The following is a 57671-nucleotide window of genomic DNA, read 5'->3' as shown; positions in this document are numbered from 1 at the left end:
CGCCAGGGACACGGTGGCGGCGCCGAACTCGTCGACGTGGACCCGGTGTTCACCGTCCTCGGTCGCGGGGGCGACGACGGACACCAGGAGTCGGGCGCCGGCCGGCGGCTGACGTTCCATCAAGTAGCGGACGACGGCGAGGCGGACGGCCTCCAGTTCGTTGCGGATCTGGCGGCCGCCGTAGGCGCGGCGTTCGGGTGCGACCATCCGTTCGGTGATCCAGGCGTGGAGGCTGGGCCGGTCGAACTCCAGGTGGATCTGGCGGCGTTCGAGGGTGGTGTCGGCGAGGCGGGACAGCAGCCGGTCGGCGATCCGCACGATGTGCGCGCGGCGCAACATGTCGAAGACGACGATGCCCGGCTTGAGGCGGCCGAAGATCTCCGGCCGGCCGATCGCGCGGAACCTCTCCTCGACGGCGCTGGCGAAGTGCGCCTCCAGCGCGGCGTACTCGGTGTCCTCGCCGGTCTCGGCGAGGAGTTCGGGCAGCGCGTCGGCGCCGACGTTGGAGGTGAAGACGATCAGCGTCTGCGCGAAGTGCGCGGTGCGGCCGTGGCCGTCGGTGAGCCGGCCGTCCTCCAGGATCTGGAGGAACTTGTCGAGCACCGCCGGGTGCGCCTTCTCGATCTCGTCGAACAGCAGGACGCTGAACGGGCGTTCCTGCACCCGCCCGGTCAACTCGCCGCCGCGTTCGTAGCCCACGAAGCCGGGTGGCGCGCCGGCGAGGCGTTCGGCGGCGTGTTCCTGCTGGTACTCGCTCATGTCGAAGCGGGCGTAGGCGCCGGGGTCGCCGAAGATCAACCGGGCCAGGGACTTGGCCAGTTCGGTCTTGCCGACGCCGGTCGGGCCGACGAAGAAGAACGTGCCGCGTGGCCGGGCGGCGCCCGAGTCGCCGAAGTCCACGCCGACATAGGCGGCCTGGAGCGCGCCGACCACGGCATCCACGGCCCGGTCCTGCCCGATGACGTCGGCGGCCAACTCCTCGGCCGCCGCCGCGATCCGGCCCCGGTCCAGCTGGGCCCACGGGTCGACGGTGACGTTCAGCCGGTGCTTGCGCATCAGCTCGGCGTGCCGGTCGACGGGGACCCGCCGCAGCCGGGAGGTCTTGGCCAGGGCGTCCAACTCCCAGGCGGACAGGCCGTCCGTCGCGCCCACCAGCCGTTCGAAGTCCTCGCGGGTCGCCTCGTCGGCGCCCCGGAACTGGTCGCGCAGCAGCGAGAACCACAGCCGCCGCTCGCGCTGGTCGGGCGGCCCGAGGTGGAGGGTGACCACGCGCGGGTCGTCCCGCCACAGCCACTCGGGCAGCCGGGACGGGTCGCCCACCACGGTGAGGACGGCGTTGCGGGCGGTGCCGGTGGCGGCGTCCGGCACCACGGCGTCGGTCATGGCGGCGCGCAGCAGCAGATAGCCGGCCGTGGACTCGGGTTGGGTGACGGGCAGCGCGTGGTCCACGTCCTGGAAGACGAACGCGACGGGCGCCCGGGGGCTGGCGGCCACCCGCCGGGCGGCGGCCACGGCGTCGTCGAACGCCGTCAGCCGCCGGGCCGCGCGGGGCGTGAACAGGCCGGCGCGCGCCTCCTCCCGGGCCGCGCCCCGGCGCGTTCTGGCGCCCTCGCGGGCGCCGTCGCCGCGCTCCGGGGCGGCTGCGTCCGACTCGGCCTGGCCGGCGGCGGGTTGGGGGCCGGGCGGCTGAACGGGCTGGTCGCGGGGCGGCGGCAGCTCGCGCATCAGCTGCTCGAAGCGCTCGCGGTGTCCGGGAACGGGGAACCGCAGGCCGTCCACCGGGTCCCACCAGCCGACCACCTCGGCGCCGCGCCGCACCAGCACGGTGACCAGCAGCTCCTGGAACGAGGCCGGCGCGCCGTTCCACCACCAGCGGTCGCGGACCTGGCCGCCGAGGATCACCTGGCGGCCGCGCTCCATCTCCCAGCCGAGGGAGAACGACCACAGCGGCACCAGCGGGTTGGCCAGCGCCGCGCCCTCCCGGTCCTGCGTCTCGGCGGGCTCGGCGGGCTCGGCGGCCGGCTGCTCACGGGGCGGCGGGTGGCCGTCGGGCGGGCCGCTCATCGCGTCCTGCCCTGGCCGGGCAGCGAACGGCCGCCGCCGCGCGGGGGCCTGCCGTCCCAGTCCAACTCGCCCGGCAGGAAGTCGTCGGCCGCCAGCTCCGCGTGCACCCCGTCGAGCAGTTCCTGGGTGGAGCAGGTCGCGACCGGGTTGGGCCCCTCGGGGATGCCTGGCTCGCCGTCGATCGTGTAGCTGAGCGCCGCCTGCCCGTCCTCGTCCACGCGGATGGCGGTGTCGTAGACCGCGCCGTTCATCCGCTCGAAGCGCAGCAGGAGTTGGCCGGGAACCTCGCCGCCCTCGGTGAGGGTGAAGCCCTGGCCGGCCATCGCCTCCTGGAGGGCGCGGGCGAGCGCGGAGCGGCGCTCGTAGGCGAGTAGCAGGTCGTCCAGCCTTGCCTCGGCGCGCGGCAGCAGCTCCTCGACGGCGGCGACGGCCGCCGAAGCGGGCCCGGCCTCGCCCGCCGCCAGCGCCGCGTCGGCCCGGGCCAGCGCGGCCCGCAACTCGTCGGCCAGCGCGGCCTCGTCGAAGTTCTCGGCGGCGTCGGTGATCGCTTCGAGCAGTCCGGGGCGCACCACGTCGAGCCGGTCGGCGGCCTCCGCCAGCTCCTCGGCCCGCTCCTCGGCGAGCGCGGCCTCCCGCTCGGCGCGCTCCTCCGCGTCGCGGTCCGCCCGTTCGGCCTCGGCCCGCGCTCGTTCCTCCGCCTCGGCGCGGGCGCGTTCCCGCTCGGCGTGCGCGCGGGCGGCGGACTCGCGCGCGGCGCGCTCCTCCGCCTCGGCGGCGTCCTCGACCGCGAGGCGGTGGCGGTCCAGCAGGTGCGCGGCGGTGCCGGCCAGGGCCTCGACGCGCACGGTCTCGCCGGCGTCCAGCGCGGCCGCCAGCCGGTCCAGCGCCTCGGCGGCGGCGCGGTGCCCCGCGAGGTCGGCCCGTTCGCCCTCGGCCGTCAACCTGGCCCGGAGCGCGGCGAGTTCGGCCCTGGGGTCCCGGGCGCGTTCCCCGCGTTCCGAGGCGCCGGCCAGCCGCAGCACGCGTTCGCGGAGCCGCTGGATCTCCGCCTCCACCCCCGGCCCCGGGACCTGGGCGCGGAGGCGCTCGGCGAGCCGGGCCGCCTCGGCGGCGGCCTCCCGCCGGTCCGGCGCCGCGTCCTCGGGCAGCCGGTCGAGCAGCTGCTCGACCTCGGCGAGCCGCCGGCTCACCGTCCGGTGCCGCGCCCGACGGTCCTCGTCCGCCCGGCGCGCGTCCTCCTCCGCGCGCCGGCGTGCGCGCTCGGCGTCCTGCCGTTCGCGCGCCTTGGCGCGTTCCTCGTCGTGGTGCCGCTGCCGGGCGGCCCGTTCGGCGGCGCGGCGGCGGCGCTCCTCGGCGCGGCGCTGCCGTTCCGCCGCCCGCTCGGCCTCGCGGCGGCGGCGCTCGGCGGCCTGCGCGGCCCGCCGGGCCCGCCGGCGGGCGGCGGCGGCCGCGCTCACGTCGACGCTGGTGTACATGACCGATCCGCTCATGGCGTCCCCTCCGTCTCGGCTCGTTCCTCGTCGTCCATGTCTCCCTCACCGGTTCCGCCCGCCTCGCCGGCTGTCCCGGTCGGCGGCGCCCCGGCCAACGGCCGGACGGCGTAGCCGAGTTGGCCCAGCCGGTGCTCCAGGTCCGCGCGGAAGCCGGGCGCGGTGGGCACCCCCGCCCAGGAGAACGCGCCGCCGGCGCCGACGGACACCTCGATGCCGGCGCCGGTGTCGGCGCGCCCGGCAGGGTCGACGAGGTCGGCATACCGGTCGGTGAGCGGCAGCAGCCGCTGGTTGTCCGAGCCCCGCCACAGCAGGTCGCCGTGGCGGGCCTCCACATACGGGCCGTCCACCAGCAGGTCCAGCCGGTCCAGGAGCGCGCGTTGGCCGGGCGTGCCCCGGCGCAGCGCCTCCAGCCGGAACCCGGAGTACGCCATCGCCGTCAGCCCGGGCCGGCGGGCGCGCACCGCGTCCAGCAGCTCGGCGAGCGCGCCGGCCTGGCCGAACGGCTCCCCGCCGGAGAGCGTGACGCCCTCGATGTCCGGCAACGCGGCCAGCCAGTCGGCGAGTTCGGCGACCTGGCGCAGCTGGCCGCCGGAGAACGGGAGGGTCTCCTCGGCCAGGCAGCCTCGGCAGCGCAGCGGGCAGCCCTGCACCCAGATCACGGCGCGCCAGCCGGGCCCCAGCACGCCGCACCGGTCGAGGAGCCGGCTGATCCGCAGGGTTCCGGCGGCCTCGTTCGGCACGTTTGGCTCGGCCGGCACGTTCGGCTCGTTCGGCTCGGCCGGCACGTTCGGCTCGGCCGGCACGTTCGGCTCGCTCCGTTCAGCCATCGCCGCACCCGCCCCTCCTGCCGTCGAGGCCCGGGACCGGGCCGCGCCGGCGGGCGGTGGGCGGGGCGGCGTGCGGGGCGGCGGGGCGGGGCTCGTTCGCCGCCGGCCCGCCGTTCGTGCGCGCGAGCGGCGCGGGCAACTCCTCTTCCCGCCGCGCCTGTTGGTCGCACCAGGGGCACCAGGGGCGTTCCACGCTGTGCCGGTGCCCCGGGTCGCGCCCGCACGCCACCAGCCGCGCCGGCGCCAACTCCCGCCGCAGCGCCAGCGCCCACTCCGTCGGCGAGGGCCGGACGGAGGGGTCGCGGCGGCCGGCCGCGTCGAACGCCCGCCGGAACAGCCGGTAGAGGCCAGCCGGCAGCAGGTCGAGCGGCGGGGCGAAGCGCGGCAGCACCACCGAGGCCCGGTCGACGAGGCGGCAGCGGCCGCGCAGCAGATTGTCGTCGAACGAGACATACGGGCTGCCGTCGGCCGGGTGGCCGTGGAACGGGTGCAGCCCGTCCATCAGCAGCTGGTGCGCCAGGACCGCCAGCACGAAGCTGTCCGAGGCCCGGTCGGGCAGCGCCTCGCTGTCCACGCACTCGGGCGCGGTGTAGCCGGCGCTGCGCATCCGGCAGGGGAACGTCTCGGCGCCGTCCACGAACTGGAGCGAGTCGACGTCCGCCAGCGCGACCGCGCCGGCCGCGTTCACCCACAGGTTCTCCGGCTTCAGGTCCCCGACGACATACCCCTCGGCGTGCAGGTCGGCGAGGAGTTCCGCCAGGCTGGCGGCGGCGCGCAGCGCGGTCGCCCAGGTCGCGGCCGGCAGGTGGGCGCGGCGGGCGGCGGGCGACAGCAGGCACTCCAACGGCTGGTGGGTGACGCGCAGGTCCGGCATCAGGCAGCCGACGGCCGTGCCGCGCTCCGTGGTGACGATCTCCAACGGCCAGGCCAGGCGCGGCGGTTGGCCGGCCGGCAGCAGCCTGCTGGTCCTGGGTTCGCGGGCCTGCCGCAGCAGGCGGTCCAGCCGGCGCCGGTAGGCGGCCGGGTCGCGCGGGCGGGGCACCACCTTGGCGACCAGGCCGGGCGCGCGGTGGACGGCGTAGACCACTCCCTCGGAGCCGCTGCCCACCTCCTCGGTCAGCAGCCACTCGCGGCCGGTCCGGGACCGCACCCTGATCGCCATGGTCAGCAGCCCCCGAGCGCCGCGACCGTTGCCACCCATGCCGTGGTCACAGCAGGTCCACCTCCAGGTCGCGGAGCGCGCGCCGCTCCTCCGCCTCCCGCGTCACCTCGTCGTGGACCTCGCCCGAGGTGGTGACCCGGCCGACCCGGACCGAGCTGCGGACCAGGAACTTCAGGATCTCCGTGAAGTTCACCCCCTCCAGCATCAGCGTGCCGCGCGGCGCCAACACCTCCAGCAGCTCGCGGTCCGCGCCGCGCACGCCGATCGCCAGGAAGACGCAGTCCTCCGGCGGCCCGGCGGCCTCGACCGCGCGCAGCCGGCCGGCCATCGGCGCCAACTCCTCGGCGTCCAGCGGCCGTCCGTCCTCGTCGCTCGGCGCGCCGTCGGTCAGCAGCCACACCAACGGGCGCAAGCCAGGCACCCGTTGCTCCGCCAGCTGCCGGCGGCGGCCGGCGGCCAGCCGCAGCGCGACATCGAGGGCGGGCAGCAGCGCGGTGTAGCCGTCGGCGCGCAGCTCGGGCGGCTCCAGCCGGCCGACGGGAACGAAGTCCCGTGCGGGGTCGGCGTGTTCGGCGTCCACCAGCGTGCCGGCGACCGGGTCGAAGACCCGCACCTCGGAGCCGAAGGCGATCAGGCAGACCTCGACCTGCTCCCGCATCCGCGCCTGCGCGGCCACCCGCGTGGAGAAGTCGGCCAGGGCGGCGTTGACCTCGGCGATGCGCGGCGCTTCGGCGGGGCGCGCCATCGAGGCCGAGACATCCAACACGATGATGATCGGCTGCCGTTCGTAGAGCCCCGAGGGGCCCGCGGCCCCCGAGCCGAGTTCCGGCCCTTCCGCCGTGGTCATCCTTAGGTCACCTCCTCCGTCTCGCCCTCCCGCGCACCGCGCCCGCCGGCTTCCCTGACCGCGCGGCTTCCCCGGACGCGAGGCTTCCCCGGCCGGCGCGGTGCCAAAGGTCCATTGAAGCCGCCCGGGCCGGTCGGCGGGCGGCATTTCCTGGGTGAGTACCGGGCAAGTCCCGGTCGGTTGCCGGTCGTTGCGCGCCCGTTCCGCGCCCATCCGCGCCCGTCCGCGCCCATCCGCGCCCGTTGCCACGTGCTCAGGCCGGCCCCGGGTTGCCCTGGTGGATGAACGGCGCCCAGCAGACGAGGCGGCTCAGCTCCGGCCGCTCCGCCTCCCGCCGCAGCCGGCCGACGACGCCGGGCGGGGGCGTGCGCGCCGGGTCGAGCATCCACAGCTGGGCGGCGCGCAGCGCGTCCGGCGGCGCCAGGCCGCCCGCCGTCAACCGGTCGTGGAAGACGGCCATCAGCAGCGCGGCGGCGCCGTCCGTCGCGGTCCAGCGGGTGCCCACCGCGTCGGCCGCGCCCCGGGCGACAAACGCGGTGGTGAGGGTGAGCGCCTCGTCGTGGTCGCGGGTGCTCAGGTCCGTCTCGCAGGCGCTGAGCACGACCAGCGGGCCGGGCTCCGCCGCGCCGGGCCTGGCCCCCGGCCGTCCTTCCGGCCGGTCCAGCACCCGCGCCACGGTCAGCCGGCCGGCCAGTTCCAGGGCCGAGACGGTGGGCCTGGCCCCGGCCGAGCCGTGCGAGGCGATGTGCAGCAGCGAGGCGGCCGGGCCGGCGCCGCCGGGCAGCACGGACAGCAGCTCCTCCGGCGTTCCCCCGCCCGCCACCGGCACCGACTCGTCCACCAACTCGCCGTAGAGAACGGCCCGTTCGTAGCAGTTGGCGCGCAGCGTCGTCACCTCGTCCACCGCCCACAGCAGCCGCAGCGTGGGGTCGGCGACGAGCACGGGGCGCTCGCCGGGCGGCACGCGCCGCCGCCCGGCCGCCGCGCGGAACTGCGCGCCGGAGGCGGCATAGCTGAACACCGCGCGTTCCAGGGCGTGTTGGCCGCCCGGGAGGCGGGCGGCGTGCCAGGGCACCACGCCCAGGTCGCCGCAGGAGACCAGCACCAGGCGGGGCGGCGGCGCGTCGGCCGCGTGGCCCGGGGTGGCCCGCACCCGGTCCAGCAGCGGCCCCATCACCTCGCGCCCCGCCCAGCCGCAGACGCGCTCCAACGCGGTCTCCCAGGCGGCCTGTTCGGCCGGCTCGCCCGGCCGCTCGGAGCGGCGCGCGGCGGCCGCGAGGTAGTCCTCGACCGGTCCCAGCGCGTCCCGTTCCAACCCGGGGAGCCGCAGCGCCCGTTCGGTTCCGGCCTCGGGCCCGACCACGAGGGCGGCGCCCGGCAGCAGATACACCAGGGCGTCGGCGCCGCCGGCCGCCACCGCCCCGCACAGCTCGGGCAGCTCGGGCACGGCGAGCAGTTCGGTCAGTTCGTCGCCGAGCGCGGCGAGCGCCCGGCGGCGCAGCGCGCCGGGAACGACCTCGTCGGGGCTGCCCAGTTGGGCCAGCAGCGCCTCGGGCCCCTGCGGCGGCGCCCCTCGTGGCGCGCGCTCCGCCCGGCGCCACTCCTCGGCCAGTTCCCGGTGGCCCAGCGCGGCGAGCCGTTCGGGCACGCTCGCCGAGGCGGTCGCGGCCCGCAGCACCAGCGCCCGGCCCGCCTCCAACGCGGCGACGGCCTGCGGCAGTTGGCCCGCGTCGATCGCCCAGGAGGCGATGCGCAGCCCCCGGTTGGCGCCGTCCCGTGCCGCCCGCAGCGCGTGTTCGGCGCCCACCTGGATCAGCACGTCCTCGGCGACCCGACGCAGCGAACGCAGCCCCGCGTCGATCGCGGCCCGGGTGTCGACGCGCACCCGTTCCTCGTACAACTCGGCCTGCCGCCAGGCCAGTCCGGTGGCCCCCGTCCCGCCGGGCTCCTCCTCCAGCTCCTCCTCGGCGCGTACCAACTCGACGATCGCCTCGTCGAGTTGGGAACGGAGTCCGGTCATCGCATGGGTGGCCCTGAGGACTTCGGCGAGCCCCCAGCGCAGCTGCGTCCGTTCACCGGGGAGCGGCTCCTCGCCGATCTCGCCGAGGGCGGCGCGGGCCCGTTCGGCCAGCCCGGTGAGCCGCGCGGGGTCCGACTCCCCGACCGCGCCGACGGCCAGCAGGCCGGGCAGCGAGCGGTTGAGCGCCGCGTGCAGGGGGCCGGGCAGGGATCGTTCGCGCACCACCCGGTCGTAGAGGTCGAGCGCCTCCCGCACCAGGCGCGGGTCGCGCAGGCGCACGGCGCGCTGGCTGTGGGCGAGGGCGATATGGGAGAGCACGATGCCGTGGGCCGGGTGCGCCTCGCCGATGCGTTCGGCGGTCGCGCGGAGTTCGGCGACCGTCGCGTCGAAGGTCCGGATGAACTCCTCCTCGTCGCCCTCCTCGGCGACCTGGCTCAGCCGGGTGGCCAGCCAGGTCGCCCGCAGCAGCACCCGCAGTTCATCGGTCGGGTTCTCCTCCGCCGTGGCCGGCTGGCCGGCCGGTTCGGGCACGACGGCGGCCAACGCCCCCAGCAGCGCCTCCTGGTCCCGGCGGCTGCCGCCCTGCCAGTGGGAGATCATCGGGAGCAGCGGCACGAGCAGCGAGGCCAGCTCCGGATCGTTCTCGCCGAGGCGCTCCAACAGCGGGCCGACTTCGGCGAGTTGTTCCGAACCGCCGGTGCGCATGGCCAGCATGACCGAGCCGAGGGCGGCGAGCACCGGCTCCAGCCCCGCCACCACCGCGCCGGCCCCCGGGCCCCGGGCGGTCAGCGTCTCCACGGCCTCCCGCAGCTGCTCCGCGCCGGCGAAGCCGGGCTCCGCCGACTCTTCCAGCAGCGCCATGAGCGCCGCGAACCCCGCGGTCCCCGCGACCCCTGCGGTCCCGGACGCCGAGGCGGGCGGCGGGTCGTGGTCCGGCGGCCGGTCGTCGTCCGACGGCTCGTCGTTCCCCGTCGGCCGGTTGAGCGGCTGTTCCGGGAGGCCGCTCAGGAGCGTGCGCATCGACGCGAAGATCTCCCTCCCCCGCTCGCCGTCCGGCAGCGTCTCGGGCATGGTCTCCTCGGCGCGCTCGGCGACGTGCAGCGCGTCCGTGGTGGTGCGGGCCGAGTGCAGCGACCTGGCCGTCGACACAAGCCAGGTCAGGGACGCCAGCGTGCCGGCGAGATGGTCGGGCACCTCGGCGGAGCGCAGGTCGGGCAGCAGGCTCTCCAACTCCGCGAAGACCGCCCGGAGGCGTGGGCTGTCCGGGTCGAGGCCGAGTTCGGGGGCGCTCCCCAGCAGCCCGTCCATCCGGGGCACGGGCCCGCCGCCGGTCGGCATGGCCTGGGCCGCCGGCATCAGCAGCAGAGCCAGCATCCACGCCGTGCACAGCCGGTCCTCGGCGCCCAGCCGGGAGGGCCCGTCCGTTCGGCGGGCGGCCCGCAGCATCCGGATGGCCCGCTCCCGGTCGCGCGCCGCGTCCTCCTCCTTCTCGAAACGCGAGCGCACGATGTGCCGCAGCCCGTAGAGGCAGCCGAGGCGGGACCGGATCGTCGCCGCCAACGGGTCGCCCGGCTCCAGGTTCCGGGCCGCCTCGGCCAGTTCGAGGATGGTCGGGTCCAACTGCGCCCGCCGGCGCGCCCCATCGCCGGGGCTGCCGCGCTCGCCCGTGAAGAACGGCCGCACCATGCCCTCCGAGCGCACCAACGCCTCAGCGATCCCCACCCTGTTGCCCCTCCCCGTTTCCCCGTTCCGCCGGCCCCTGCTCGAACACCCTTCCCACCCGTGCTCCGTTTCTCGCCCCCTTCGCCGGGCGTTTGCCGGTCAACTTCCGGTCGCCGACGCGGGTTTGCCGGGTGCGGCGCGCGCGGCTGGTCTTGGATGGGGAGATCCGGAGGGCCGGAAGGGGGCGCCGCGATGGGGCACGACGACGACGGCGAGCGGGGCGCGGCGCCCGGGGTGCGCGCCTGGGCGGAGGTCGCGGTCAGCCAGGCCGATGTGCTGCTGCGCGGCGGGGGCGAGGGGCTGCACCAAACCGCCAAGCAACTAACCACCATCGAGGGCTTGTTGCCTGAGGACGACCCGCTCAGGGCGGCCGTCGTGCCACGCCTGGGCCTGCTGCTGGTCCTGCGCGACGGCGAGGGCGACCGCGAGGCCGCCCTGCCGCGTCTGCGCTGGACGCACCAACACCGTTCGAACGGCGACCCGTTGGCGGTGCGGGCCCGCCTCGCGCTGCTACGTCACCTGGCCCCATCCCCCGACTCGGTCACCGAACCGCTGCGGGAGAGCGCCCTGTTCGGGGCCGACGCGGCGCCGCTGGCAGAAGCCCTCGGCCGTCATCGGGAGGAGATCGGGGCGATCCTGGACCGCCTCGACGCCGCCCCACTCGAACCCGTCCTGCGCACGCGCCTCGGCTTCTTCCGGCGGCTGATCGCCCAGGCGGACGCGGGCCGGCCCGACGCGGCCCCCGCCGATCTCGTCGGCGCCGCGCCCGGGGGCGTTCCGCCGGCGTTCCGGACGCTGCTGGGAATGCTGGGCGGCGCGGCCGGGGCCGGGGAGGAGGAGTTGGCCCGGCAGGGCGCCACCGGGCCCGAGCGGCTGCGCGCCCTCCTCGCCGGGCTGGACCGGCTGCTCGCCACGCTGCCCCACACCGCCCCCGATCGGTCCGAGTTGGCGAAGCTGCGCTCCTATCTTCGGCTGCTGCTGAGCACCCTGGACCCGACCGCGCCGGCCTGGGACGAGGCGGACGCGGCCGACGCCGAGCCGGTGACCGGGGACAGCCCCGGCCCGAGCTGGCCCGGCCGCGCCGAGCAGGAACGCGCCCTCGCCGCAGCCGGCGACTCTCTGTGCGCCCTCCGCGAGGGCGATCCCGCCCTGCTGGAACGCGCGGCGGCCGCGATGCTGGAGGCCGTCGAGGCGCTGCCCGAGGACAGCCGGGAGGGCCAGTTGGCGCGGACCCAACTCGCCGGCGTGCTCGGGCAGGCGCGGCGGCTCTCCGGCAGCCTCCAGGACTCCGACGCCTCGGCCGCCCTCACCCGCGCCACCCGCGCGGTGCTGGACCGCGACCGGCGCGGCCCGCTGCCCGACGCCTCGCCGCTCAACGTCCAACTGGCCGTCGACGCCGCCTTCCTGGAGCTGGATCTCGCGAGCAGGGAGGACGACCCGGCCGTGGCGCCCCGGCTGATCGGGGAGTTGGGCCGCCTCCACGAGGCGCTGCCGCCCGAGGACCCGACGCGTTCGGCAGTGGGGCTGGCCCTGGGCCTCGCCCACCGGCAGCACGCCCTGCGGGCGGAGGGCGGGGAACGCGCCCAACGGCTGGGCCGGGCCCGGGCGTTCCTGCGGGCGGGCGCCCACGCGACCGGGGGCCCGTTCGCGCACCTCCCTGTGCTGCGGCGCGCCGTGGTGCTGGCCCAGGTGTCCGAGTTGGAGCCCGACCAGGAGGCCGCCGACGAGGCGATCGCCGCGCTGCGCACGGCACTTGAGGGGCCGGGCCTCGTCCACGGGCAGGAGGCGGTGCTGCGGTTCCTGCTCGGCCAGACGCTGCTCCGCGCGGCCCTGCTCGGCAACGACGCCGAGGCGCTCGACGCCTCCGTCGCCGAGCTGGAGCGCGCCGACCGCCTCGCCGCCACCGGCTCAGGGGCGCTCCGCAGGTCCGACGCGCTGGCCGAGCTGTCGAGCACCCTGCTCGCCCGCCACCACATCGGCGCGCACCTCGGCGCCGACCCGGAGCGCGTCCGCGCCGACCTGACCGCCGCGCTGGCGAAGGGACATGCCGCGCTGGTCGAGAGCGCCGAGGACGTGCTGCTCCAACTGGGCGCCGAACACGGCCTGTTGGTGGCCCGCGCGGGCGCGGCCCACGGGCGGCGGCTGGCGCACGAGGCGGCGCACGCGGGCCGCGCCGCCGAGGCCGTGGCGGCGCTGGAGCTGGGCCGTTCGATGGTGCTGCGGGCGGCGGCCGCCTCCCGCACCGTGCCGGGGCTGCTGGAGGACGCGGGCCAGCCGGAGCTGGCGGCGGAGTGGCGCGCGCAGGTGCCGACCGACCTGCTGCGCCCCGGCGCGGCGGAGGCGTTTCTCGCCCGGTCGGCCCGGCGGGACGGGCCGCCGGTGCCGAGCGCGCTGCGGCGCCGGGCGCTGGCCGCGCTGCGCGCGTCGAACGGCCGCGCGCCGGCGCGCACGCCGGGCGTGCCGGAGTTGGCGGCGGGCCTGGCGGCCACCGGCGTGGACGCGTTGGCCTATCTGCTGCCCGCCGCCGGGGAGAACGGCAACGGCTACGCCGTGCTGCTCCGCCCCACCGGCGAGGCGCCCACCGTGCTGCGGCTGCCCGGCCTGACCCTGGCCGACCCGACGCTGAGCGCCTATCTGGACGCGGCCGCGCACCGCTCCCGGGAACCGGAGGACGCCAACGGCGAGGCGCGCTGGCGGAGTTCGCTGGACGCGCTCTGCGACTGGGCCGGCCCGGTGGTGATGGACCCGCTGTTGCGCGCCGTTCCGGGCCGGGCCGACGGCGCCGACCCCCGGATCGTGCTGGTGCCCTGCGGGCCGCTGGGCGTCGTCGCCTGGCACGCGGCCCGGGTGCGCGGCGGCGAGGCCAACGGCGGTGGCCGGGAGCGGCGTTACGCCTGCGAGCGGGCCGTGATCAGCTATGCCGCCTCCGGCGCCGAACTCCTCCGCGCCGCCGGCCGCCGCAGGCAACCGGCCGTCGCCGGCGGCCAGGTGCTGGTCAGCGACCCCGAACTCACGCTGCTGTGGGCGGAGTTCGAGGCGGAGGCGCTGCGCGCCGCGTTCTACCCCGGGGCGTCGCGCTACGGGGAGTTCCCCTCGGACGCCGACACCCCGCCCGACGCGGCCGGCACCCCGGACGACCTGCTCGCCGTCCTCCCCGGCACCGAAGCCGGCACCGACGCCGGCAGAGACGGCGGCCCAGGCCCCGGTCCCGCCGTGGTGCACCTGGCCTGTCACGCGACCGCCGGCCCGCTGCCCACCCGTTCCGCGCTGCGCCTGGCCGACGGCCGGGCGCTGACCGTGGCCCGGCTGCTGGAGGACGCCGACGCGCCGGGCGCCGCCGGGCCGCTGGTGGTGCTCAGCGCCTGCGAGACGGACCTCAGCACCCGCGACCACGACGAGGCGTTGACCCTCGCCACGGCCCTGGTGGCCCGGGGTGCCGTCGATGTCGTGGGCTCCCGCTGGGCCGTCAACGACGGGGCGAGCGCGGTGCTGATGACCGCGTTCCACCACTTCCTCGCCGACCGTGGCCTGGCCCCGGCGGACGCCCTGCGGGCCGCGCAACGCTGGATGCTGCGCCCCGAGGACCGGGTCCCGCTCCCGCTGACCGACGCCATCCGCCACGAGGCCGGCCGCCCCGACCTGCCCGACGTCCACCTCTGGGCGGCCTTCACCCACCAGGGCAACCCGGCCCCGGGCGGCGGAGGTTCCACCCTGCGGTGAGTTCCGGCCCTGTCAAGAAGGCACGTTTCGGCCGACCTTGCGCGGTTACCCGAACGTTATGACCACACGGAGCGAAGCACGGAAGAAGAGCGAAGCGCACGAGAAGGCCCAGGAGGCCCACGCGAAGGACGAGTCGAAGGACGACCGGCCGGCCCCGCTCAGGGTCGCCGAGGCCGGCGCGCGTTCGGCCGGCGAGGCCGGCAAACGGGCGGGCCGCGCGGCGGCCTCGCGCTGGGAGACCGGCCAACGGGCCGTCGTCTCCACCGCGCACCGGGCGGCCTCCGGCGTCGGCACGGCGTGGACCGCCGTCAGACATCACAAGGTGGCCGCCGCCGGGACCGCCGTCGGCGTCGTCGGCCTGGCCGGCGGGGCCTTCGCCCTGGGCCGCGCCAGGGCCCGCGCCCACGCCGGCCCCCTGACCCGGCTCACCGGCGGCCGCATCTGAGCCGCGCGGGGCCGGGCCGGACCCACACCACGCCGCCCCGCGCCCTCCGCCTCAGGCGACGACGTCCGCCCGGTCCTGGTCCGGCGGGCCCGCCGGCTCCTCCCCGGCGGGCCGGTCGGACCCGGCGCGGTCGTCCCGGTCAGCCCGGTCGGCCAGGTCGGCCCGGTCGGCCCGGTCGGCCCGGTCGGCCCGGCCGGCCCGGCCGGCCTTCGGCAGCCAGCGGAGGGCCAGCACGCCGAGCGCCGCGTGCAGCAGCCCGGCCGTGAGGGCGACGACCCGCAGGCCGTCGACGAACGCCGACCTCGCGTCCTCGACCACGGCGGACGCCAGCCCCGGCAGGTGTAGCGTCTCGTCGAGCGTCGGCGCCAACTCCGGCCCCTGGAGCCGGAAGACCAGCGCGGCGAGCGAACCCAGCAGCGCGATGCCCAGCGCGTTGCCGATCTCGTTGCTGGTCTCGGCGATCGCCCCCGCCGAGCCGGCGCGCTCCGGCGGAACGGCGCCCACGGCCGTGTCGGCGACGACCGCGAACGAGATGCCGTAGCCGACGCCCGCCACCATCGTGGACGCGACATACCAGCCGACGCCGCCGCCGGTCGTGGCCGGCAGCAGGAGCAACAGCCCGACCGCGACGAGGAAGTGGCAGGCCAGCAGCGCGGCCCGTTTGCCGAAGCGATCGACGGCGAACGGGGTGACCACGCACACCACGGTGAGCACCAGCGCCCCCGGCACCGCGAGCAGCGCCGCGTGCAGCACCGACAGGTCGAGGACCGACTGGAGGTAGACGCCGGCGAGATAGGCGGCGGCCGACCAGGCGGCCAGCGGAACCAGGCCGCTGATGATCGCGAACGTGAACGTCCGGTCCCGGAAGAGCGAGAGGTCCAACAGCGGGTGCGCCAAACGCCGTTGACGGGCGGCGAACCAGCCGAGCAGCGCCAGTCCGACCGCCGCCGACAGGATCGGCGCGGGCGCCATGCCCTCCGCCGCGAGATGCTTGAGGCCGTAGATCACCAGCAGCAGGCCGCCGGCCGAGGCGAGCACGCTCGGCGCGTCGACCCGCCCGGGCCGGGTCGCCCGCACCTCGCCGAGAAGGATCGGTGCCAGGATCAGAAACAGCGCGATCACGGGCAGGTTCACCAGGAAGACCGATCCCCACCAGAACCGTTCCAGCAGTAGACCGCCCACGATCGGTCCGATCGCGAAGCCGGCGGCGAACGCGGCCGCGAAGATCCCGATGGCCCTGGCCCGTTGCCGCGCGTCGGCGAAGAGTTCGCTCAGCACCGCCAGCGCGGACGGCAGCAGCGTCGCGCCCGCGACGCCCATCAACGCGCGGGCCGCGATGAGGAGTTCCGGCGACGGGGCGAACGCCGCCAGCGCCGAGCCGATGCCGAAGAACGTCGCGCCCACCCGCAGCAGCCGCAGCCGACCGAACCGGTCGCCGATGCTGCCAAAGGCGATCAGTAGCGAGCCAACGGCAAACCCGTAGATGTCCAGAATCCACAGAGCCTGATCGGCCGTTGGCGTCAGCGCCTGGCTGACCCGGGGCATCGCGAGGAACAGGATCGCGCCGTCCATGGAGACCAGCAGCACAGGGCCGAGGACCACCAGGAGCCCGAGCCAGGCCCGCCGCCCGGCGGCGCGGGGAGGCGGCACCTGATGCACCTGCGGCACCTGCGGTGCGTACGGTGCATCCGGCACGTGCGGTGAGCGGGGTGAAGGAGATGCGGACATGCCGACCACGCTGCGGCAGGCGCGGCGGCACAACCACTCCCCGCCGTGGGTACACCCGCCAGGTACAGGCGGGGGCCGCGCGGCGGCGCATAGGCTCGACGCCGTGGAGAGCCTCGCGATGTTCCTCAAGAGCCGCCGCGACCGGGTCACCCCGGGAGCGATCGGGCTGCGCACCTATGGCACGGTGCGCCGGGTGCCGGGGCTGCGCCGCGAGGAGCTGGCGCAGCTCGCGGGAGTGAGCCCCGGCTACTACGCGCGGCTGGAACAGGGGCTGGCGGAGGCCGCCTCCGAGCAGGTCCTCGACGCGCTGGCCCGGGTGCTGCGGCTCGACGAGATCGAGCGGACGCATCTGCACAACCTGGCCCGGCAGCCGGCCCGTTCCGGCCTCGCCGAACCGGCCGAGGAGACGCCCCACCCCCGCGTTCTCGCGCTGCTCGCCTCCCTCGACGAGGCGACGCCGGCCGTCGTGCTGGGCCGGCGCGGCGACGTGCTCGCCTGGAACCGCACGGGTCACGCGCTGGTCGCCGAGCACGTCCCGTTCGACGCGCCACAACGGCCGGGCGACCGCCCCTCGATGCCCCGGATGTTCTTCCTCGACCCGCTCACCCGCGAGCTGTACGGGAACTGGGACGAACTCGCCCGCGCCCACGTCGCCTATCTGCGGCTGACCGCCGGCCGCTTCCCCACCGACGCCCGGCTGGCCGGGCTCATCGGCGAACTCACCATGCGCTGCGACGCGTTCGCCACCCTCTGGGCGGCCGGCGAGGTCGCCGACTGCACCGTCGGCGCGATGCGCCTGCGCCACCCCACGGTCGGCGCGGCGCACGTCTCCTACCAGGTGTGGCTCCAGCCGGACAGCCCCGACCACCGGCTGGAGATCTACACCCCCGACGACGCGCCCTCGGCCGATACCCTCCGCCTCCTCACCCACCAGGCCCGCGCCACCACCACCCGATAGCAACGGCAAACAACCACCGGCCGGGCCCGGGGGCGTCGGTCAGCCGTCCGTTGCGGAGGCCAGGAGTTCGCCGACGCGCAGGACGAGTTCCCGCTCGCGGCCCACGACGACGATGACCTCACGTCCCCGCGCCATGATCACCGACTCGAAACCGCCGGCCGGCCCGCTCGCCACACCGTAGAGCAGGCTGTCGCTCCCCAGGGCCCGCAGCTCGCCCTCCCAGACGCCCCAGGGCAGCCCGCCCCCGGCGATGCGACGGGCCGTCTCCGCGTCCCGGGCCACCCAGCGCACCCCGACCTCGAACAGCTCCTCCGCGCTTCCCGAAGCGGAGGCGAACCGGCAGGCGGGCACGTGCGGGAGCGTCGTCCCGTTCACCTCCCGGCTGTCGTCCACCGGCAGCCGCTCGTAGTCGGTGCCGCGTTCCGCGCCGAGTATGCCGAGCGCGTCGTCGGACAGCAGGGCGCAGGCGTCGGGCCACTCCGCTGCGGGCACCCCGCCGAGACCCACGGGTTCGGGGTGGAGGTCCGGCCTCAGCCGGAGCGCGCTGAGGCGGGTGCCGTCCGACCCCCTCGTGGCGGTGACGAGCACATCGCCGCCATGACCGACGGGATCGCCCCGGTTCGGCAACGGCACGTCGTACTGTCGGCCGTCCGGATCGGTGACGACGCTCTCCGCAGGACGGCCCAATGCAGCGGTGTCATACCAGTTGCCGTTCCCACCGACCGAGACAACATCCCCGCCCTCGGTTCGCCAAAGCCCCTCCCACCAGCCGCGCCATCGGGTGGAGCGTTGCCAACTGATCTCACCGGCCTTGGCGTTGAGCGCATAGAGGGTCGCCCCGTTGACCAGGTAGACGTTCTGCTCGTCCCGCCCCAGCAGGGTGATCCCCATCTCCGCCAGGAACTCCGGGTCCTGGATCGTCGCCTGGGTCACCGTTTCGCCGGCCTCGTCGAGGACGACGACGGTCGGCCGGCCCCCCGTGACATGGTTGACCGCGACCAGATCGGGCGTGACGGAAAGGCGCGGCTCCTCCAGCGGGCCGAGCTCCTGCCGCCAGGCGGGACTTCCGCTCGCCGGGTCGACGGCCTCCACGACGGTGTCACCGTCCGGGCACTCCCGCAGGAGCAGGGCGTGCCCCCGGGTGGCCGCCACGCCGTCCGCGACGCAGTCCTGCTGGTCGTCCTCGCGCCCCCAGGTCCACTCCCCGGTGACCGGGTCCTGACCGGAGAGGTATGACGGCCCCACCCACGCGGCCCCGCGCTCGGTGAGGACAACGGTCGTGTCCCGGAGGGCGCCGTCCTCACCCGGCTGGAGTGTTCCCTCCGGCCCGCCGCGCTGTTGCCAGAGCAGCGCGCCCGAGGAGGCGTCATAAGCGGTGACGATGTCCGAGTACCGCCGTACGGCGCCACGGGGGTCATCCGCCGAATGGACCAGGACGACGTTCCCCAACTGCGCCATGCTGTGGACCTGTAGCGGCGGATCGACGCTGAAGCGGAGTGCGCCGGTCGCGAGGTCGAAGACGTCGACGACGCCCGAGTGCGACACCAACAGCGCGCCGTCGGCGCCGACATGCACCCCCGCGCCATCGAGCAGGTCGAACGGGCGCCCGGCCTCGTGCGGCACGGACATCTCCCACAGGGTCTCCCAGCCGGGCCCCCGTTCCGCCGGCTGCTCGCTCCCCGGCTCATCGCTCGCCGTCCCCCGGTCGTCGGGCGGTGCCGCCGTGTTCCCGCCGCCGTCGGCGCGCACTCCCGCCGAGCAGGTCAGGGCCAGCACGGCACCGACCAGCAGATAGGGCAGAACGCGGGTTCTCATCGGCACTCCCCCTGCCAGCCGGCCCAGTCGCACATCTCCGCCGGCTCCAACTCGCGTGGGCCGACGATGGTGTTGAGATACCCCGCGCCATAGCTGCCGGCCGGGCCCGTCACCGCGAACCCCTCCCCGTTCGGCGGCGGGACGCGCAGCTCGGCGCGTTCGCCCTCCAGAACGTAGGCGACGACCAGCTCGAACTCCCGGAGCCCCTCCTCGGCCCGTAAGGACATCGCGAGGCTCATCTGCTCCGCCGGCGCGAGGGTGATCACATGGCCGTCGAAGTAGGGCCGCTCCGGCTCGTCCTCCGTGTGCACGAAGGGGGCGGGCACGTCGAGATCGGCGGCCAACTCAAGCCTCTCCGTGTCGCCCTGCGGCTCGCCGCAGAGAAGTGCCCCGTCGAGGGCGGCCGTTGGCCCTGGGGTCAGGGGCTCGATGTCGATCGACTCGATCGTCAGCGCCCGGTCGCCGCCCTGGAGCGTGATGCCGAGGTCCAACCGGCCGACCGTCGCGCTCTCCTCGCGTGCGATCAGCCCGCGCCAGTCGGTGCTGCCCAGCAGTTCGGCGCGGTCCCCGGCCGAGGTCGGCGTCGTGGCGAGGGCGGTGCAGTTCGCGTCGCCGAGCACCGATGTCGCGATGTGGAGGTCCGGCCGCTCGTCGGCCCCCGGCCCGTCGGCTCCCTGCTCGGGCGGCTCGGACTCCTGCGGCCCCTCGGACCGTTGCTCGGAGGGCTGCGCCGAACTCTCCGGCGGTGGGTTCAGGTCGGCTGACATCCACCCCCATGTGATGTTCACCAGCAGGGGTGCCCCCACCAGCGCCGCCACGCTCAGTCCCGCGCGCCTCATGAGGCGCAGCCGCGCCTGCCGGGGGTCGGACGGCGGGTGGTGTCGGCGACGTGGGTGCCGACTCCCGGGCCGCACAGGTGAGTTCATGCTCCCTCCCACCCGTGACCGTACGGCCCGAACCCCACCCGGAGCGTCAACCCTCGGGTTGACGCGACGTCATCCCCGCGCGGTAGGCCGCCCGCCCCGCCGCCGGACGGCGCGCCGTCGGGACGGTTGACAGCGCCAACTAACGCAACTACTAACTCGTTACAACGCCTTGCCGGCGCGCGCCCCACTCCCCCCACCCGGCAACGGAGAGGACCGCCATGCGGGACAGCAACCCCCCACCCACCGCACCCCGCCGTCGAAAGCGCCGCCCCGGCGGGCGAAGGGCCCGGTGGGCGACCGCCGCCGCGCTCGCCACCGCCGCCGTGACCGCCACCCTGCTGCCCGGCACGGGCAACGGCGCGCCGGCCGCCGATCCGTCGAACGCAGCCGTCGGCGCCGGCGCCGCCGCCCAGCCGGCCACGCCCCTCGACACCACGGCCCTGGACACCCTGGGCGCGATCCACACCCCCGACGCCACGACCTTCCGCATCTGGTCGCCGGAGACGGCCGACGTCTCGGTGACGGTCGGCGGCGAGACCCACGCGATGAGCCCGGTCGAACTCGCCGACTACACCGACGTCTACGAGGTGGTCGTCGAGGGCGACCTGAACGGCGCCACCTACCAGTTCCACGTCGGCGGGAACGCCGTCCGCGACCCGTACGCGCAGATGGTCAACCCCGGCACCACCGAGGGCGTGGTGATCAACGCGGCCAGCGTGACGCCCAGCGATGGGAGTTGGGCCCCGACGCCCGAGCTGGTCAACCGCGAGGACGCCGTCGTCTACGAGCTGTCCGTGCGGAACTTCACCATCGACCCCAGCTCGGGCGTGGACGAGGAGCTGCGCGGCACGTTCGCCGGGCTGACCCAGACCGGCACCACCAACGGCGACGGGCTGGCCACCGGCATCGACCACCTCAAGGAGCTGGGCGTCACCCACGTCCAGCTGATGCCGTCGTTCGACTTCAACAGCACGGTCCCCAACTGGGGTTACGACCCGTCGAACTTCAACGTCCCCGAGGAGCAGTTCTCCCGGTTCACCGAACCCGAGGAGCGCATCCGCGAGTTCAAGGACATGGTCAACGAGTTCCACGAGAACGACATCCGGGTGCTCATGGACGTCGTCTACAACCACACCTACAGCAAGGAGGCGTTCGAGGACATCACCGGCCAGTACTACACCCCGGAGGACCTGGCGGGTGTCGGCAACTCCCTCGACGACGGCAACCCCATGGTGAGCCGGATGATCCGGGACTCGCTCGAACACTGGGTGCGGAACTACAACATCGACGGCTTCCGCTTCGACCTGGCGGGCGTGCACCACTACGCGAACGTCGCCGAGTGGACCGAGTACCTGCACGCCGCCTACCCAGGGCGCGCCCTCCAGGTCCACGGCGAGCCCTGGTGCGGCGGCTGCACCGACCCGCTGGAGTCGTCGAAGGTGCGCTACGGCACGGTGCCCGCGCTGGCCGGCGGGCACCTGGGCGTGTTCAACGGCGCCTACCGGGACGCGTTAAAGGGCGGCACCCGCGACACCGTGCTGGGCTACATGGGCGGCGGGGGCGACCCGGCGGCCATCGCCTCGGGAACGCGCGGCTCCCCGCTGGCCGAGCACAGCACCGAGCCGCTGCCCAACCCCTGGGACCCCAACTTCGCCCACGACCCCGAGCAGACCATCAACTACGTCTCGGCACACGACGACCTCAACCTCTGGGACAAGATCACCTACTCCGGGGTGACCGGCGGAGCCGAGGGCCGGGCCGGGCGGATGAACCGGTTCGCGGCCGGGATGGTGCTGACCTCGCAGGGCATCCCGTTCTTCTACGAGGGCGACGAGTTCCTGCACTCCAAGGTCGTCAACGGCGACTACGAGACGGCGAAGAACTCCTACAACGCCGGCGACGAGGTCAACGCGCTCGACTGGGACGAGAAGACCCAGAACGCGGCGACCTTCGCCTACTACCGCGACGCCATCGCGCTGCGCCAGTCAACTCCGGCCCTCCGGCTGACCAGTTGGGACGCCGTTCAGAACCAGATGGTCACCGGGGTGGACGGTTCGGTCGTGGTCTCCGCCATCAGCTCCGACCCGAACAGCCCCGCCGAGCCCGACACCGTCGTGGTCTACAACCCGACGGACGCCGACTACCAGCCGAGCCTGCCCCCGGGCTCCTGGTCGAGGGCGCTGGACGCCGGCGGCGCGGCCGACGGGAGCGACACCACGTGCGAGGGTCTGGCGGTGACGGTGTTCACCCGGGACGCGGCGGCCGGGGCCTGAGCCGAACGCCCGCGCGAATCGGCCCGGGCCGGCGCCAACGGCCGGCACCCCGTCGCGCTCAGCGCCGCGTCCGGGTCCCCGTCCCGCCCGGGGCGGGGGCCCGGCCGCTGGAGTCGCGCACCATCAGCGCGGTGCCGAGCACCTGGTGCGGGTGCTGGTCCTCGCCGCGCACGGCGGAGACCAGCAGCTCGGCGGCCAACCGCCCCTTGGCGGCGATGGGTTGGTGCACGGTGGTCAGCCGGGGCCGCAGCCAGGACGCCTCGGGCAGGTCGTCGAAACCGGTCACGGAAACGTCCCCGGGAACGCGCAGACCCAGTTCGTGCAGGGCGTCGACGGCCCCGATGGCCAGCACGTCGGACAGCGCCAGGATCGCGGTCGGCGCCCTCCCGGCCATGACCGCCCCCGTCGCCCGATACCCCTCGGCGCGGGTGCAGGGCACCTCCAGGAGTTCCACGTCGTTCATGGTCATCCCGGCCCCGGAGAGTCCCTCGGCGATGCCCGCCATGCGCCGGGAGAGGCTGCCGCGATAGCCGACCGTGGCCACCGTGGGGCCCGGGTCGATGGACAGCACCGCGATCCGCCGGTGCCCCAGCTGGAGCAGGTGCTCGACGGCCTCCCGCGCGCCGTTGCGGTCGTCCACGTCGACGCTCGGGGCGCCCTCCGCCGCGTCGCTGTCCACCAGGACGAACGGAATGCCGCGCCGCCTCAACTCCTCGACCTCGCCCCGGTCCGTCTCCAGACCGCAGACGACAAAGCCGTCCACGGCGGCATAGGGAATCGCCTTCAACATCGAGTCCCGCAACGGCGGCGTCAACAGCAGCGTGAAGCCCTCGCGGTCACAGACCTGCCCCACGCCCAGCAGAAAGCGCGCGTAGTACGGGTTCTCCATCACCTTGGCGACGTTCTGCGGCAGCAGCACCCCGAGGGACTTCGTCTGCCCGGCCTGGAGCATCCGCGCGACCGCGTTGGGCACATACCCCAACTCCCGGGCCGCCGCGAGAATGCGCTCGCGGGTCGCCTCGGAGATGCGGGCCGGGTCGTTGAAGGCGAAGGAGACGGCGGACCGGGAGACGCCGGCGGCGGCGGCGACATCCTTCGACGTCGGACGCCGCTTCCCCGGCTCACCGCCGGGCCGCCCGCCTGTCGCCATCCTGCCCCTCCTCGTCTCCCCCGCCCGGCCGGCGAGCGCCAGACCGACCGCCCGTGCCCCCGAACCCTATCCCCACCGCTTCCGGCGGCGGAGAGCCCTCGCCCCCGCCGGCGACCGAGCAGACCGTTCGGGCCGCCAACGATTCATGCTACCGTTCGAGACACAAACGTTAGTCGCACAAATGTTAGGCACGCCAATGATCAAAGCGTTCCGCGTCGCCGTCCCCCAGGCCGACCTCGACGACCTCAACGACCGCCTCGCCCGCACCCGTTGGCCCAACGAGGTCGCCAACGCCGGCTGGGACTACGGCTTCCCGCTGACCCGACTCAGGGAGCTGGCCGAGTACTGGCGCACCGGCTACGACTGGCGCCAACACGAGGCCAGGCTCAACGAGTTGCCGCACTTCACCACCGAGATCGACGGCCAGAACGTCCACTTCGTCCATGTCAGGTCCCCCCGGCCCGACGCGCTCGCGCTGGTCCTCACCCACGGCTGGCCCGGCTCGTTCCTGGAGTTCCTCGACGTGATCGAGCCGCTGTCCCGGGACTTCCACCTGGTCATCCCGTCCATCCCCGGGTACGGCTTCTCCGGGCCGACCCACGAGCGCGACTGGGGCGTCGTCCGGATCGCCCGGGCCTGGGCCGAGCTGATGCGCCGCCTCGGGTACCAGCGCTACGGCGCCCAGGGCGGCGACTTCGGCTCCGGCATCTCCACGGCGCTCGGGGCGGTGGCGCCCGACCGGGTCGTCGGCGTGCACGTCAACTACCTGCCGACCCCGCCGGACCCGGACGCCGACCTCGCGCTCTCCGAGGACGACGAGGCGCGGCTGGCCCGGATCAGACAGCTGATGGCCAACCGCCCGCCCTACCAGGCGCTCCAGGCCCTCACCCCGCAGACCATCGGCTATGCGCTGACCGACTCGCCCGTCGGCCAACTCGCCTGGATCGCCGAGCGCTTCGCGCAGTGGACCGACCCGAAGACGCCGGTCGACGACGAGCGGATGCTCACCGACGTCTCGCTCTACTGGCTGACCGCCACGGCCGCCTCCTCCGCCCGCCTCCACCACGACGCGCCGCGCGGCGCCCAGGAGCCGTGCCGGGTGCCGCTCGGCGTGGCGGTGTTCGCCCACGACATCACCCGGTCGGTGCGGCCGCTGGCGGAGCGGCGCTACGACATCAGGCACTGGTCGGAGTTCGACCGGGGCGGCCACTTCGCGGCGATGGAGGTGCCGGAGCTGTTCGCCGAGGACGTCAGGGAGTTCTTCCTGCACCGGATCGCCGCGTAGCGGCCGGAGCCGGGCCGCCGGCCGCCCGGGCGGCTCCCGACCGGCGGCCCCCTGCGGCAGACTCGTTCCGGGGGCCGGCGCGGCCCCGCGCCGGGACAGGAACGTGTGAACGTGCGAACGTGCGGAGGTCATCGTCATGCAGCCCCCAGGAGCCGCGCCCGGAGCACCCCACCTCGGCCCCCCGGCGGCCGGCCCCGAGGAGCCGGCGCCGCCGGGCCGCCTCGCCGCGGTGGTCTTCGACTTCGACGGCCTGCTGATGGACACCGAGTCGACCCTGGTCGAGGACTGGCGGAACGAATGGGCCTTCCACGGCCTGCGGTTGGACGTCGACACCGACTTCTGGCCAGGACACGGCGGCAACGTGACCGAGCACCGTCTCGACCGACTCGCCGCGCTGGTCGGGCCCGGCTTCGACCGCGCGGCCAGCCACGCCCGGTTCCTCGCCCACCGCCGCGAGCTGCACCGTTCGCTGGGGCTGCGCCCCGGCATCGGCGACTGGCTGAACGAGGCCCGCGCCCTGGGCCTGCGGTGCGCGATCGCCAGCAGCTCCCCGCTGCCCTGGGTGCGCCAACACCTCACGCGGGTCGGGGCGTTCGGGCTGTTCGACGTCGTCGCCACCGGCGACGAGGTGACCGAGCCCAAGCCCGACCCGGCCGTCTACCGGCTCGCGCTCCACCGCCTCGGCCTCCCGGCCGCCCGCACCGTGGCCGTGGAGGACACGCCCCACGGCGTCGCCGCCGCCCACCGGGCGGGGATGGCAACGATCGCGATCCCCAACCCGTTCGTCGACGCGGCCAAGGTCGCCGCCGCCGACCTCACCCTCCCCAGCGCCGCCCACCTCTCCCTCCCTCAGGCCGTCGCCCACCTGGAGAACCGCGCCGGCCCCCAACTCCCCGGCCCCGCCCGGGCGTAGGGCCGCGCGGGGCGGCCGGCGCCGCCGGTTCAGCCCGAGGCGCGGCCGGCTCACCCCGGGGTGCGGCCGTCGCCAAGGCCCTCGGGCGGCGTCTCCCGGTCACCGGACCTGGACTCCAGATAGGTGGTGTGGGTCCGCTGCCGACGTTCCAGCGACTCCCGGACCAGCTCGGCGACCGTTCCCAACTCCTCCCGCAACAACTCCAGTTGCCGCCTGAGGTGGCGCTCGGCCGGGTCGGCGCCCGGCTGGAGCCTGGCCCACCAGCGGGTGCGCTGGTACGCGTCGAACGCCTCCGGGAGGTCGGTGCGCACGGCGCGGCCCAGGACGTGCACCGCCTCGGGGTCGGCGGCGATCTCCTCGGCCACCCAGCCGGGTTCGAGGAGGGCGGCCAGCAGATCGTCGACCTCGGCGGCCGGCACCGTCGCCTCGGCGGGCACGTCCAGGCCCGCGACATAGTCGCGCAGGGCGGCGAAGTCGGCCCGAACGGCGTCCAGTTCGCCGCCGGGGCCACCCGTTCCCGCGAACAGCGGGCGCGCGGCCCGCTCGGGCGGGGCGATCAGCGCGCCCGCCCCGTACAGGCCGGCGACCACGACCGGCCAGTAGGCGCCGGCCAGCCCGGTGAACACCGTCACCAGGCCGACCAGCCCGCAGACGCAGCCCGTCAGGTTCTTCCGCGACTCCAGGTAGGCCAGGGCCCGGGCCGCAGGACCGCTACTGGTAGCCACGGATCTCCTGGAACGCGTCGTCGAGCGGGCCGCTGACCGCGTCGAACAGCGCGCCCCCGGTCTGGTCGGCGATCCGCTGAAGCTCGGCCGGATCGAAGTCGCCGAACAGGATGGTGAACACCGGCACTTGGCGCCACTCCTCGTCGAGCGCCGCGTAGTAGTCCTGGAAGGTCGTAGCGGTCACGTCGTCGATGTTCTGCCCGTCGGTCATCAGCACGATGGAGGTGAACGCGTCCCGCGCGCCCTCGTCGGCCAGCAGCTCGTACGCCTCGATCAGGCTGGCGTAGAGGGCGGTGCCGCCCAGCGCGGTGAGGGAGTCGATGCCCGAACGGATGCCGGCCAGGGCGTCCTCGCGGCGCTCGGCCTCGACCGTCCAGGTCTCGGCGGAGACCACGTTGTCGTTGAACGGCATCAACGTCACCTGCTCCCGGTCCCTGAACCGCTGCCCCGCCGGGGCGTCCGCGCCGGTGAGGCGACGCAGCGCGTCCTGGAGCGCGGCCAGCCGCTCCCCGTCCATCGAACCCGACGTGTCCAGCACATAGAGCGTGCGGGAGGGGCGGCGCAGCTCGCTGTCGTAGGCGTCGAGGAGCGCGTCGGCGACGTCGAGCGAGCCCGGGTAGGGCAGTTCGCGGCGCTGCCCGCCGGGAATCGCCTCGGCTGCCGCGACCCCGGTGGCGACCGGGCGGCGCAACGTCTCCTCCGTGAGGGCGCGCTGCGCCTCCGGGCTCCGCAGATACCCGCCGAGGAGGCGCAGCGCCTCGGCCGCCTCGGGCGAGGCGGAGGTCAGGGTGGTGAGCGGGTAGCGGGCGGTGACCACGCCGTCCAGCGGGCGGACCACCGCCAGGTCGGCGGCGCCGTCGCGGTCCAGGCCGAGCAGCACGGACTCGTAGTTGATCAACGCGTCGACGTCGTCGCGCTGTTGGAACGCCTCGGCGAGCCAGCCCGAGGAGCCGGAGGTGAGCCGCTGCCCGGCGAACAGCTCCACCAGCCGGTCGGCGCTGCCCGTCACATCCTCCGAGGTGAGCGCGGACTGGGCGCCGGAGAGCGCGGAGGTCACCGAGATCAGCGCGCTGTAGCCGGAGTTGGAACGCGTCGGGTCCGTCATGCCGAAGGTCAGCTCGCCGGCCGTCGCGGCCTCGTGGACCTGGGCCCAGGTGATCTCGTCGAGCTGCCAGCCGAGCCGGGCGAGGGCCTCCGGGCGCAGGCCCAGGGCGACGGGCGAGGTCATGATCGAGGTCTCGGTGAGGACGCGCTCCTCGGCCTCGGGGTGCAGCCTGAGGTAGTCGTTGGTGGCCAGCCACACCGCGTCGTAGGCGCCGTCGGCCTCGCCGGACAGCACCTGGCGGGTGGCGTCGAGGGTGCCGACGCTGGTGATGTCGGCGCGGACGCCGGTCTCCTCGGCGGCGCGTTCCAACAGCGGTTCCATGTCGGCCAGTTCGCTGCCCGCGAGAATCCGGACCGTCTCGGCGGCCTCGACGCCGCCGCCGTTCCCGCCGTTCCCGTCGTTCCCGCCGTCGTCGCCCGAGTCGCCGGTGCAGGCCGCGACGGCGAGCGCGAGCGCGGCGAGCGAGGCGGCCAGCCGTGCGCGTGCCCTCATCCCAGGCCCTCCTCGCGCCGGTCCCCGGCGCGCGAGCGCTCCAGGTGGTCCCCCGCGACGCTCAACTCGTCGGACAGGGCGCGGGCGGTGGCCGCCATGGTCTCGGTGGCCTGCGCCTTGTAGGTGTCGATGGCGTCCAGGGTGCGGTAGACCTGCTGGAACGCGGCGCGCAGGGTCTCGGCGCCGACGGCCGGGTCGGCGGCCATCTTCTGGATCTCGCCGCTCTGGGTGGCCAGCATCTCGGCGTTGGCGCGGACCAGGTCCTCGGTGGTGCCGCGCAGGGCGGAGATCTGCTCGCCGACCTTGCGCTGGTTCTCCAGGGCGGTGGAGAGCATGATGCCGATGCGCAACGCGGCGACGGTGGTGGTGGCGGCCCGGTCGACGCCCTTGATCAGCTCCTCGTTGTTGCGGCGCACCACGTCCATGGCGAGATAGCCCTGGGCGCACACCGCGAGCTGGGTCAGCAGATCCTGGTGCTTCTGCCGGACCGGGAAGAGGAGGTCGGCGCGCAGCGCCGTGGCCTGCTCGGGGTCCGTCGCCTCCAACCGGTCGACGCGCCGTTGCAGTTCGCCGTCCAGCGCCTCGGTGAGGACGGCGTACTCTTGGAGCTTTCCCATGGTGTCCCAGAGGCGGGCGCGCTCGGTGTGCAGGGCGGCGCTGTCGCGGCGCAGCTCGTCCTGGCCGGACCGCAGGCTGGCCACGATCTTCTGGAGCGTGCCCTGCGCGGTGGCGTAACGGGCGAGGTGGTCGCGGAACCGGTTGCCTCCGGGCAGCCGGGAGAGCAGCCGCCGCACCCCTCCGGCGGAGGACTCGCGCGGGTCGAGGTCCTCCACGGTGCGGCGCAGGTCCACCAGCGACGAGGAGACCCGGCCCTGCGCGTCGGCCGCGTCGCCACCCGCGCCCCGGGCGAGCGAGCGGACGCTGCGGTCGAGCATCCGGTTGGACTGCTGGGCCGCGGCGCGCATCTCGGCCGAGCCGAGCGAGGTGACCTCGCCGACCCGGGTGGAGAACTCCGGTGACCGCGCGTCCAGTTCGGACAGCGAGTCGACATAGGTGGCGGCGCGGCGGCCCAGTTCCTCGCGGGTCTCCGCGTCCAGCGGGACCAGCCCCGAGGCCTGCTCCGCCCGGACCGGGGCGACGGGCTCGGGCGGCGTGAGGATCAGTGGGCTCTCGGTCTCTGTCACTACTTCCCCCTCTGTCATGGTTCCCCCTCGATGAGATCCGGCACGGCGGGGTGGCTGTCGGTCACGTGGCCGTCGGCCGGGCGGCCGTCGGCCGGGTGGCTCCGCCGGGCCCGCGTCAGCCCCGGGCGCGGTCGGCCATGGCGCGCAGCACGTCGGCGGTGGGAACGGGCGCCTGCCGCACCCCGTCGAGCCCGTCCCTGAGGTAGGCGGAGTGTTCGGCGGTCGCCTCGGTGAACTCGGTGGTGGCGCCCTGCGGCCGGAAGCCGTGCCGAACGGCGAGGCGGCGCAGTTCGGGGCTCTCGGTCAGGACCTCGCCGAGGCGTTGGCCGCCCTCGGTGAGCGGCACCAGCGTGTGGTCGCTGGTGGCCGTGGTGTCCGGGTAGAGCACCACCATGTCCCCGGCCACGCCCGCGTCGGCGTCCCCGGGGCCGGCGTCCCCCGCCTCGGCGCCGCCGATCAGCAGCGCGGCGACCTGCGACTCGTAGGCGAGGACCAGGGGGTTGCCGACGCCGCTGACGAAATCGCGGAACGGCCCGTCGGAGCTGGACTGTTGGGTGCCCTGGACCCGCACGAGGGTGTCGAGCAGCGGCGCGGTGCGCTCGATGGCGGCCTCGTCGGCGACGACCTGCCCGTCGTTGGCGACAAAGGAGGCGGCCGCCAGATAGAGCGCGCCGGAGTTGGAGGTGAGCGGGTCGGTGCTGGAGACATAGAGCACGCCGCTGAGCCCGTCCCGCGCCTCGGCGCCCTCCAACTCCTGCCAGGTGCGGCCCTCTTCGACCGCGGCGAGATAGTCGGCCATGGAGAGCTGGCCGCGGTGGTCCGCCTCCAGCGTGGCCAGGCCGTTGGCGGCCAGCACCTCGACGGCCTGGCGGTGGGCGAGCACCACCAGCGGCGAGTAGAACGGCCGCAGCGGGGCGCCCACATCGCCGTTGTCGCGGCGCAACGCGTCGGCGGGGCCCTGGCTGGAGGGGAACGCGAAGTCGTAGTCCCCGAGGTCGACGTCCTCCATCGCCCACGAGCCGACGGACTGGGCCCGCACGGTCAGCCCCTCGTCGGCGAGGGCCGCCACCACGTCGGGGTCGGCGAAGAACTCCGCCTTCTCCGAGCCGATCACGCCGCTGACCGTGGTCGTTCCACCCCCGCCCTCCCCGGTGTCCCGCCCGACGACGACCGCGACGACAACGCCGGCCAGCAACAGCACTCCCAGTGCGATCCCCCATATCCGTCTCACGATGTGAAGCTTCCTCAACCAGGACCACCGCCGGGCATCAACAAGGTGGCCGCCGGGTGAACCAGCCGTCGCAGAACCCCAACGGGCGTGCGGGCGCGGCGTGTTGAGGGCCGCCGCCCGGGGCTCGCGTGACGGACGGCCGGCCGGCGGGGGCGGGCGCAGCCCGCAAGCGAGCTGACGACCGAAGGTTAAGTGTTCGAGACACCTTCCCCCTTTGAACTGCCGTTCCCTTTCCCGAGAAACAGCACAGGACAACGCGGAAACCCGTATCCGGTGCCCTTGCTCACGTGGCAGAAAATCGATCGCTCATGGAAGCCATACGGCATTCCGCTGGCCGAGCGAGGACGCATCGCCCGAAGTCCCCGGCTCCCCGTGGAGAACCTGCCTTATGGTGCTGCGGCCAAGCCCGTGCGGGAATCCGTCAGTTGCATTGAGGAGTGTTGTGCGCGCTGTTGTGATGAAGGAGTTCGGTGGGCCCGAGGTGCTGCGGGTGGAGGAGGTCGCGGACCTTGAGCCGCGCCCGGGGCACCACCTGCTGAGGGTCACCCGCGCCGGCATCAACTACGCCGACGTCCACGCCCGCACCGACTCCTACCTCGCCCCCGTCACCCTCCCCCACACCCCCGGCAACGAGGTCCTCGGCACCACCCCCGACGGCCGCCGTTACATCGGTCTCACCCGAGGCGGCGGCTACGCCGAACACGCCCACGTCCACCGCCGCACCGCCTGGGAAGTCCCCGACGACATCACCGACGACCAGGCCATCCCCCTCGCCCTCCAGGGCCAGACCGCCTGGCACCTCCTCCACACCACCGCCCAACTCCGCCCCCACCACAGCATCTTGATCCCCGCCGCCGGCGGCGGAGTCGGCTCCCTCGCCGTCCAACTCGCCAAACACACCGGCGCCCGCGTCATCGCCCTGGCCAGCACCGAAACCAAACGCCGCCTCGCCCGCGAACTCGGCGCCGACACCGTCCTGGACCCCACCACCGACCACCTCGCCGAACAGATCCTCGACACCGCCGGCGGCCCCGTCGACATCGCCCTGGAGATGACCGCAGGACCCCTCCTGAACGAAACCCTCAACGCCCTCGCCCCACGCGGCACCCTCGTCCTCTACGGCTACGCCTCCGGCACCCCCACCGACCTCCCCGCCCGCACCCTCATGACCAAGGGCATCAACGTCGCCCCCTTCTGGCTCCCCCACCTCTACAGCGACCGCGACGCCCTCCCCACCAGCATCACCGCCCTCTACAAGGCCGTACGCGACGGCACCCTCACCCCCCTCACCGGCGGCACCTACCCCCTCACCCAAGCCCCCGAAGCCCACCACACCCTCACCTCCCGCACCCACCTCGGCAAACTCTCCCTCGACCCCACCCGCTGAACCCGACCCGACCGGGAGCGCCAACCAACGGTCCGGGGACGGAAGTTCGACTCCCCTCCCCGGGCTCGGGGCCCTTGCCACACAACTCACCGCCACCCAGACGGGGCCGGAGAGGCCGCGTTGGGCGGTGGTGAGGGCGAGATGCGCGGTGCAGTCGACGTCCTGTTCCTCGGCCTCCTCCGGGGGGTGCGGGTGAGAGGGGACACCGTCGGGCTGGGCCGTGTCGGAGGGCTCGGGCGTGAAGGGGTCGTCGGCGAAAAGGCCGCGGGCCTCGCTCTGGTCGATCACCATGTCCCAGCCCTGGCTGATCGTCCAACGCCCCGCGTTGGGATGCCAGTTGGGCTTGGGCGGCGGGAGGGTGGGCGCGGGGACGGGGTGGGGACCACGGTTGGGGTTCTGCGGCGGCGGGGGCGGCGGCGGGGTGACGGCGGGGGCGCTGGCGTAGCCGGCGCGGCTGCCGACATACGAGCCGCAGCCGCCGGAGCCGCCGCTCCAACCGCCGCCGTGCCCCGCCCAGTTCCATGCCCCCGCGCTGCCGGGTGACGGAAGCCGGCCGAAGAAACCGCCCAGCCAACCGGCGAAGGCCGCCATCGCGGCCGCACGCGCCTGGGCACGCGCCTGGGCGCGCACCGCGCCGGCCGCGTCGGACTGATAGCGCGACAGGTCGCCGAAGGCGCCGGGGTGGTAGCCGGCGGCCGATGACGACGAGCCCGAACCGCTCAGCCGGTTCCAGCCGATGATGCCGATCCCGAGACCCGCGACGGCGCCGATCGCCGCGCCCCAGGGCCCGCCCACGGCGGCGCCTCCCGCGCCGCCGGCAGCCGGGGCGAAACGGACTACTCCGCGTCCGCCTCCTGGTCCGTGGACCACTACCGACCTCTGACCGAACCTCCAGCGTGCAACGCGACGACAGCCAACGCCGCGCCGTCAGAGGCGCCGGCGCCTGTGCGCGTGGCTACCGCATCATCCACCGGGAGATCGGGTCGCGCGGCGCCATCCTGAAGTTCGTGCGGGACAACGTCGCGCTCAGCATCACCCTGTGGTGCCTCGCCGCCCTGCTCCTCACCTTCGTCATCGCCGTCGGCGCCATGGTCCGGCGCGAAGCCCGTGTGAAACGGCAGATCGTCGAGGACTTCCACCAGCAGTCGGCACTCGATGTTCCCCCTCCCCCTCCACCTCCACCTCCTCCGTACCGGAACCCAACGACTCCCGAGGAGAACTGATGCACATGTACTTCGATGTCCCGGGCGGTTTCTTCTCGTTGCCCGTGGGGATGTCGTTCGACGCTACGCGCGCTCATGTGACGAGCCTGGCACCGGGATCGACCGCCGGCCGCCGTGGTGACGGGGCAGCGGAGGCACGCCCTTCCCGCCGAGAACGTCGCCGAGAACGCGCCCGGCCGCCTGGACTTCGCGGAACTCCAGGCGTTCCTCCCGGTACCGCACCACGGCGCCCCGGGCGGTCCCCACCTCCTGACCGTCACGTTCACCACCCCGGTGCCCCGCCACTGGCACGCCTGTATGCCGCAGATGGTTCACCTGCCGCGCAGCGTCACCTTCACGGATCGCCCCGAGGGCGGCCCCGGGGCCTCGGCCGGTGGGCTCCGGCCGCCGCGCGTCCGATCAGTCCAGGGGCAGGGCGCCCTCGGCGGCGAGTTGGAGCCAGAGGGCGAGGTGCCAGTCCTGGTCGTTGGCCAGGGGGTCGGCGGCGTGGGCCGGTGCTCCGTCGGGCCGGTCGCCGGTGTGGTGGAACGTGTAGCGCTCGCTGAGGCGTTCGCCGCCGGCGCGTTCGACGACCAGGCCGAGTCCGGGCAGGGGCGTGAAGCGGGCCTCGCTGCGGTCGCGGTCGATCCGCAGTTCGTCGGGCGCGTTCCAGCGGGCCGCGCCCTCGTCGGTGACCAGGTGCCCGGCGCCCCAGCGGTGTTCGACCGAGTGCCAGGGCACGGTCTCGTCGAGGAGGAACCGCCGGGCGGGTTGCCGGTCGTCGACGAACCGGAGCGGCGCTCCGGTCGCCGGGTCGAGCACCGCCCGGCCGCTGCCCAGGGCGAGGCCGAGTTCCGGGGAGGCGCCGTCAGCCGGCCCGTCGGCGTCGGGGCGGGGCGGACGCGACATTGTCTCGTGGTCGGTCATGTCCGGAAGCCTTTCCTCGTCGGTCGTCGGTCGTCGGCTCAGCCGGTCCCGGCGGGCGCGGCGGGCGTGGGGTGCCCGTCAGCGGGTGGCGCGCGCGGAGATCAGGCGCTGGTCGCGCAGCTGGTCGAGCACAAGCCGGGCGTAGACGGTGGCGCCGTGCACGGAGGTGTGGGTGTTGTCGCCGTTGACGTTGGTGAGGTAGAGGTCCTTGGACTCCTCGGTGCCCAGGTCCTCCACCAACTGCCGGGTGAGGTCGGTCAGATCGATCAGCGGCACGTCGAGGTCGTCGGCCAGCGAACGCATCGCGGCGGGCAGGTCGCCGCCGCCCATGACGTGCAGCGCCACCGGGTCGAGGGCGCCGTCGCTCTGGAAGCGGCGGCGCACGATCGGCGTGACCAGGACGGGCTCGCCGCCGCGCGCGGTGACCCGCTCGACCATGGTGGCCAGGTTGGCGCGGAACTCCTCGGCCGGGGTGCTCTTGTCGTTGTGTCCGAGCTGGACCAGCACCAGGTCGCCGGGGCGGACGCGGGCCTCCACGGCGTCGAACAGCTCGGGCTTCGCCAGGACGCTCCCGGTGCCCTCGCCGGAGGCGGCGTAGTTGGCCACCACGACCTGTTGCCGGAGGAACTGCGGGAGTTGCTGTCCCCAGCCGGAGTAGGGGTCGCTGGCCTGGTCGCAGACGGTGGAGTCGCCGACCAGCAGGATCTGGCGGGTGCGGGAGGCGGGGGTGACGCGCAGGTCGAGCAGGCGCGGGTTGTCCCCGCCGACGCGCAGGTCGAGGCCGGGGCTTCCGTCCGGTCCTGTGGGCTCGCCCTCGGGGGTGCGCACATCCACGGTGAAGCTGCGGCGCACCACCTCGCCCGGCCCGGTGGGGGTCTCGCCCAGGACGGTGCGCCGCGTCTCGGCCTGGACCGAGGTGCTGCCCGCCTCGTCGCCGCCGAGTGTCACGGTGACCCGGTAGCTGCCGGGCGCCACGTCGTAGTGGCACAGCACGGGTGCCTCGCCGGTGCACGTCCCGGGCGGCGTTCCGCCCGGCCGGCCCTCGGCCCTGGCCGGCGTGCCGACGAGGCCGACGAACATGGCGACGGCCGTCACCAGCACGACGCCGCTCGTCGCTCGTCCGCTGTGTCGTCCTGGTCTGCGCATGGGTGGTCCCTTCGGGTGCGGGGGGTGAACGGTGGTGGGTGCGGCGGACGTTGCCGGGCCGGGCGGGGCTTGCCGGGGGTTGGCCAGCGGCGCGGCGGGGCAGGCCCGCCGGGGTGCCGGGGCGGTGCGTCGGCCGCCCCGGCACCGCCGGCCCGCCCGACGCCGGGCGGGGGCCGGGCCGACCCGGGTCACTGCCCGGCGTAGGTGATGTTCGGCCGGGGCGGGGACGCCATGCCCGAGCCCAGGTAGTAGTCCACGTGGTGGGACTGCATATAGCCCTTGAGCGTCATGGCGTTCCGGTAGGCCGGGTTGTGCGCGAGGGTGTAGAGGCGGGTGTCGGTCGGGATGTCCGTGGTGAAGATGATCAGCTCGTTGAAGTCGGCGTTGGTGTAGACGGCCTCCTCGCGCCAGTCGCCCAGGATGTCGCCGTAGAAGGTGGGGTTCACGCCCTGCGAGGCGTTGACCGCGCCGTGGTTCCAGGTGCTCAGCAGGCGCGGCAGGCTGTTGCTCGGCCGGGGGTTCTCCGGGTCCCACTGCTCGATCCTGCCGTCGTTGAGCAGTTCGATGGGCAGGTCGCCGTCCCAGTGGATGCCCAGCTGCGGCCAGGGCGCCAACGACGTGTCCGGCTCGGTGAGTTGGTTGGACCGCGCGTTGTAGAGGCCGGAGAAGGACCAGACCTCCATGCCGGTGTGGTTCGGGTCGATGTCGCCGGCCATGCCGCGCCCGACGTCCGTGACGCCCTCGCCGAAGTGCTCCCAGAGGATGGTGCCGGTGCGGGCGTTGTAGTAGTACTCGCGCAGGCCGCTGGCGTTGTCCTGCTGGACGCCGTAGCCCTCCAGGCCGGCGTGGCGCGGGTCGATGTCGGTGATGTGGAAGCGGTCGCCGTGGCCGATGCCCTCGTCGGCCAGGGAGTAGCGCACGGTGCCGTCGCCGTTGAGGACGAAGCCGATCTCGGCGATCTCGTCGGTGCCGTCCCCGTCGACGTCGACGATGCGGGTGTTGTGGCCGTCGGCGCCCGGCTGGTCGCCGCGCAGCCACTTCCACTGCTGCGTCAGGTCGTCGCCGTCGAACCGGTAGGCGGCGTACATGAGGTTGAAGTCCCCGCTGCCGATGCGGTTCTTCAGGTACGCCACCAGGCTGGGCGTCGCGCCGTCGAGGTAGCCGACGCCGAGCCGGGCGCCCATGGGGCCGTCGGCGACGTAGTCGTCGGGTACGGGCGCGGTCGCCAGCGGCGCGCCGGTGAGGCCGTCGAGGATGGCCATCGACTGGTGGACGTCGTCCTCCTCGCTGTGCACCGTGCCGTCGCCGAAGGTGACGCCGTCCCCGACGCGGAGCGCGACCTCGGCCCGGCCGTCGCTGTCGAGGTCGTGGACGGTCACGCCGTCCCAGTGGCCGACGTTGACGGCCGCCGAGCCGGGCTCGATGTTGTTCTGGTTCTCGCTGTTGGGCCCCAGGTCCACCGCCCAGAGGAACTCGCCCTCGTTGGTGTAGGCCTCCAGCGACTGCGGCGAGGTCTGTCGGTCGATCACGAAGTCGTAGTCCCCGTCGCCGTCGAGGTCCCCGACCCAGGAGAACTTCACCGCGCCGCCGTCGCGGAGCGGGACGCGGACGACGGGCTCGGCCGTGGCATCGGCCGCCAGCGTGGCGGAGACGCTGGCGCTGCCCTCCTCGCCGTCCACCACCGCGCGCACGTGGTAACGGTTCTCCCGGGTGAGGTCGGCCGTCGTGTCCGTGAAGTTGGTGCCGCCGCTCAGGACCTCGGAGTTGAGCCTGGTCCAGTCGCCGCCGGCGGTGGAGCGGTAGACGTTGAACCCGATGCCCTCCGGGTCGAGACCGAGCAGGCGCCAGGAGACGAACGCGTCGGTCTCGTCGGCGCGGACGGCCACCACGCCCCGGTCCAGCCGTTCCATCGGCCGGGCCGCCGCCGTCGTCCCGACGTCGGCGACCGTTGAGGAGCCCGGGGAGGAGGAGTTCGGGGCGGAGGCCGGCGGCGGTTCGGCGCCGGCGGGGCCGAGACCGGCGAGGAGCGTCAGGCTCAGCCCGACGCCGGCCAGTCCGGCGACGGCGGCCCCGATGTCCCGCCTGCGGCGGGCACGCCTGTGCACACGTCTCAACTGCATGGGGGGTTCTCCCTGCTGTCGGCTCTACGGAGGAGGGACGTGGCCCGTTGCCCCCGTCCGTCTGACGGGCCGAGCGACACGGCATCGACCCGGGGATGCAGAGGCACGATCCTGCGGAACGCTCAACGGGTCAACAATCTCAACAAGAGTTGCCAATATTTCCCTAGTGACATCAGCATGTTGCATGTTCACGCATGCCTGTGCACACTGGGCGCTCCGGCGGGGCAAGGCGCGCCTCCTCGGGCTCACGGGCGCCCCGGGGACACTCCCCGGTGTCTGGCATCTCCCGATATCTGCCCGCGTCGCCGCAGCGGAGGCCACCCCTTCCCGACGGCATTTCCACCGCACGTGACCACGACCCGACGGACGAGAGATCCCATGCAATCTTCTGCAACGCACATGCGCCATCTCGTACGAACTTATTGACTCTTGGCGAGAGTTGCGTCAAGGTGCGGGACGCGCGGCCTCCACGGGGAGGTCGTGCCGGCTCCACCAGCCCTCGTCACCGTCCAACTGAAACGTTCCAGTCGCCCGGGTCAGGTCATCCGGCCGGCGTGAGACTCGCTGACACCCCACCCCGTCGCACCTGACCGCACCGGCGGACCCGCCTCCGGCGGCCCGCGTCGTGGACGACACCCGTCGCCCCAACTCCCGCTCGGGCGCGGGCTGTTCCGCGCTCCCGAGAGCCGGCCCCGCGCGGCGACCGACCCGCACCAGCCCGCCCCTGCCCGCCACGGGAAGTTCCCGCGAACCCGGAGCGAACCCACCGGGCCGCCGCACCGGCGCCCACGTCCCCTCCCGTCCTCCCCTCCTCCCACTCCCCTACTCGACCGCTCGCTCAAGGAGTTGAACATCGTGGTTCACATCAGTCGGCGCAACGTCCTGCTCTCGGCGGCAGCCGCCGGGGCCACCTCGCTGTTGGCCCAGAGCGGAACGGCCACCGCCGCGCCCGGCTCCCGGCCAGGACTGCCGGCCGAGCCGACCGGCCACGGCCCGGTCGGCGTGCGGTGGTTGGAGGGCGGCGCCCCCGCCGAGCTGGCCGCCGGCACCACCTGGGGGGTGCCGTGGCCGCGTGGCGCCTTCGGCCCCGACCAGGCGTTCTCGCTGGTGACGGACGCGGGCGATGCGGTGCCCGTGCAGTCCTGGGTGACCGGCTGGTGGCCGGACGGCTCGATCAAGTGGACCGCGCACGCCGTCAGCGGCTCCGCCCCGCGCGCCGAGGGCTACCGGCTGGAGCCGGGCGAGCCGGCGGCGCCCGAGCACCCGGTGACGGTGCGCACCAGCGGCCGGCGGATCACCGTCGACACCGGCGTGATCGCCGTGGCCTTCCAGCGCGACGGCGAGCACCTGGTGGAGTTCGTCCGGCGCGGCGACGTGACGATCGCGGAGAAGGGGCGGTTGGTCGCCTCCCGGCGGAATGCCGCCGACACCGACCGGCCGGAGGAGATCAAAACCCAGGCGTTCACCGGCTCGATCGACGAGGTGACGGTCGAGCAGGAGGGCCCGGTGCGCGCCGTCGTGAAGGTCACCGGCAAACACCGGCGAAACCAGCGCGGCTGGCTGCCGTTCACCGTCCGCTTCTACCTCTACGCCGGGTCGGAGGCGATCCGGATGGTGCACACCTTCTGCTACGACGGCGATCCGGAGCGGGACTTCGTCAGCGGCCTCGGCGTGCGGTTCGACGTGCCGATGCGGGACCAACCGCACGACCGGCACGTGCGGTTCGCCGGCCAGGACCAGGGCGTCCTCGCCGAGGCGGTGCGCGGGCTGACCGGGCTGCGCCGCGACCCCGGCGAGGCGGTGCGGGCGGCCCAGGTCGCGGGGCAGGCCACCCCGGACCCGGCGACCTGGGACCAGCGGGTGACCAGCAGGCTGCACCTGATCCCCGCGTTCGGCGACTACAGCCTGAGTCAGCTGACCGCCAACGGCTTCGAGATCCACAAGCGCACCCAACGCGGCCACTCCTGGCTGCGGACGGGCGGCGGCCGGCGCGCCCGGGGCCTGGCCTATGTCGGCTCGCCCAGCGGCGGACTCGCCTTCGGGATGCGGGACTTCTGGCAGCTGCACCCGACCGAGCTGGAGGTCACCGGCGCGGCCACGGACACCGCGCAGGCCACCGTGTGGATGTGGTCCCCGCGCGCCGGCGCGATGGACCTGCGCTTCTACCACGACGGGCTGGGCCAGGACACCTACGAGGAACAGCTCGAAGGGCTGGAGATCACCTACGAGGACTACGAGCCCGGCTTCGGCACCCCCTACGGGGTGGCCCGCACCTCCGAACTCACCTTCTGGGCCCTGGCGGCCACCCCCGACGCCGAGCGTTTCAGCCAGCTCGCCGACGCCAACGCCACCCCGCCCCTGCTGATCAGCCCGCCCGAACACAACCACGCGGCCGGGGTGTTCGGCTCCTGGGCCCCGGTCGACCGCTCCACCGCAGCCCGGGAACGCCTGGAGGACAACCTCGCATTCCTGCACGGCCACTACCTCACCGAGGTGGACCAGCGCTCCTGGTACGGGTTCTGGGACTACGGCGACGTCATGCACGACTACGACCGGGACCGCCACACCTGGCGCTACGACGTGGGCGGCTACGCGTGGGACAACTCGGAGCTGTCGACGGACCTGTGGCTGTGGTACCACTACCTGCGCACCGGCGGCCCGGAGGCGTTCCGCTTCGCGGAGGCGATGACCCGCCACACCTCCGAGGTGGACATGTACCACCTCGGCGAGTGGAAGGGCCTGGGCACCCGGCACGGCGTCCAGCACTGGGGCGACAGCGCCAAACAGGTCCGCATCAGCAACGCCGGCTACAAGCGGTTCTACTACTTCCTCACCGCCGACGAGCGCCTCGGCGACATCCTCCACGAACTCGTCGACGCCGACCGGGCCTTCCTCGTCCTCGACCCGGGCCGCAAGCTCGCCGATGAGCCGTTCGACCCCGACCCCGAGGCGCTGCCGCTGGGCAAGTCCACCGACTGGGGCTCCCTCGCGCTGGCCTGGCTGACCGAGTGGGAACGGGGTGGCGACGAGATCGCCCACACCAAGCTGGTCAACGGCGCGACCACTCTCGCCGCGCTGCCCAACGGCTGGGCCCAGGGCGGGACCACGACCTACGACCTCACCACGGGGCGTTTCACCGGCCCCGCCGAACCCAGCATCAGCATCGGCAGCCTCAGCTCCGTGTTCGGCCTGATCGAGCTGATGACGGAACTCCTGCAACTCGTCGACGACGAGCGGGTCCACGAGCAGTGGATCAGGTTCTGTCGCCTGTACAACGCGTCCGGGGACGAGCAGCGCGAGGAGACCGGCTCCGACTGGGGCAACCTCAACCTCCGCCAGGCCTACTCCCGCGCCACCGCCTACGCCGCCGTGCGGCTGGAGGACGACGAACTCGCCGCCCGTGCCTGGCAGGAGCTGCGCACCGGGCACGCCGGCTATCCCGAGGACCACCCCTTCACCGCCGAGCGCGTCGAGGGCACGGACGTGCTCAACCCCGTCGACGAGGCGCGGCTGTCCACCAACGCCAGCGCCCAGTACGGCCTGGCCGTCATCCAGTGCCTCGCGCTGGTCGGCGACCACCTCTGACCGCCAGGGCCCACCGCCCACCGAAGGGAGTTCAGTCCAGATGAGCGTGCTGGAGACGATGCGTGAGCGGCGCAGGAAACGTGACCCGGCCGCGGTCGCGCGCCGGGGGCGTCCACGGCCGCCGGCCGGGCCGCGGCCCCCGGGGCAGGCGCCGGGGTTTCTGCGGCGGCTGGCGCGGGACCGGCTGTTGCTGTTGATCGGGCTGCCGGGTGCGTTGGCGTTGGTCGGCTTCCACTATCTGCCGCTGCTGGGCAGCGTGATCGCGTTCCAGGACTACCAGCCGTATCTGGGCGTCGGCGACTCGGAGTGGGTCGGGTTCGACAACTTCTCGTTCCTGACGGACGGGAACCCGGAGTTCTGGAACGCGATGGTCAACACGCTCCAGCTGACGGTCATCCAGACGGTGTTGGTCTTCCCGGTGCCGCTGTTCCTGGCGCTGCTGCTGAACAGCCTGGCGGGCGAGCGGCTGAAGCGGCTGTTGCAGTCGGTGCTGTATCTGCCGCACTTCCTGTCCTGGGTGATCGTGGTCGCCATCTTCCAGCAGATGCTGGGCAACGCGGGCACGCTCAACACCTTTCTGGTCCAGAACGATCTGCCGACGGTCGAGATCATCGGCACGCCCGACCTGTTCATGGCGTTGATCACGGCGCAGTCGATCTGGAAGGACGCGGGCTGGGGGACGATCATCTTCCTGGCCGCGCTCTCCCGGGTCGACGAGGAGCAGTACGAGGCCGCCGCGATCGACGGGGCCAACGGCTGGCACCGGCTGATCCACATCACGCTGCCGTCGTTGAAGGGCCTGTTCATCCTGCTGCTGATCCTGCGGCTGGGCAACAGCCTCTCGGTCGGGTTCGAGCAGATCATCCTCCAGCAGGGTCCGGTGGGCCTGGACGCCAGCGAGGTGTTGGACACCTGGCTGTACAACTACGGGATTCTCGGCGGGGGTTGGGGTGTCTCGGCGGCGGCCGGCCTGTTCAAGGGCCTGGTCGGCGTGCTGTTGGTGATCGGCGCCAACAAGCTGGCGCACGCTTTCGGGGAACGCGGGGTGTACCAGAAATGACCACGCTGGAGCAGGCCACGATCGGTGAGGACACCGTTCGTCGGAGCCGTGGCCGTAAGCGTCCGATCTGGATGGAGAAGCCGAACCCGGTCGTCCAGGTGCTGAAGTTCGTCGCCCTCTTCGTCGCCGTCGCCCTGGTGGTGGTGCCGTTCTGGTCGATCATCGTCACCTCGCTGGCCGACCAGGAGGCGATCAACGACGCCGGTGGCGGCATGTTGATGTGGCCGGACGGCGTCACCTTCGACGCGTACCAGGCCGTGCTGTCGGGTGGCGTGGTCACCCGGGCGCTGGCCATCTCCGTCGGGGTGACCGTGTTCGGCACGGCGCTGTCGCTGGCGGCCTCGGCCGGGCTGGCGTACTGGCTGGCGCGGCCCGGCACCGTCTTCAGCCGGCCGGTGCTGATGCTGCTGCTGGGCGCGGTGCTGTTCTCGCCCGGCATCATCCCGACCTACCTGGTGGTGCGGGAGTTCGGGCTGCTGGACAACTACGCCTCCCTGGTGCTGCCCGTGATGATCAACGCGTTCAACGTGATCGTCATGCGGGCCTTCTTCCAGGAGCTGCCGCAGGAGCTGTTCGAGTCCGCGTACATCGACGGGGCCTCGGCGTTCACGGTGCTGACCCGCATCGTGCTGCCGCTGTCCAAGGCGGTGCTCGCGGTGGTCGGCCTGTTCTACGCCGTCGGGTACTGGAACGCGTTCTTCAACGCGCTGCTCTACATCCAGACCACCGACAAGTGGCCCATGGCGCTGGTGCTGCGCACGTTCGTCGTCAACCAGAGCGCCATCGGCGGCGAACAGGTCGGCAGCGGCGAGGCGTTGCCGCCGCAGCTGCCGATGCAGATGGCGATCCTCGTCATCGCGATCGTCCCGATCCTCCTCGTCTACCCCTTCCTCCAGCGGCACTTCGCCAAGGGCGTCCTGATCGGCGCCGTCAAGGGCTGACGTCCCTCCTCCCGCACGTCCCTTCCAGAGGTGATCACGTTGTCCACCAGACCACTCTCCCGCCGCACGCTCCTGGCCGGCCTCGGCCTGGGCGCGGCCACGCTGGGCCTGGGCCCGCTGACCGCCTGCTCCTCGGGGGCGCGTTCGGGCCGCAACAGCGCCCAGGCCAACAGCGCCGTCGCGCTTCCCCGCTACCTCCCGTTCGAGGGCGTCGCCCCCGACCTGCCGGGCGACGAGACCAGCGGCGTGCTGCCCGGCTTCCTGCACTACCCGACCGACAACCCGCGCAGCGTGGCGGAACGGCCCGGCAACGGGGAGACGGTCTCGGGGCTGGCGAACCTCTACACCGCCGTGCCGCCGGGCGTGGACCGCAACTCCTACTGGCGCGGCCTCAACGAGCGGCTGGGCGTCACCCTGGACATGCGGATGGTGCCCAACGCCGACTACGAGCAGACGTTCTCCATCACCATGGCCAGCGGCGACCTGCCGGACGTGATGCAGCTGTGGCCGGGCGCGAACTTCGCCGACATGCTGCACAACACCTTCGCCCCGCTGGACGAGTTCCTCGGCGGCGACGCCGCCGGCGACTACCCCAACCTCGCCAACATCCCGACCGCCCACTGGAAGAACTGCGTCTTCAACGGCGCCCTCTACGCGGTGCCCGTGCCCCGGGGACGCGTCCGCCACTACCACCTCTACCGCAGGGACCTGTTCGAGGCGATCGGCGTGGACGGCGAACCGAGGGGCTGGGACGAGTTCGTGGCGCTCTGCCAGGAGCTGACCGACCCCTCCCGACGCCGCTGGGCGCTCGGCAGCGTGACCCAGGCGTTCTACTTCCTGGCCCGGATGAACGACGAGCCCAACGTGTGGCGGGAGGAGGGCGGCAACCTCACCCACTTCTACGAGACCGAGGAGTACCGGCAGTCCGTCCAGGACATGACCGCGCTGTGGGACGCCGGCGTCATCCACCCCGACACGTTCAACCCCAGCACCCCGTTCGCCCAGTACTTCGGCGCCGGCACCGTCGCCATGTCCCTCGGCGACGGCTACGGCGCCTGGTCGACGGTCACCCTCGCCAACGACAGCGAGGACTTCGCGCTGGGCCTGATGCCCGTCTACGACCGGGCGGGCGGCGAACTGGCCGCCTGGCACACGGGCAACGGCGTCTTCAACATCGCGGGCCTGCGCAAACAGGACGACCCGGAGAAGACCAGGCTGGTCCTGCGCGTCCTCGACTGGCTGGCCGCGCCGTTCGGCACCGAGGAACACCTCTACCGCGTCTACGGCGAGGAGGGCGTGGACCACGAACGGAACGCGGACGGCGACCCCATCTACACCTCCGACGGGCAGACCAATACCGGCGTGCCGACCCGTTACCTGGTGGACAGCCCCGCCGTGCTCTACCAGCCGGGCCGCCCGGACGATGTGGAATACCAACACGCCTACCAGACAACGGTGTTGGAGCGGCGCAAGGACGACCCGACGCTCGGTCTCCACGCCGAGTCCGCCACGGCCAGGGCCGAGGCGGCCGAACGAAACCTGCTCTCGACGCGGGACGACGTCATCCAGGGCCGCAGGTCCCTCTCCGACCTGGACCGCGCCGTCGACGACTGGCGCTCGGCGATCGGCGACCAGATGCGCACCGAGTTCGAGGAGCAGCTCCAACAGGCGGGCTGACGGCTCCTGCGGCGCGCCGGCCGGGGTGCGCCGCCCGGACGCGTTCTCCGAAAGGGTCATGGTCGAAGATGCTCGTCTCACAGCGCCGGGCGCTGCTGATCAGGGAGTTGGAGGCGGCCGGCGCGCTGCGGATCACGGAACTCGCCTCGCGCCTGGGGGTCTCCCGCGACACCATCCGAAGAGACCTGCGGAAGCGGAGACGAACGGCCGGGTCACCCGGGTGCGGGGCGGTGCGCTGCTGGCGGGCCCGGCGGGGCAGGCGCCCGCCGCCGGCCGGCACCCCCGCCGGACCCTGGGGCTGCTGGTCCCGTCCGCCTCCCAGGTCTCCCCGCGCGTGATCGCCGGGGTGCGGGAGGTGGCGGCCCGGCGCGGCGCCCGCCTGGTCGTCGCCCTGACCCACGACGCGCGCCCCGGCGACCCGGAGCAGCTGGCGGAGCTGGCCGCCGCCGGCGTCCGGGGGCTGATCGTGGTGGGCGCCGAGCCGCACCGCCTGTCGGCGGCGGTGCTGGGCCGGCTCCAGGCCGGCGAACTCCCGTTCCTGCTGGCCGAGTACCGGCCCTGGGACGAGTTCGCCGCCTGCGAGTGCGTCGTCGTCCACCACCGGCAGGGCGCGTTCGCCGCCGTGCGCCACCTGGCCGCCGTCGGGCACCGAGGCGTCGGGCTCCTCACCGCCGGCGGCGCGACGGGCGCGCTGGTGCGGGAGGGGCACGCCGAGGCGGTCCGGCGGCTCGGCCTCGTTCCCGGCGCCCCGAGCGTCGACCTGGCGCGGGACGCCGTGCGGGAGAAGGGGCGGGGCGAGGCGTACGACCGCTTCCTGCGCGCGTGCCGTGGCTCGGGCACCCGGGCCGCGCTGGTGCACACCGACCGGGACGCCATCGCCCTGCTGCGTCGGATGCGCGCCCACGGGCTGCGCGCCCCGGACGACCTGGCGGTGGTCGCCTACGGCGACGAGATCGCCTCCCTCGCCGACGTGCCGCTGACCGCCGTGGCCCCGCCCCAGCGCGAACTGGGCCGGCTCGCCGCCCACCTGCTGCTCGACCGCCTGGCGGCCGGCGACCCGTCCGCCGTCCCCGTGCGCCAACTCGCCCTGCGCCCGCGCCTGATCGTCCGCGCCTCCTGCGGGGCGAGCGGCCAGGTCGCCGGCTAGGGCCGCGTTCACCCCGCCGCGCCGTTCGCTCCAAACGGCGCGCAACCTCGCACGATCTCGCACGATCTCGCATGACGTCCCGCGAGGATCGGGATCGGATCATCTGGTGCGCACGCTTTCACCTGTTACTGCGCCGATCCGTCACCTCGTCTACGATGTGCACGATTCTGTTCCCCTTGGGAGGGTCCATGACCGACATGCTCGTCGCTCAACGCCATGAGCTGCTGGTCGGAGAGCTGGAGAAGTCCGGCGTCCTCAAGATCACCGAGCTGGCCGATCGGCTGAGGGTCTCCCGCGCCACCATCCGTCGCGACCTGATGGACCTGGAGGCCGAGGGGCGGGTCACCCGGGTGCGGGGCGGCGCCCTACTGTCCACGCCCAAGCCGGGAACCCCGTCAGGGGAACAGCCGGCCTCGCGCCAACTCCCCTCGTCCTCGGGCCAGTTCGGCGGCTCCGCCCCCGAACTCTCGCTGGGCCTGATGGTCCCATCCGCCACCTACTACTACCCGCGCGCGGTCGCCGGCGTCCGCGCGGTCGCGGCCGAGCGGAACGCCCGGGTGATGATCGGGCTCACCGACTACGCCCAGGCCAGGGACCAGGAGCAGATCGAGGAGCTGGCGGCCGCCGGCGCGCACGGGCTGCTGGTGGCCACGGCCGGTGGGCACTTCCTCTCGCCGGGGACGCTGGAGCAGCTGCGCGCCGGCGGGTTGCCGTTCGTCCTCATGGAACGGCAGCCGGAGAACGCGTTCGAGCCCTGCGAGTTCGTCGCCTCCGACCACCGGCAGGGCGCCTTCGCCGCCGTGCGCCACCTGGTCGGGCTCGGCCACGACCGGGTCGCGCTGTTCACCAACGGCAGCCCCACCGCGCCGCTGCTCGCCGAGGGGCACGCGGCGGCCGTCGAGCAGCTCGGGCTCAAGCCATCGGCGCCCACCCTGGACAGCGGACGCCCCAAGCAGGGCACGGCCGAAGCCGCGCGCCACTACGACCAGTTCATCAAGGAGTGCCTGGCCAGCCGCACCAGGGCGGCGCTGGTGCACTCCGACCACGACGCGATCGAGCTGATCCGCCGGATGCGTTCGGCGGGGCTGCGCACCCCGGACGACCTGGCGCTGATCGCCTACGACGACGAGATCGCCGCGCTGGCCGAGGTCCCGCTGACCGCCGTCGCGCCGGCCAAGCACGAGCTGGGCGAACTGGCCGCCCGCCTGCTGCTCGACCGCCTCCAGGCCCCCGACCCCGACGAGGTTCCGGTGCGGCAACTCCTCGTCCAGCCGCGCCTGATCGTCCGCGCCTCCTGCGGGGCCACGGCCGCCTGAGCCGAGGCGTGGCAGCGTGACGCCTGGGGCAGGGCGGCGTGGCGCCTGGGGCAGGGCGGCGTGGCGCAGCTGAGCGAACATTGTCAGAAGTGTTCACCATGAAGCATTCTCTTGAGAGGATGATCGCTCAGCCACGGCACGGCGCGCTCCGCCCCGTGCGGGGCTGAACCGTCGTGCGTCGCTCCCCCGACGCCTCCCACGCCGAGCGGCCCCCCGCCCCGGGTCGCCACCCCGGCCGAACCCGAAAGTGTGTCCGCCCATGCCCGCGCGCCCCGCCGCCCTGTTCGCCCTCGACGGCGCCCATCTCCCGCTGCTCTTCCCGCCCGACCTGCTCACCGCGCTCGACGCGGTCGTCGAGATCGACCCCTCCCTGGTCGTCCGCGACTTCGACGACCCCCGCGTGCGGCCCCTGCTGCCCGGGGTGGAGATCCTGCTCACCGGCTGGGGATGCCCGGCCATCTCCCCGGACGTCCTGGACGCCCTCCCCCGCCTGCACACCCTGGTCCACACCGGCGGCACCGTGAAACGCCTGGTCAGCCCGGCGCTCTGGGACCGGGGCATCGCGGTCTCCTCGGCCGCCGCCGCCAACGCCCTGCCCGTCGCCGAGTACGCCCTCGGCATGATCCTGCTGGTGGGCAAGGGCATCCTCACCCTGCGGGAGGAGTACCGGGCGGCGCTGACGCCTCCGCCGAACCTGCTGCGCCGGGACCTCGGCAACCTCGGGCGCCGGGTCGGCATCGTCGGCGCCTCGAAGATCGGGCGCCGGGTGATGCGCCTGCTGCGCCCCTTCGACTTCGACGTGCTGCTGTACGACCCCTTCGTGGACGCGGCCGAGGCCAAGCGGCTGGGCGTCCACCCGGTGGGCCTGGACGAACTGCTGGCCAACTGCTCGATCACCTCGCTCCACGCGCCCGCGACCCCGGCCACCCGGCAGCTGGTCACCGCCGAACGGCTCGCGCTGATGCCGGACGGCGCCACCCTGATCAACACCGCCAGGGGCAGCCTGGTGGACACCGAGGCGCTGACCGAGGAGCTGGTCAGCGGCCGGATCAACGCGATCCTCGACGTGACGGACCCCGATCCGCTGCCCGCGACCTCCCCGCTGTTCCGGCTGCCCAACGCGTTCCTCACCCCGCATGTCGCCGGCTCCCAGGGAAACGAGCTGCGCCGACTGGGCCTGGCCGCGCTGCGCGAGGTCCAACGGGCCGTCCGGGGCGAGCCGTTGGCCCACCGCGTCGAACCGGCCGAGCTGGCCCACAGCGCCTGACCATCCGCGAGCGGCCATGAAGCAAAACGAAGCAATCCATTGACCACTGAGCATTACCGCGTCAAAGTGCGGAGGCGCATCGCCTCCCGAGGAGCCGTCGTGACCCGCCCCTTCCACACCGCGCCCGCCTCCCCCGACCGCCCCGCCCCACCTGCCCCACCCGCCTCGCCTGCCTCACCTGCCTCACCTGCCTCGCCCGCCTCCCCGCTGACCGGGGTGACCCGGCGGGACTGGGAGCGAACGGCCGACCAACTCCTCGCGGCGCTGCGCCCGTTCGCCGTCCACGGCGGAGCCGGCTACCAACTGCCCGGGCCCGCCAGCGGATCGGGCCCTGCCAGCGACGCGCTGGAGGGCTACGCCCGCACCTTCCTGCTGGCCGCCTACCGGGCCGCGCACGCCGACGACGCCCACGCCGAGGAGATCCTCGCCCCCTACGCGGCCGGCCTCGCACACGGCACCGACCCGCACCACCCCGGCGCCTGGCCGCACCCCGCGACGCTGCCCCAGGCCAGGGTCGAGGCGGCGGCCGTCGCCATCGGACTGCACGAGACCCGCCACCGGATCTGGGACCGCCTGCCCGACCCGACCCGGCGGGCGGTCGTCGCCTGGCTCTCCGGTGTCTCCAACGCCCGGGTGCCGCAGAACAACTGGCTCTGGTTCCGCGCCGTCGTCGCCGCCTTCCTGCGTTCGGTCGGCGCGCCCCACTCCACGTGGGACATCTCCGAGGCCCTGGAACGCACCGAGGGCTGGTACGCCGGCGGCGGCTGGTACAGCGACGGCGCCCGCGTCCCGGGACACCTCAGCAACATCGACCACTACAACGGCTGGGCCCTGCACCTCTTCCCGCTCTGGTACGCCAGGATCTCCGGCGAGCACGCCGAGCCCGACGCGCTGGCCCGCCACCGGGAGCGGCTGCGCCTCCACCTCGCCGACCTGGTCCACCTGACCGGCGGCGACGGGGCGCCCCTCTTCCAGGGGCGTTCCCTCGTCTACCGCTTCGCCGCCGCCGCGCCGTTCTTCGTCGGAGCCCTCTTCGAGGCCACCCCGCTGGCCCCCGGCCTCACCCGCAGGTCCGCCAGCGGCATCCTGCGGTACTTCCTGGACCGGGGCGCCCTCGACGAACGCGGGCTGCTCTCCCTGGGCTGGCACGGGCGCTTCGAACCACTGCGGCAGATCTACTCCGGGCCCGCCTCGCCCTACTGGGCCAGCCAGGCGTTCACCGGGCTGCTGCTACCCCCCGACCACCCCGTGTGGACCGAGCCAGAGCAGCGACTCCCCGTCGAACGCGGCGACTTCGTCCGCGTCATCGCCGCACCCGGCTGGCTGGCCTCCGGCACCGTGGCCGACGGCGTCGTGCGCGTGGTCAACCACGGCACCGACCACACCCCGCCCGACCGGCCGGCCCGCGACGACCCCTGCTACGCGCGCCTCGCCTACGCCACCCACACCGGCCCCGACCTCGGCCCGCCCCTGGACCTGAGCGGCGACCCCGAGGCCCACCCGCGCGACGGCGACGCACGCGCCGACCAGGGCCCCGACAACCGCGTCGCTCTCCTCGCCGACGACAACGCGCCCTCCCACCGCAGCCCGCTGCGCCGCCGCACCCTCCACGACCACACCGCCGTCTCCGAACACACCCCGCACTGGCCGGTGTTGGGCGAGCCCGACCGGGAACGGTGGCCGTCAGGCCCCACGGTCGTGACCGCCTCCGTGGTCAACGGCCCCTGGGAGGTGCGGATCGTCGAGGTCGCCGAGGACGGCCACCGGGTGCGCATCGGCGGCCACGCGCTCGCCGACCACCGGCCGCCCAGCGCCCACCGGCGGCCCGGGACGCTGAGCCTGGTGCGCGACGACGGCCTCACCAGCGCGCTCACGCTCCTGCTCGACGGCGACCCCGCCGCGCTCACCGCACACCACACGACCGGACGGAACGCCTTCGGCCCCCACAGCGCCACCCCCGTGTACGAGTCGACCGGCCGCCGCCACGCCGTCGGCGTCTTCCTCGGCGCCCACGGCGCGGACACCCCACCCGTTCCCCCGCGCCTGCGCCTGGCCGCCGACTCCGCCACCGTCCACTGGCCCAACGGCCACACCGACACGCTCCGCTGGCACCCGCCCGCCCCGGCCCAAGCGGCCGGCCCCACGCCCGGCGACGTCCCCTGACCCCGGCAACGGCACCGCGCCGCGCCCCCGGCCGCCGGCACCCCGACCCAGGGGCCGCCACCAACCACCCCGGCGCCACGTTTTGTTGCGATGCGCGGCCGGCCGGGGGTGACGGCCGCCACCGCCGCCCAGACCGCGCCGACGATCTCGCCGTTGGAGTTGCGATCCTCAGCTCCCACGGAGGACGGCCGCCACGGCCTTTGAGCTGGGGTGATAGCGCTCAGTCGACGTGCCATAACGAGCCTGTCGACAGACATCACGCCCAACTCCGGCATTCCGCTTCGGTGCGATCCGCGTGTCGCGTGTGTGCTTGCGGTTCCGAACCACCGTGGCGTGATGCCCGGTTGACCAGTGCGCCGGTAACCCAGCGGCCCGGAGTGGGAACTGTATCCCGGCCGACTCAGGGCCGGGTGCTCGATGGAGGATGAAGTTCCCCAGGGGCGAGGCGTGGGAGACCTCGTCCGGGTGCGAGTCGGCCGAGTCGGGCGTTCTCCTGGGCGTGGAGCACCGGTTCGCGATCCTGGTGGATCGCATGACTGCGGCTCGGCGGCCCGCCGCACGGGTCGCGGGGAAGGTGGCCTCACCAACGCCCCGACGCCTCCGGCGCCCGTCCCGCAACGAGACAGGGAGCGCGCAGGCTTGAGTCTCCCGCAGGGGGAGACAGGAAGGTGGGCTTATGGACGGCGGCACCCGCTACTCGATCGGCGAACTGGCCCGGCGCACCGGGCTGACGGTCAAGACCATCCGGTTCTACTCCGACCGGGGCATCGTCGAGCCCGCCGGCCGCACCCCCGCCGGCTACCGTCTCTACGCCCCGGACGCCGTCGCCCGCCTGTCCCTCGTGCGAACACTGCGCGAACTGGGACTCGGCCTCCCCGTGATCCGGCAGGTCGTGAACCAGAAACTCACGCTCGGCGAGGTCGCCGCGGAACACGCCGCCGCCCTCGACGCACAGATCAGCATCCTGCGTCTGCGACGGGGCGTTCTGACAGCCGCCGCCCAACGCGAACCCACCCCCGAGGAGATGGAACTCATGCACCAGCTGGCCACCCTGTCCGAAGCCGAACGCCGACGCCTGATCGACGACTTCCTCAACAGCGTCTTCGAAGGCCCCCACCTCCGCGCCCACTTCGGCGCGGCTCGGCGTTCCATGACGCCCGAGCTACCCGACAGCCCCTCGGACGAACAGATCCGAGCGTGGGTGGAGCTGGCTGAACTGTCTCTGGACCCGGACTTCCGCGCCAGTCTGCGACGCCTGACCGAGGACCACGCGCCCGCCCGGCCCGGCGACGTTCCCACGCCACCCCGCCCGGACATGTTCGCCATGGTCCGGGATCTCGTTGGGCCGGCGGTGGCGCGCGGCATCAGCCCCGACTCGCCGCACGCCGATCCGGTCGTCGCGGCGCTCACCGCCCGCTGCGCGCTCGCGCACGGCCGACCCGACGACGCCGAGTCGCACCGGTGGCTGCTCCACCGCCTTGAAGCCGCGAGCGATCCGCGCAGGGACCGGTACCTCCGGCTACTCGCGCTGATCAACGACTGGCCGGCACCGGAACGCCTCACCCCGGTGATCGACTGGTCCGTCACCGCTCTGCGGACACGGGCAGCCCGGTGACGCGACAACCACCCAGCCCCGCCCCGCAGTCACACCCAACGCCCGAAGCCGCTGCGGCCCCATACGCTCGGCCGATGGAGAAGATCGTCGCACTGCTCACGGCGGACGCCACACCGTCGGCCCCCGCTCTCATACTGCGTCCCTGGGACCCGGCGGACGCCGCCGAGTTGGTTGAACTGTATCGGGACGACGCCCTGCGCCGGTGGACGAGTCCGACCGTGAACGACGAGGCGAGCGCGGCTCGTTGGATCCACGAACAGCAACGGGGGTGGGAGACGGGAGACCGCTTCGGGTTCGCCGTCGTCGAATCCCGAAGCGCGGGCACCGACGGCAGGTTGCTGGGAAACGTGGTCCTCAGGAACGTCATGCCGGGCACGTCGTCCGCCGAGGTTGGCTACTGGACCGCAGCCCATGCGCGCGGCCGGGGAGTGGCACCCCGAGCACTACAGGCCCTGACGGACTGGGCCTTCACCGCCTTCCCCACCTTCAACGCTCTCCCCGCCTCCCCCGGCAACGGACTGACGCGCCTCGAACTCCTGCATCAGGTGGACAACGCCGCATCGTGCCGCGTCGCGGAGAAGAGTGGGTACGCCTACACGACGCTCCTGCCCCCGGCACCGCCGGCCTACCCCCTTCCCGGTCACCTGCACATACGGACGCGCGGCCAACTCCCCCGCCCCGCCGCCGGATGAGTACCCGTCCTGATCAACGCCACCAGGCGAGATCGTCGGGCAGTTGACGGAACGCGTTGGTCACGCAGTGCACATTGCCGCCGACCGTTCCCACCCCGTGTGCGTACTGCCAGTCGTCGACCCAGGCGACGTCCACGCCGTGCGGGGCCAGCGCCTCCTCGGTGGCGCGCTGGAAGACGTCGCGGCCCTCGGCGTCGGCCGGCGCGTGGGGCTGCGGCGACAGATAGGTGTCGGTGCCCGGCTGGGGTCCGTTGGCAATCGCCAGCAGGTAGTTGGCCACGATGTCCTTCGCGGGTAGTCGGGGATCTCCAGGCGGTGGAAGAGCGCCGGCACCCGCACGATCTCGTCGTCGGCGAGCCCCAGTTCGGTGGTGAGCACCTCGATGGCGGCGTTCACCCCCTCGGTGGCCAGCCGCTGGCCCTCGCGCAGCTCCGGCAGTTGGCGGGCCTCGGCCACGGTGACTTCGGGGTGCAGGTTGTCCTCCGGGGCCACGCCGCGCACCACGGGCTGGTCGCCGAGGCCGGCCAGCCGGTCGCACCCCCGCCGACTCCGCGCGGGCCGCCCAGGACGAAGAGTCAATCATCAGAAGAAGCGACTCACTGGGAAGAGGACTTCTTCGAAGATCTTTTTCAGGCACACCGTTTGCACTCCGGGATACCGTGCCTGCCACCTAGCACGATCTCTCACTGTGATCGCGATGCTTCTTTTGGTAACCCTGGTGCTGGTCCGGGGTGCGCGCCGGTGATCACACTGCACCCGATCAGCGCCGGTTCCGGCATCGACTATCTGATAGCACCGTGATCTCCGAAGACGTCGAGCTGGGGCGTCAGGAGGCAGGCGCCTACTGGTCGTCCGGTGGGGACACCCCCGGGTACTGGCTCGGGCGGCAGGCCACTGACCTCAAGCTGAAGGGGCAGGTCACCGAGGCCGGTGCGGACGCGATCTTCAAGGATGGGGTCTCCCCCGTGGACGGTGCACCACTGGAACGGACATGGCCCAGGTACCCCACCGCCGAGGAGCACTTCGACACCTTGCTGGCCGCCGAGCCCCATGCCTCGGACGCACGCCGCGACCAGCTGCGGGAGCAGACGGAGCGGATGGGTAACCGCACCGCGCGCTCCGGCTGGGAGATGGTGTGTTCGCCCGTCAAGAGCTTCGCCGTTCTCTGGGGAACGGCGGATGACAAGACACGAGAGCGCCTGGAGAAGGTCGAGCGCGAGGCGTTCAGGAAGGTGTTCGCGCGGCTGGAACGGGAGGCGTGCTGGACGCGGAGCGGCCCCGGGGGCGTGGTGCAGCTACCGGGAAGCGGCCTGATCGCCGCCGGCTTCGAGCACCGCTCCAGCCGGGCAGGCGATCCGGACTGGCACCGACACGTCGCGATCTCCGCCAAGGTGCGCACCGAGGACGGTCGCTGGCTGGCGCTGGACGCGCGGCACCTGCACCGGCTGGTCGTCTCCCTGTCCGCTCAGTACACGGCCGAGATCGAGCGGGGGATGCATCGGGAGCTCAAGGTGGTCGCGGCGCCGCGCGCGGACACGGTGCGCTCGGACAAGCGCCCGGTGCGGGAGTTCCTCGGGGTGCCCGCCACCGTGATCCGGGCCTTCTCCGCGCGGCGAACCCAAACCGAACGGCAGCTTGCCCAACTGGTCGCCGAGTTCCGCCAGGTGAAAGGGCGCGAGCCGAGCCGGGCGGAGGAGTACGAGCTGGCCCAGCGGGCAACGCTGATCGCGCGCCCCGACAAGCAGGCCCACGACCGCGAAGGCGAGCGTGAGGAGTGGCGTGAGAGGGCACGGCGGCTGGGTGTTCGTCGCCCCGAACGCTGGCTTCGGCGGGCCCGGAAAGCGTCCCGCCGCTTCCGGTCGAGGTCCGTCCCTTTGAAGGTGGTCGTCGAGCGTGTGCTGGGCACGTTGGAGAGCGACCGGGAGTCCTGGACCCGGGCCAACGTCGAGGCCGAGACCTATCGTCAACTCGCCGGCCGCCGCCCTGCTCGCGGAGCTCGGAGGACTCGGCCCGTTGCTACGAGACCTCTACCGCCCGTTGGCCGCAGCCTAGTCCCTCGCCGACGACGGCACTCATCTGATCGAACGCATCGGGCGACGGCTGGTCTGCGACGCCATCGAACACCGCCCCGTCTCCCTGTCCGCCCGCCTGCGTTGGTCCCCCATCACCGCCCGGCAACTCGACGGGTTGTTCACCATCTACCAGGCCACCGCACCGGTCCAGGAGCGGGCGGCCACCGGTGTGGAGCACACGGCCCAGACATTCGGGACAGACACCCCGCGCGCCTGGCTGGAGAGGTCGTCCGGGGAATCCTGTCCGCCGCCGACCGACACCTCCCGCCTCAGGTCGAGGGCATCACCACCCCCACGCCCGCCAGCCGCGCCGCTCGGTCGCGCGAACCCCAGTACCGGCGCCCTCCCTCCCGCCGAGACCTGGAGACCGGACTCGCCGGCGCCTACGGTGACGACCAGCGCGGCAGAAGACGTCCGAGGGCCGCCTCCCCACCCGCGCCGAGCCCGACCATCTGACCGGGAGCACATCCTCGTGTACCCCGCCTCCGCCCTCGTGCGGATCGCCGACCAGACGCTGTCCCTGTCCGCCGTGCGGAACCACCCCGGCCGCTACGCCAAGCTCCTCAGCCGAGCCAAGGTGGTGGTCGGTCACGCGGAATGCCTCTGCCGCAGGTCCCCACTCAAGCTCGTCATCCGCGTCCGCTCCGGCCGACACCACCTCGCCGGCTGGCCGGGCGAAGGACACCACCACGCCCCCAACTGCCCCTTCCACAAGATCCCCCCGAGCCTCTCCGGCCGCTCCCACTACACGGGCGGCGCCATCGCCGAGGACGAGGCCGGTACCCACATCCGACTCGAGAACCCCCTCACCCTGCGCACCACCCCAGCCCAAACCATGCGGTCCCCCAGGAAGGCGAACTCCCCCTCCGCCACCGGAGAACGCCGTTCCGTCGGACTCCTCGGTCTTCTCCACCACCTGTGGGAGACCGCCGGGCTCACCCGGTGGAGCCCGCACCGGACCCGCACCTGGCGCACCTGGCGCACCTGCGAAAGTCTGCTGCGAGCCCTGCTCGACGAGGCCACCGTGAACGCGCTACCGCTGTCCGAGGCCCTCTACCTCGTCCCGCCCTACCGCCCGGAGACGGCCAAGAGCCACGCTGCGGCCTTCAACACCTTCCGCGATCGGCTCGGCCAGCGCCGCACCACGCAGCGGCGCGGCCTCATCCTGGGCGAGATCAAGGACATCCCCCCACGCGCTACGGCGAACGCCTTTCCCTACGCCACCTGCCCGGCGCCCTGTTCACCAGCACCGAGCTGCTGGAGAAGGCCCGCCGGGCACACCGCGCCGTCCTCGCCACCACGTCCCCCGCGCAGGACGCCCGTCGCGTCGGCCTCTTCCTGGTCAGCCTGAGCCCCAAGGACTATCTGATCGTCGAGGACCTGGCGGTCATGCTGACCAACCGCGCCTACATCCCCGCCGATTCCTCCCACGAGATCACCATGGCGGACGCCCTCGCGGCCGCCGGCCGCAGCTACCTCAAACCCCTCCGCTACGACACCACCACCAACGTCTTCCCCGACTTCGTCCTCACCGACCACCCGGCGGGACCCGTCTAGTCGAGGTCTGGGGCATGAACGACCTGGCCAGCTACCGCGAGCGCAAGCGCATCGAGCAGGTCTACTACCGGGCCCACGGCATGCCGGTCATCGAGTGGGAGGTGGGGAACCGATGCCGGAGCTACAGTACCGCCCTCTCAACCCATGAGGTGAAAACCCGCATAAGCGGACTCTGACAGGTCCAGTACCCGGCATACGGGCCCGACCCCGAAGCCGATCTCCTTCAGGTGCTCTATCACCTGGTCGGCTTCGTCCGGGGACGGTCGAGCTCCTGGGCAAAAAGCGCACTCGCCGCTTTGAGAATGTCATTCGTCCGCCGCAACTCGGCTACTTCCTGGCGGAGTTGCTTCAGCTCCTCGCGTTCGGCAGTCGTGAGCCGATCATCGCGTTCCCCGACGTCCGCCTCGGCCTGGCGGACCCAGCCCCGCAGGGCTTCCTTGTGAAGCCCGAGATCCCTCGCGACATGCGCGATCGGCCGTCCGGTCGCCCGGACCTCACGGACCGCGCGCTCACGGAGCTCGTCGGAATACCTACGTGGTGCTGGCACTGCTGCGGTTCTCCTTGCGGCCCGGCAACATAGCCAGGCTTCAAGGACTCCACCAAACTCAGAGCAGCTCAAAACCGGCAGCAAGCACCACGTCATCTGCGACGGGAACGGTACACCGCTGAAGGTGATCACCACCGCCGGAAACGTCAACGACGTGACGCAGACCCTCGTCCTGGTCGACGGCGTCCCGCCTGTCGCCGGTCGAGTCGGACACCCGCGCAAGCGCCCTGACGCCCTCTTGGGCGACAAGGGATACGACGACGACCTCAACCCCCATGAACTGCGTAAACGCCGCATCCTGCCCGTCGTCTCCCGCAAGGGAAGCCCGAACATCGAGAGCCTGGGCAAGCTCCATTACGTCGTCGAGCGAACCTTCGCCCTCCTCCAACAGTTCAAACGCCTCACCATCCGCCGGGAACGCCGACCGACCTACACAACGCCCTCGTCTCACTCGCCAGCGGCCTCATCTGCTGGCGGCGCTCCCATCCCAGCCGTTGCCGTTGCCATTCGCGTCCCAGCGTGGGAAAGCGGAGATTGCGAGCACTGTGGAATGGGTGTAGCAGGGTGTCCCTGTGCTGCGCCCCCGCGTTTCCCATCGTGGCGAGGAAGTGCCCCGGCTCCGCAAGCCCGGAGGGTGCCGACGTCGGGTGCAGCTAATTTCAGCAACACGCGAGGCTCGGTGAGACTACCTGGCCGATGCTCCTGTCCGGTCAAGTGGGTCGGTCCAGACTGTGTCGGGTCAGGATGCTGTGCACCGTGGAAGGTGGGAAGGCCGAGGATGGGGCAGATGCGGGCCAGGCGAGTTTGCGGGCGATGCGCAATGCGATGACACGGGTTCCAAGGCCGTGTCGACGCGATGGGGAGTGATGTGCGGACGGCTGGGTCTCCACCACATCGGATGTCCTCGTCATGCTCAAGCTCCAACTGCTGTGACCAGTGTCAACAACCCTCGATCTAGACCCATTCGAATCCGAGGACGATGAGCGCGCCCCGCTATCTTTTTCGCGGTCCTGCAATGGGGCCGCTGGCCTCTGGGCCCGGTATGACTGTTGCCCCCTGTCGAAGGCATGACCTGGGGGGTGGTGTCGCCGGGACCCGGGGGTGTTCGTCGGAGACGCTGATCAGAGGTCCGGCCACCGTCCGGTCCGGTGCAATGCCGGACAGC

General features: G+C 73.5%; 42 protein-coding genes and 1 pseudogene (1 of these 43 running past the window's edge). 24 read left to right on the top strand and 19 right to left on the bottom strand.

Annotated elements, in window-relative coordinates:
• The 6 genes from FH609_RS14960 to FH609_RS14935 all read right to left on the bottom strand — a co-directional run.
• Positions 1-2064 carry the 5' portion of an AAA family ATPase gene (locus tag FH609_RS14960; protein ID WP_139667726.1) on the bottom strand. 30 nt of this gene lie to the left of the window's left edge, so 2064 of the gene's 2094 nt are visible here — the first part of the coding sequence; it begins with the start codon at positions 2062-2064; its stop codon lies off the left edge, out of view.
• On the bottom strand, positions 2061-3554 hold the full coding sequence (locus FH609_RS14955; RefSeq protein WP_139667725.1) for a hypothetical protein: 1494 nt from the start codon (positions 3552-3554) through the stop codon (positions 2061-2063). Before FH609_RS14955 ends, FH609_RS14960 begins: the two co-directional genes overlap by 4 nt.
• A complete protein-coding gene (locus tag FH609_RS14950; RefSeq protein WP_139667724.1) occupies positions 3551-4384 on the bottom strand; it encodes a 4Fe-4S single cluster domain-containing protein in 834 nt (277 codons plus the stop codon). The genes FH609_RS14955 and FH609_RS14950 overlap by 4 nt, the downstream gene beginning before the upstream one ends.
• Positions 4377-5585 (bottom strand): protein kinase domain-containing protein, encoded by a 1209-nt coding sequence (locus tag FH609_RS14945; protein ID WP_226961675.1) that lies wholly within the window; start codon positions 5583-5585, stop codon positions 4377-4379. Before FH609_RS14945 ends, FH609_RS14950 begins: the two co-directional genes overlap by 8 nt.
• 7 nt (positions 5586-5592) lie before the next feature.
• Positions 5593-6393 (bottom strand): vWA domain-containing protein, encoded by an 801-nt coding sequence (locus FH609_RS14940; protein ID WP_139667723.1) that lies wholly within the window; start codon positions 6391-6393, stop codon positions 5593-5595.
• A gap of 253 nt (positions 6394-6646) precedes the next feature.
• Complete coding sequence (locus FH609_RS14935; protein ID WP_139667722.1) at positions 6647-10135, bottom strand: CHAT domain-containing protein; 3489 nt, start codon at positions 10133-10135, stop codon at positions 6647-6649.
• Between the two features lie 192 nt (positions 10136-10327).
• Between FH609_RS14935 and FH609_RS14930 the strand changes: the two genes are divergently transcribed.
• Entirely contained in the window at positions 10328-13855 is a 3528-nt protein-coding gene (locus tag FH609_RS14930; protein ID WP_139667721.1) for a CHAT domain-containing protein, read from the top strand.
• 58 nt (positions 13856-13913) lie between these two features.
• Positions 13914-14300, top strand: coding sequence for a hypothetical protein (locus FH609_RS14925; protein ID WP_139667720.1), 387 nt, complete (start codon positions 13914-13916; stop codon positions 14298-14300).
• Positions 14301-14351: 51 nt separating this feature from the next.
• Here the strand turns inward: FH609_RS14925 and FH609_RS14920 are convergent, their stop codons facing one another.
• Positions 14352-15872, bottom strand: a complete 1521-nt coding sequence (locus FH609_RS14920) for an MFS transporter (RefSeq protein ID WP_226961704.1) — start codon at positions 15870-15872, stop codon at positions 14352-14354.
• 274 nt (positions 15873-16146) lie between these two features.
• Here FH609_RS14920 and FH609_RS14915 point away from each other — a divergent pair, with 274 nt between their 5' ends.
• A complete protein-coding gene (locus FH609_RS14915) occupies positions 16147-16986 on the top strand; it encodes a helix-turn-helix domain-containing protein (RefSeq protein ID WP_226961703.1) in 840 nt (279 codons plus the stop codon).
• A gap of 39 nt (positions 16987-17025) precedes the next feature.
• On the opposite strand, the gene FH609_RS14910 is transcribed toward FH609_RS14915, so the two are convergent.
• The gene (locus tag FH609_RS14910; RefSeq protein WP_139667717.1) at positions 17026-18801 is read right to left on the bottom strand and encodes a PQQ-binding-like beta-propeller repeat protein; all 1776 of its coding nucleotides are present in this window, start codon (positions 18799-18801) and stop codon (positions 17026-17028) included.
• Positions 18798-19568: a hypothetical protein gene (locus FH609_RS14905; protein WP_139667716.1), complete on the bottom strand. Its 771-nt coding sequence runs from the start codon at positions 19566-19568 to the stop codon at positions 18798-18800. The genes FH609_RS14910 and FH609_RS14905 overlap by 4 nt, the downstream gene beginning before the upstream one ends.
• 377 nt (positions 19569-19945) lie before the next feature.
• On the opposite strand from FH609_RS14905, the gene FH609_RS14900 reads away from it, so the two are divergent.
• Positions 19946-22000 carry an alpha-amylase family glycosyl hydrolase gene (locus tag FH609_RS14900; RefSeq protein WP_139667715.1) on the top strand — a complete coding sequence of 685 codons (2055 nt, stop codon included), beginning with the start codon at positions 19946-19948 and terminating at the stop codon, positions 21998-22000.
• Positions 22001-22058: 58 nt separating this feature from the next.
• On the opposite strand, the gene FH609_RS14895 is transcribed toward FH609_RS14900, so the two are convergent.
• The gene (locus tag FH609_RS14895; RefSeq protein WP_139667714.1) at positions 22059-23150 is read right to left on the bottom strand and encodes a LacI family DNA-binding transcriptional regulator; all 1092 of its coding nucleotides are present in this window, start codon (positions 23148-23150) and stop codon (positions 22059-22061) included.
• Positions 23151-23346: 196 nt separating this feature from the next.
• Between FH609_RS14895 and FH609_RS14890 the strand changes: the two genes are divergently transcribed.
• Positions 23347-24435 carry an epoxide hydrolase family protein gene (locus FH609_RS14890; protein ID WP_139667713.1) on the top strand — a complete coding sequence of 363 codons (1089 nt, stop codon included), beginning with the start codon at positions 23347-23349 and terminating at the stop codon, positions 24433-24435.
• A 136-nt stretch (positions 24436-24571) separates the two neighbouring features.
• Positions 24572-25348, top strand: coding sequence for an HAD family hydrolase (locus FH609_RS14885; RefSeq protein WP_139667712.1), 777 nt, complete (start codon positions 24572-24574; stop codon positions 25346-25348).
• 50 nt (positions 25349-25398) lie between these two features.
• Here the strand turns inward: FH609_RS14885 and FH609_RS14880 are convergent, their stop codons facing one another.
• The 4 genes from FH609_RS14880 to FH609_RS14865 form a co-directional block, all read right to left on the bottom strand.
• Positions 25399-26073 (bottom strand): hypothetical protein, encoded by a 675-nt coding sequence (locus FH609_RS14880; RefSeq protein WP_193317903.1) that lies wholly within the window; start codon positions 26071-26073, stop codon positions 25399-25401.
• Complete coding sequence (locus FH609_RS14875; RefSeq protein ID WP_139667711.1) at positions 26060-27670, bottom strand: VWA domain-containing protein; 1611 nt, start codon at positions 27668-27670, stop codon at positions 26060-26062. The genes FH609_RS14880 and FH609_RS14875 overlap by 14 nt, the downstream gene beginning before the upstream one ends.
• Complete coding sequence (locus FH609_RS14870; protein ID WP_139667710.1) at positions 27667-28872, bottom strand: toxic anion resistance protein; 1206 nt, start codon at positions 28870-28872, stop codon at positions 27667-27669. The genes FH609_RS14875 and FH609_RS14870 overlap by 4 nt, the downstream gene beginning before the upstream one ends.
• 97 nt (positions 28873-28969) lie before the next feature.
• Positions 28970-30085: a hypothetical protein gene (locus FH609_RS14865; protein ID WP_226961673.1), complete on the bottom strand. Its 1116-nt coding sequence runs from the start codon at positions 30083-30085 to the stop codon at positions 28970-28972.
• Between the two features lie 442 nt (positions 30086-30527).
• On the opposite strand from FH609_RS14865, the gene FH609_RS14860 reads away from it, so the two are divergent.
• Together FH609_RS14860 and FH609_RS14855 are read left to right on the top strand one after the other, a co-directional pair.
• Entirely contained in the window at positions 30528-31472 is a 945-nt protein-coding gene (locus FH609_RS14860; protein ID WP_139667709.1) for a quinone oxidoreductase family protein, read from the top strand.
• A gap of 896 nt (positions 31473-32368) precedes the next feature.
• On the top strand, positions 32369-32695 hold the full coding sequence (locus FH609_RS14855) for a hypothetical protein (protein ID WP_139667708.1): 327 nt from the start codon (positions 32369-32371) through the stop codon (positions 32693-32695).
• 399 nt (positions 32696-33094) lie between these two features.
• Here FH609_RS14855 and FH609_RS14850 read toward each other — a convergent pair whose 3' ends face one another.
• The 3 genes from FH609_RS14850 to FH609_RS14840 all read right to left on the bottom strand — a co-directional run bounded on the left by FH609_RS14850 (position 33095) and on the right by FH609_RS14840 (position 36867).
• A complete protein-coding gene (locus FH609_RS14850) occupies positions 33095-33601 on the bottom strand; it encodes a hypothetical protein (RefSeq protein WP_139667707.1) in 507 nt (168 codons plus the stop codon).
• Positions 33602-33679: 78 nt separating this feature from the next.
• Positions 33680-34747 (bottom strand): rhamnogalacturonan acetylesterase, encoded by a 1068-nt coding sequence (locus tag FH609_RS14845; protein WP_226961672.1) that lies wholly within the window; start codon positions 34745-34747, stop codon positions 33680-33682.
• Positions 34748-34935: 188 nt separating this feature from the next.
• Positions 34936-36867: a hypothetical protein gene (locus FH609_RS14840; protein ID WP_226961671.1), complete on the bottom strand. Its 1932-nt coding sequence runs from the start codon at positions 36865-36867 to the stop codon at positions 34936-34938.
• Positions 36868-37722: 855 nt separating this feature from the next.
• Here FH609_RS14840 and FH609_RS14835 point away from each other — a divergent pair.
• The 11 genes from FH609_RS14835 (at position 37723) to FH609_RS14790 (ending at position 52330) form a co-directional block, all read left to right on the top strand.
• Positions 37723-40452: a Tat pathway signal sequence domain protein gene (locus FH609_RS14835; RefSeq protein ID WP_139667706.1), complete on the top strand. Its 2730-nt coding sequence runs from the start codon at positions 37723-37725 to the stop codon at positions 40450-40452.
• Positions 40453-40492: 40 nt separating this feature from the next.
• A complete protein-coding gene (locus FH609_RS14830; RefSeq protein ID WP_226961670.1) occupies positions 40493-41512 on the top strand; it encodes an ABC transporter permease in 1020 nt (339 codons plus the stop codon).
• Entirely contained in the window at positions 41509-42453 is a 945-nt protein-coding gene (locus tag FH609_RS14825; protein WP_139667705.1) for a carbohydrate ABC transporter permease, read from the top strand. Before FH609_RS14830 ends, FH609_RS14825 begins: the two co-directional genes overlap by 4 nt.
• A gap of 39 nt (positions 42454-42492) precedes the next feature.
• The gene (locus tag FH609_RS14820) at positions 42493-44130 is read left to right on the top strand and encodes an extracellular solute-binding protein (protein ID WP_139667704.1); all 1638 of its coding nucleotides are present in this window, start codon (positions 42493-42495) and stop codon (positions 44128-44130) included.
• Positions 44131-44198: 68 nt separating this feature from the next.
• A complete protein-coding gene (locus FH609_RS31675) occupies positions 44199-44468 on the top strand; it encodes a DeoR family transcriptional regulator (protein ID WP_226961669.1) in 270 nt (89 codons plus the stop codon).
• Positions 44351-45277: a LacI family DNA-binding transcriptional regulator gene (locus FH609_RS14815; protein ID WP_226961668.1), complete on the top strand. Its 927-nt coding sequence runs from the start codon at positions 44351-44353 to the stop codon at positions 45275-45277. Before FH609_RS31675 ends, FH609_RS14815 begins: the two co-directional genes overlap by 118 nt.
• Before the next feature lie 188 nt (positions 45278-45465).
• On the top strand, positions 45466-46593 hold the full coding sequence (locus FH609_RS14810; RefSeq protein ID WP_139667703.1) for a substrate-binding domain-containing protein: 1128 nt from the start codon (positions 45466-45468) through the stop codon (positions 46591-46593).
• Positions 46594-46852: 259 nt separating this feature from the next.
• Positions 46853-47860 (top strand): hydroxyacid dehydrogenase, encoded by a 1008-nt coding sequence (locus FH609_RS14805; RefSeq protein ID WP_139667702.1) that lies wholly within the window; start codon positions 46853-46855, stop codon positions 47858-47860.
• Positions 47861-48076: 216 nt separating this feature from the next.
• Positions 48077-50023 carry a DUF2264 domain-containing protein gene (locus tag FH609_RS14800; RefSeq protein ID WP_226961667.1) on the top strand — a complete coding sequence of 649 codons (1947 nt, stop codon included), beginning with the start codon at positions 48077-48079 and terminating at the stop codon, positions 50021-50023.
• A 676-nt stretch (positions 50024-50699) separates the two neighbouring features.
• Positions 50700-51638: a MerR family transcriptional regulator gene (locus FH609_RS14795; protein ID WP_139667701.1), complete on the top strand. Its 939-nt coding sequence runs from the start codon at positions 50700-50702 to the stop codon at positions 51636-51638.
• A gap of 74 nt (positions 51639-51712) precedes the next feature.
• Positions 51713-52330 (top strand): GNAT family N-acetyltransferase, encoded by a 618-nt coding sequence (locus tag FH609_RS14790; protein WP_139667700.1) that lies wholly within the window; start codon positions 51713-51715, stop codon positions 52328-52330.
• Positions 52331-52343: 13 nt separating this feature from the next.
• Here FH609_RS14790 and FH609_RS32145 read toward each other — a convergent pair whose 3' ends face one another.
• Positions 52344-52610: a protein-arginine deiminase family protein gene (locus FH609_RS32145; protein WP_193317902.1), complete on the bottom strand. Its 267-nt coding sequence runs from the start codon at positions 52608-52610 to the stop codon at positions 52344-52346.
• A 35-nt stretch (positions 52611-52645) separates the two neighbouring features.
• Between FH609_RS32145 and FH609_RS32140 the strand changes: the two genes are divergently transcribed.
• From FH609_RS32140 to FH609_RS31090, 4 genes and pseudogenes are all read left to right on the top strand, one after another.
• On the top strand, positions 52646-53131 hold the full coding sequence (locus FH609_RS32140; protein ID WP_264372769.1) for a hypothetical protein: 486 nt from the start codon (positions 52646-52648) through the stop codon (positions 53129-53131).
• Entirely contained in the window at positions 53128-54858 is a 1731-nt protein-coding gene (gene mobF, locus FH609_RS14780; RefSeq protein WP_193317901.1) for a MobF family relaxase, read from the top strand. Before FH609_RS32140 ends, mobF begins: the two co-directional genes overlap by 4 nt.
• Positions 54791-55959 (top strand): annotated as a pseudogene (locus FH609_RS31665) (DUF1173 family protein). Before mobF ends, FH609_RS31665 begins: the two are co-directional and overlap by 68 nt.
• Positions 55960-55973: 14 nt before the next feature.
• Positions 55974-56135, top strand: coding sequence for a hypothetical protein (locus FH609_RS31090; protein ID WP_193317899.1), 162 nt, complete (start codon positions 55974-55976; stop codon positions 56133-56135).
• 59 nt (positions 56136-56194) lie between these two features.
• Here the strand turns inward: FH609_RS31090 and FH609_RS14770 are convergent, their stop codons facing one another.
• On the bottom strand, positions 56195-56506 hold the full coding sequence (locus FH609_RS14770; protein WP_193317898.1) for a transposase: 312 nt from the start codon (positions 56504-56506) through the stop codon (positions 56195-56197).
• Here FH609_RS14770 and FH609_RS32415 point away from each other — a divergent pair.
• A complete protein-coding gene (locus tag FH609_RS32415; protein ID WP_139668023.1) occupies positions 56430-57335 on the top strand; it encodes a transposase in 906 nt (301 codons plus the stop codon). The genes FH609_RS14770 and FH609_RS32415 overlap by 77 nt on opposite strands.
• The last annotated feature ends 336 nt before the right edge of the window (positions 57336-57671 follow it).

Origin of the sequence: Streptomyces sp. 3MP-14 (genome assembly GCF_006334905.2) — a bacterium.
Lineage (GTDB): Bacteria > Actinomycetota > Actinomycetes > Streptomycetales > Streptomycetaceae > Streptomyces > Streptomyces triticirhizae.
The sequence above is the reverse complement of the archived record's forward strand: the minus strand, read 5'-3'. Positions and strand labels throughout refer to the sequence as shown.

Coding starts and splice junctions, on each gene's coding strand:
- FH609_RS14790 (WP_139667700.1), top strand. CDS start 51,713: ATGGAGAAGATCGTCGCACTGCTCACGGCGGACGCCACACCGTCGGCC.
- FH609_RS14885 (WP_139667712.1), top strand. CDS start 24,572: ATGCAGCCCCCAGGAGCCGCGCCCGGAGCACCCCACCTCGGCCCCCCG.
- FH609_RS14870 (WP_139667710.1), bottom strand. CDS start 28,872: ATGACAGAGGGGGAAGTAGTGACAGAGACCGAGAGCCCACTGATCCTC.
- FH609_RS14955 (WP_139667725.1), bottom strand. CDS start 3,554: ATGAGCGGATCGGTCATGTACACCAGCGTCGACGTGAGCGCGGCCGCC.
- FH609_RS14910 (WP_139667717.1), bottom strand. CDS start 18,801: ATGAGAACCCGCGTTCTGCCCTATCTGCTGGTCGGTGCCGTGCTGGCC.
- FH609_RS14810 (WP_139667703.1), top strand. CDS start 45,466: ATGACCGACATGCTCGTCGCTCAACGCCATGAGCTGCTGGTCGGAGAG.
- FH609_RS14895 (WP_139667714.1), bottom strand. CDS start 23,150: ATGGCGACAGGCGGGCGGCCCGGCGGTGAGCCGGGGAAGCGGCGTCCG.
- FH609_RS14875 (WP_139667711.1), bottom strand. CDS start 27,670: ATGAGGGCACGCGCACGGCTGGCCGCCTCGCTCGCCGCGCTCGCGCTC.
- FH609_RS14925 (WP_139667720.1), top strand. CDS start 13,914: ATGACCACACGGAGCGAAGCACGGAAGAAGAGCGAAGCGCACGAGAAG.
- FH609_RS14905 (WP_139667716.1), bottom strand. CDS start 19,568: ATGTCAGCCGACCTGAACCCACCGCCGGAGAGTTCGGCGCAGCCCTCC.
- FH609_RS14920 (WP_226961704.1), bottom strand. CDS start 15,872: ATGGACGGCGCGATCCTGTTCCTCGCGATGCCCCGGGTCAGCCAGGCG.
- FH609_RS14930 (WP_139667721.1), top strand. CDS start 10,328: ATGGGGCACGACGACGACGGCGAGCGGGGCGCGGCGCCCGGGGTGCGC.
- FH609_RS14805 (WP_139667702.1), top strand. CDS start 46,853: ATGCCCGCGCGCCCCGCCGCCCTGTTCGCCCTCGACGGCGCCCATCTC.
- FH609_RS14915 (WP_226961703.1), top strand. CDS start 16,147: ATGTTCCTCAAGAGCCGCCGCGACCGGGTCACCCCGGGAGCGATCGGG.
- FH609_RS14825 (WP_139667705.1), top strand. CDS start 41,509: ATGACCACGCTGGAGCAGGCCACGATCGGTGAGGACACCGTTCGTCGG.
- FH609_RS14840 (WP_226961671.1), bottom strand. CDS start 36,867: ATGCAGTTGAGACGTGTGCACAGGCGTGCCCGCCGCAGGCGGGACATC.
- FH609_RS14950 (WP_139667724.1), bottom strand. CDS start 4,384: ATGGCTGAACGGAGCGAGCCGAACGTGCCGGCCGAGCCGAACGTGCCG.
- FH609_RS31675 (WP_226961669.1), top strand. CDS start 44,199: ATGCTCGTCTCACAGCGCCGGGCGCTGCTGATCAGGGAGTTGGAGGCG.
- FH609_RS31090 (WP_193317899.1), top strand. CDS start 55,974: ATGAACGACCTGGCCAGCTACCGCGAGCGCAAGCGCATCGAGCAGGTC.
- FH609_RS14940 (WP_139667723.1), bottom strand. CDS start 6,393: ATGACCACGGCGGAAGGGCCGGAACTCGGCTCGGGGGCCGCGGGCCCC.
- FH609_RS14900 (WP_139667715.1), top strand. CDS start 19,946: ATGCGGGACAGCAACCCCCCACCCACCGCACCCCGCCGTCGAAAGCGC.
- FH609_RS14945 (WP_226961675.1), bottom strand. CDS start 5,585: ATGGGTGGCAACGGTCGCGGCGCTCGGGGGCTGCTGACCATGGCGATC.
- FH609_RS14850 (WP_139667707.1), bottom strand. CDS start 33,601: ATGACCGACCACGAGACAATGTCGCGTCCGCCCCGCCCCGACGCCGAC.
- FH609_RS14795 (WP_139667701.1), top strand. CDS start 50,700: ATGGACGGCGGCACCCGCTACTCGATCGGCGAACTGGCCCGGCGCACC.
- FH609_RS14845 (WP_226961672.1), bottom strand. CDS start 34,747: ATGCGCAGACCAGGACGACACAGCGGACGAGCGACGAGCGGCGTCGTG.
- FH609_RS14830 (WP_226961670.1), top strand. CDS start 40,493: ATGAGCGTGCTGGAGACGATGCGTGAGCGGCGCAGGAAACGTGACCCG.
- FH609_RS14890 (WP_139667713.1), top strand. CDS start 23,347: ATGATCAAAGCGTTCCGCGTCGCCGTCCCCCAGGCCGACCTCGACGAC.